At 69.8% G+C, this 56,054-nt stretch carries 51 protein-coding genes and 4 tRNA genes (2 of these 55 cut by a window edge); 29 read left to right on the forward strand and 26 right to left on the reverse strand.

All coding sequences use genetic code 11. From position 1 onward, the window contains the following. Positions 1-708, reverse strand: the 5' end (the start) of a protein-coding gene (locus BN2660_RS08035) for a coiled-coil domain-containing protein (RefSeq protein WP_091229867.1). 759 nt of this gene lie to the left of the window's left edge; 708 of the gene's 1,467 nt are visible here — the first part of the coding sequence; the start codon lies at positions 706-708; its stop codon lies beyond the left edge, outside the window. 229 nt (positions 709-937) lie between these two features. Here BN2660_RS08035 and BN2660_RS16600 point away from each other — a divergent pair, with 229 nt between their 5' ends. Continuing rightward, entirely contained in the window at positions 938-1,108 is a 171-nt protein-coding gene (locus tag BN2660_RS16600) for a hypothetical protein (RefSeq protein ID WP_176697140.1), read from the forward strand. Between the two features lie 9 nt (positions 1,109-1,117). On the opposite strand, the gene BN2660_RS08040 is transcribed toward BN2660_RS16600, so the two are convergent. Beyond that, positions 1,118-1,633: a hypothetical protein gene (locus tag BN2660_RS08040; RefSeq protein ID WP_091229870.1), complete on the reverse strand. Its 516-nt coding sequence runs from the start codon at positions 1,631-1,633 to the stop codon at positions 1,118-1,120. A 306-nt stretch (positions 1,634-1,939) separates the two neighbouring features. Then, positions 1,940-2,563, reverse strand: coding sequence for a GntR family transcriptional regulator (locus BN2660_RS08045; protein ID WP_091229873.1), 624 nt, complete (start codon positions 2,561-2,563; stop codon positions 1,940-1,942). Between the two features lie 267 nt (positions 2,564-2,830). On the opposite strand from BN2660_RS08045, the gene BN2660_RS08050 reads away from it, so the two are divergent. Then, positions 2,831-3,958 (forward strand): AI-2E family transporter, encoded by a 1,128-nt coding sequence (locus BN2660_RS08050; RefSeq protein ID WP_091229875.1) that lies wholly within the window; start codon positions 2,831-2,833, stop codon positions 3,956-3,958. A gap of 29 nt (positions 3,959-3,987) precedes the next feature. Here the strand turns inward: BN2660_RS08050 and BN2660_RS08055 are convergent, their stop codons facing one another. From BN2660_RS08055 to BN2660_RS08070, 4 genes are all read right to left on the reverse strand, one after another. Then, on the reverse strand, positions 3,988-4,428 hold the full coding sequence (locus BN2660_RS08055) for a hypothetical protein (RefSeq protein WP_141651263.1): 441 nt from the start codon (positions 4,426-4,428) through the stop codon (positions 3,988-3,990). 178 nt (positions 4,429-4,606) lie between these two features. Then, positions 4,607-4,679, reverse strand: a tRNA-Phe gene (locus tag BN2660_RS08060). 68 nt (positions 4,680-4,747) lie between these two features. Next, positions 4,748-4,821 (reverse strand) — tRNA-Asp (locus tag BN2660_RS08065). A 29-nt stretch (positions 4,822-4,850) separates the two neighbouring features. Beyond that, a tRNA-Glu gene (locus BN2660_RS08070) sits at positions 4,851-4,923 on the reverse strand. A gap of 211 nt (positions 4,924-5,134) precedes the next feature. On the opposite strand from BN2660_RS08070, the gene BN2660_RS08075 reads away from it, so the two are divergent. Next, the gene (locus tag BN2660_RS08075; RefSeq protein WP_091229918.1) at positions 5,135-6,529 is read left to right on the forward strand and encodes a M23 family metallopeptidase; all 1,395 of its coding nucleotides are present in this window, start codon (positions 5,135-5,137) and stop codon (positions 6,527-6,529) included. 116 nt (positions 6,530-6,645) lie between these two features. On the opposite strand, the gene BN2660_RS08080 is transcribed toward BN2660_RS08075, so the two are convergent. Both BN2660_RS08080 and BN2660_RS08085 read right to left on the reverse strand, forming a co-directional pair. Further along, the gene (locus BN2660_RS08080; RefSeq protein WP_053098719.1) at positions 6,646-7,137 is read right to left on the reverse strand and encodes an inorganic diphosphatase; all 492 of its coding nucleotides are present in this window, start codon (positions 7,135-7,137) and stop codon (positions 6,646-6,648) included. 44 nt (positions 7,138-7,181) lie between these two features. Next, positions 7,182-7,817 carry a TMEM175 family protein gene (locus tag BN2660_RS08085; RefSeq protein ID WP_255305086.1) on the reverse strand — a complete coding sequence of 212 codons (636 nt, stop codon included), beginning with the start codon at positions 7,815-7,817 and terminating at the stop codon, positions 7,182-7,184. 88 nt (positions 7,818-7,905) lie between these two features. Between BN2660_RS08085 and tilS the strand changes: the two genes are divergently transcribed. Further along, entirely contained in the window at positions 7,906-8,892 is a 987-nt protein-coding gene (tilS, locus tag BN2660_RS08090; RefSeq protein WP_091229922.1) for a tRNA lysidine(34) synthetase TilS, read from the forward strand. Positions 8,893-8,951: 59 nt separating this feature from the next. Here tilS and BN2660_RS08095 read toward each other — a convergent pair whose 3' ends face one another. Continuing rightward, on the reverse strand, positions 8,952-9,545 hold the full coding sequence (locus tag BN2660_RS08095) for a DUF937 domain-containing protein (protein ID WP_091229925.1): 594 nt from the start codon (positions 9,543-9,545) through the stop codon (positions 8,952-8,954). Positions 9,546-9,683: 138 nt separating this feature from the next. Between BN2660_RS08095 and hpt the strand changes: the two genes are divergently transcribed. The 10 genes from hpt (at position 9,684) to BN2660_RS08145 (ending at position 18,399) form a co-directional block, all read left to right on the forward strand. Further along, positions 9,684-10,235 (forward strand): hypoxanthine phosphoribosyltransferase, encoded by a 552-nt coding sequence (gene hpt, locus BN2660_RS08100; protein WP_091229929.1) that lies wholly within the window; start codon positions 9,684-9,686, stop codon positions 10,233-10,235. A gap of 99 nt (positions 10,236-10,334) precedes the next feature. Beyond that, a complete protein-coding gene (ftsH, locus tag BN2660_RS08105) occupies positions 10,335-12,335 on the forward strand; it encodes an ATP-dependent zinc metalloprotease FtsH (protein WP_091229933.1) in 2,001 nt (666 codons plus the stop codon). Between the two features lie 3 nt (positions 12,336-12,338). Next, a complete protein-coding gene (gene folE, locus BN2660_RS08110; protein WP_091229935.1) occupies positions 12,339-12,944 on the forward strand; it encodes a GTP cyclohydrolase I in 606 nt (201 codons plus the stop codon). Then, positions 12,944-13,768, forward strand: coding sequence for a dihydropteroate synthase (gene folP, locus BN2660_RS08115; RefSeq protein WP_091229939.1), 825 nt, complete (start codon positions 12,944-12,946; stop codon positions 13,766-13,768). Before folE ends, folP begins: the two co-directional genes overlap by 1 nt. A gap of 3 nt (positions 13,769-13,771) precedes the next feature. Beyond that, positions 13,772-14,155: a dihydroneopterin aldolase gene (folB, locus tag BN2660_RS08120; RefSeq protein ID WP_091229942.1), complete on the forward strand. Its 384-nt coding sequence runs from the start codon at positions 13,772-13,774 to the stop codon at positions 14,153-14,155. Then, positions 14,155-14,703 (forward strand): 2-amino-4-hydroxy-6-hydroxymethyldihydropteridine diphosphokinase, encoded by a 549-nt coding sequence (gene folK, locus BN2660_RS08125; RefSeq protein WP_091229945.1) that lies wholly within the window; start codon positions 14,155-14,157, stop codon positions 14,701-14,703. The genes folB and folK overlap by 1 nt, the downstream gene beginning before the upstream one ends. Beyond that, positions 14,700-15,197: a DUF3180 domain-containing protein gene (locus BN2660_RS08130; protein WP_091229949.1), complete on the forward strand. Its 498-nt coding sequence runs from the start codon at positions 14,700-14,702 to the stop codon at positions 15,195-15,197. The genes folK and BN2660_RS08130 overlap by 4 nt, the downstream gene beginning before the upstream one ends. Then, positions 15,133-15,729 (forward strand): PH domain-containing protein, encoded by a 597-nt coding sequence (locus BN2660_RS08135; protein ID WP_091229952.1) that lies wholly within the window; start codon positions 15,133-15,135, stop codon positions 15,727-15,729. Before BN2660_RS08130 ends, BN2660_RS08135 begins: the two co-directional genes overlap by 65 nt. Then, on the forward strand, positions 15,726-17,702 hold the full coding sequence (locus BN2660_RS08140; RefSeq protein WP_304364068.1) for a PH domain-containing protein: 1,977 nt from the start codon (positions 15,726-15,728) through the stop codon (positions 17,700-17,702). Before BN2660_RS08135 ends, BN2660_RS08140 begins: the two co-directional genes overlap by 4 nt. After that, positions 17,695-18,399 carry a DUF2520 domain-containing protein gene (locus tag BN2660_RS08145; protein WP_255305087.1) on the forward strand — a complete coding sequence of 235 codons (705 nt, stop codon included), beginning with the start codon at positions 17,695-17,697 and terminating at the stop codon, positions 18,397-18,399. Before BN2660_RS08140 ends, BN2660_RS08145 begins: the two co-directional genes overlap by 8 nt. Before the next feature lie 45 nt (positions 18,400-18,444). On the opposite strand, the gene BN2660_RS08150 is transcribed toward BN2660_RS08145, so the two are convergent. After that, complete coding sequence (locus BN2660_RS08150; RefSeq protein ID WP_091229955.1) at positions 18,445-20,244, reverse strand: DUF2207 domain-containing protein; 1,800 nt, start codon at positions 20,242-20,244, stop codon at positions 18,445-18,447. Between the two features lie 81 nt (positions 20,245-20,325). Between BN2660_RS08150 and lysS the strand changes: the two genes are divergently transcribed. Beyond that, the gene (gene lysS, locus BN2660_RS08155; protein ID WP_091229957.1) at positions 20,326-21,852 is read left to right on the forward strand and encodes a lysine--tRNA ligase; all 1,527 of its coding nucleotides are present in this window, start codon (positions 20,326-20,328) and stop codon (positions 21,850-21,852) included. Positions 21,853-21,877: 25 nt separating this feature from the next. Here the strand turns inward: lysS and BN2660_RS08160 are convergent, their stop codons facing one another. Continuing rightward, complete coding sequence (locus BN2660_RS08160) at positions 21,878-23,002, reverse strand: DUF4192 family protein (protein ID WP_091229962.1); 1,125 nt, start codon at positions 23,000-23,002, stop codon at positions 21,878-21,880. A 113-nt stretch (positions 23,003-23,115) separates the two neighbouring features. Here BN2660_RS08160 and BN2660_RS16605 point away from each other — a divergent pair, with 113 nt between their 5' ends. The 3 genes from BN2660_RS16605 to BN2660_RS08170 all read left to right on the forward strand — a co-directional run bounded on the left by BN2660_RS16605 (position 23,116) and on the right by BN2660_RS08170 (position 25,644). After that, positions 23,116-23,289 carry a hypothetical protein gene (locus BN2660_RS16605; protein WP_176697141.1) on the forward strand — a complete coding sequence of 58 codons (174 nt, stop codon included), beginning with the start codon at positions 23,116-23,118 and terminating at the stop codon, positions 23,287-23,289. Positions 23,290-23,378: 89 nt separating this feature from the next. Then, a complete protein-coding gene (gene cls, locus BN2660_RS08165; protein ID WP_091229965.1) occupies positions 23,379-24,839 on the forward strand; it encodes a cardiolipin synthase in 1,461 nt (486 codons plus the stop codon). Positions 24,840-24,903: 64 nt separating this feature from the next. Then, positions 24,904-25,644, forward strand: coding sequence for a hypothetical protein (locus tag BN2660_RS08170; protein WP_091229968.1), 741 nt, complete (start codon positions 24,904-24,906; stop codon positions 25,642-25,644). Positions 25,645-25,680: 36 nt separating this feature from the next. Here the strand turns inward: BN2660_RS08170 and BN2660_RS08175 are convergent, their stop codons facing one another. Next, entirely contained in the window at positions 25,681-26,679 is a 999-nt protein-coding gene (locus tag BN2660_RS08175; protein ID WP_091229971.1) for a diacylglycerol/lipid kinase family protein, read from the reverse strand. A 110-nt stretch (positions 26,680-26,789) separates the two neighbouring features. Here BN2660_RS08175 and serS point away from each other — a divergent pair, with 110 nt between their 5' ends. The 4 genes from serS (at position 26,790) to BN2660_RS08195 (ending at position 30,326) form a co-directional block, all read left to right on the forward strand. Further along, positions 26,790-28,073: a serine--tRNA ligase gene (gene serS / locus BN2660_RS08180; RefSeq protein WP_091229975.1), complete on the forward strand. Its 1,284-nt coding sequence runs from the start codon at positions 26,790-26,792 to the stop codon at positions 28,071-28,073. Next, entirely contained in the window at positions 28,070-28,891 is an 822-nt protein-coding gene (locus BN2660_RS08185; RefSeq protein WP_091229977.1) for an HAD family hydrolase, read from the forward strand. Before serS ends, BN2660_RS08185 begins: the two co-directional genes overlap by 4 nt. 42 nt (positions 28,892-28,933) lie before the next feature. Continuing rightward, positions 28,934-29,018, forward strand: a tRNA-Ser gene (locus BN2660_RS08190). Between the two features lie 48 nt (positions 29,019-29,066). Then, on the forward strand, positions 29,067-30,326 hold the full coding sequence (locus BN2660_RS08195) for an LCP family protein (protein WP_091229979.1): 1,260 nt from the start codon (positions 29,067-29,069) through the stop codon (positions 30,324-30,326). A 72-nt stretch (positions 30,327-30,398) separates the two neighbouring features. Here BN2660_RS08195 and BN2660_RS08200 read toward each other — a convergent pair whose 3' ends face one another. Beyond that, positions 30,399-30,986 (reverse strand): TetR/AcrR family transcriptional regulator, encoded by a 588-nt coding sequence (locus BN2660_RS08200; protein WP_091229982.1) that lies wholly within the window; start codon positions 30,984-30,986, stop codon positions 30,399-30,401. Positions 30,987-31,079: 93 nt separating this feature from the next. On the opposite strand from BN2660_RS08200, the gene BN2660_RS08205 reads away from it, so the two are divergent. Next, on the forward strand, positions 31,080-33,368 hold the full coding sequence (locus BN2660_RS08205; protein WP_091229984.1) for a glycoside hydrolase family 3 C-terminal domain-containing protein: 2,289 nt from the start codon (positions 31,080-31,082) through the stop codon (positions 33,366-33,368). Between the two features lie 64 nt (positions 33,369-33,432). Here the strand turns inward: BN2660_RS08205 and BN2660_RS08210 are convergent, their stop codons facing one another. The 6 genes from BN2660_RS08210 to BN2660_RS08235 all read right to left on the reverse strand — a co-directional run bounded on the left by BN2660_RS08210 (position 33,433) and on the right by BN2660_RS08235 (position 40,428). After that, positions 33,433-34,875, reverse strand: a complete 1,443-nt coding sequence (locus BN2660_RS08210) for an aldehyde dehydrogenase (NADP(+)) (protein ID WP_091229987.1) — start codon at positions 34,873-34,875, stop codon at positions 33,433-33,435. Continuing rightward, a complete protein-coding gene (locus tag BN2660_RS08215) occupies positions 34,872-35,990 on the reverse strand; it encodes a mandelate racemase/muconate lactonizing enzyme family protein (RefSeq protein WP_255305088.1) in 1,119 nt (372 codons plus the stop codon). The genes BN2660_RS08210 and BN2660_RS08215 overlap by 4 nt, the downstream gene beginning before the upstream one ends. Before the next feature lie 13 nt (positions 35,991-36,003). Further along, the gene (locus BN2660_RS08220; protein ID WP_091229990.1) at positions 36,004-36,903 is read right to left on the reverse strand and encodes a 5-dehydro-4-deoxyglucarate dehydratase; all 900 of its coding nucleotides are present in this window, start codon (positions 36,901-36,903) and stop codon (positions 36,004-36,006) included. A 10-nt stretch (positions 36,904-36,913) separates the two neighbouring features. Then, positions 36,914-37,831, reverse strand: a complete 918-nt coding sequence (locus BN2660_RS08225) for an NAD-dependent epimerase/dehydratase family protein (RefSeq protein WP_091229993.1) — start codon at positions 37,829-37,831, stop codon at positions 36,914-36,916. Then, positions 37,828-39,159: a Gfo/Idh/MocA family protein gene (locus BN2660_RS08230; protein ID WP_091229996.1), complete on the reverse strand. Its 1,332-nt coding sequence runs from the start codon at positions 39,157-39,159 to the stop codon at positions 37,828-37,830. Before BN2660_RS08230 ends, BN2660_RS08225 begins: the two co-directional genes overlap by 4 nt. Positions 39,160-39,420: 261 nt before the next feature. After that, complete coding sequence (locus BN2660_RS08235) at positions 39,421-40,428, reverse strand: LacI family DNA-binding transcriptional regulator (RefSeq protein WP_091229998.1); 1,008 nt, start codon at positions 40,426-40,428, stop codon at positions 39,421-39,423. 149 nt (positions 40,429-40,577) lie between these two features. Between BN2660_RS08235 and BN2660_RS08240 the strand changes: the two genes are divergently transcribed. Genes BN2660_RS08240 through rhaS form a run of 4 tightly spaced genes read left to right on the forward strand, consistent with a single transcriptional unit; the run spans position 40,578 to position 45,286 of the window. Further along, the gene (locus tag BN2660_RS08240; protein WP_091230000.1) at positions 40,578-42,107 is read left to right on the forward strand and encodes a sugar ABC transporter ATP-binding protein; all 1,530 of its coding nucleotides are present in this window, start codon (positions 40,578-40,580) and stop codon (positions 42,105-42,107) included. Continuing rightward, complete coding sequence (locus tag BN2660_RS08245) at positions 42,104-43,135, forward strand: ABC transporter permease (protein WP_091230003.1); 1,032 nt, start codon at positions 42,104-42,106, stop codon at positions 43,133-43,135. The genes BN2660_RS08240 and BN2660_RS08245 overlap by 4 nt, the downstream gene beginning before the upstream one ends. Continuing rightward, complete coding sequence (locus BN2660_RS08250; RefSeq protein ID WP_091230006.1) at positions 43,132-44,187, forward strand: ABC transporter permease; 1,056 nt, start codon at positions 43,132-43,134, stop codon at positions 44,185-44,187. The genes BN2660_RS08245 and BN2660_RS08250 overlap by 4 nt, the downstream gene beginning before the upstream one ends. Positions 44,188-44,242: 55 nt before the next feature. Beyond that, on the forward strand, positions 44,243-45,286 hold the full coding sequence (gene rhaS, locus BN2660_RS08255) for a rhamnose ABC transporter substrate-binding protein (protein WP_091230009.1): 1,044 nt from the start codon (positions 44,243-44,245) through the stop codon (positions 45,284-45,286). A gap of 780 nt (positions 45,287-46,066) precedes the next feature. Here rhaS and BN2660_RS08260 read toward each other — a convergent pair. From BN2660_RS08260 to BN2660_RS08285, 6 genes are all read right to left on the reverse strand, one after another. Next, positions 46,067-47,464, reverse strand: coding sequence for a rhamnulokinase (locus tag BN2660_RS08260; protein WP_091230012.1), 1,398 nt, complete (start codon positions 47,462-47,464; stop codon positions 46,067-46,069). After that, on the reverse strand, positions 47,461-49,497 hold the full coding sequence (locus BN2660_RS08265) for a bifunctional aldolase/short-chain dehydrogenase (protein ID WP_091230015.1): 2,037 nt from the start codon (positions 49,495-49,497) through the stop codon (positions 47,461-47,463). Before BN2660_RS08265 ends, BN2660_RS08260 begins: the two co-directional genes overlap by 4 nt. Then, a complete protein-coding gene (locus tag BN2660_RS08270; protein ID WP_255305089.1) occupies positions 49,494-50,360 on the reverse strand; it encodes an alpha/beta hydrolase in 867 nt (288 codons plus the stop codon). The genes BN2660_RS08265 and BN2660_RS08270 overlap by 4 nt, the downstream gene beginning before the upstream one ends. Positions 50,361-50,442: 82 nt before the next feature. Beyond that, entirely contained in the window at positions 50,443-51,609 is a 1,167-nt protein-coding gene (rhaI, locus tag BN2660_RS08275) for an L-rhamnose isomerase (protein WP_091230020.1), read from the reverse strand. Continuing rightward, positions 51,606-52,007: an L-rhamnose mutarotase gene (locus BN2660_RS08280; RefSeq protein ID WP_091230023.1), complete on the reverse strand. Its 402-nt coding sequence runs from the start codon at positions 52,005-52,007 to the stop codon at positions 51,606-51,608. Before BN2660_RS08280 ends, rhaI begins: the two co-directional genes overlap by 4 nt. Positions 52,008-52,121: 114 nt before the next feature. Further along, the gene (locus tag BN2660_RS08285) at positions 52,122-53,087 is read right to left on the reverse strand and encodes a serine hydrolase domain-containing protein (protein WP_091230026.1); all 966 of its coding nucleotides are present in this window, start codon (positions 53,085-53,087) and stop codon (positions 52,122-52,124) included. A 67-nt stretch (positions 53,088-53,154) separates the two neighbouring features. Between BN2660_RS08285 and BN2660_RS08290 the strand changes: the two genes are divergently transcribed. Both BN2660_RS08290 and BN2660_RS08295 read left to right on the forward strand, forming a co-directional pair. Then, positions 53,155-54,930, forward strand: a complete 1,776-nt coding sequence (locus BN2660_RS08290) for an ABC transporter ATP-binding protein (protein WP_091230029.1) — start codon at positions 53,155-53,157, stop codon at positions 54,928-54,930. Positions 54,931-54,970: 40 nt separating this feature from the next. Then, on the forward strand, positions 54,971-56,054 hold the 5' portion of the coding sequence (locus tag BN2660_RS08295; RefSeq protein ID WP_091230033.1) for a Gfo/Idh/MocA family protein. 8 nt of this gene lie beyond the right edge of the window; the window shows 1,084 of its 1,092 coding nt (coding positions 1-1,084); the start codon lies at positions 54,971-54,973; its stop codon lies off the right edge, out of view.

Here is a 56,054-nt window from a genome sequence, read left to right on the forward strand (position 1 = left end):
CGTGACGAGCGAGCGGAGCGCCGCGGCGCCCTTCTCGGCCTCGGTGCGGATGGCCGTGGCCTCCTGCGTCGCCTGGTGCACGCGCTCGGCGGCATGCGCGGCCTCGCGCTCGATGGTCGCTTCGTGGGCCGTGTACTCGGTCTCGATTCTGAGACGGACCTGGTCGGCGTCGTGCTGAGCCTGGGCGATGATGCGCGTGACGTCGGCGTCCGCTTCGGCACGCTGCGCGGTGACCTCTTCGCGGGCGGCGGCCATGAGGCGGTCGGCCTGCACGGCGGCGTTCTGGATCAGGACGTTCGCCTGCTCTTCGGCGACTCGCAGAATCGCCTCGAACTGCTCACGCGACGGCGCCTCCTGCCCGTCTGCGCGCGGGGTGTCGACGAGCTCGTTCGTCAGGGTCGCGACCTGCTGCTCCGTCTCTGCCGCCTTCGCCTTGACCGCCGTCAGCTCGGCCTCGATCTCTTCTCGAGCAGCCCGAGCCTCGTCGCGAATCTCCTCGACGGTGTCCTCGTGACGGGCCTCCGCGGAGGCGAGGTCGGCCTTCGCCTGCTGCAGCTGGTTGCGCAGCGCGCTCATCGCCGAGTCCACTTCGGCCTTGTCGTAGCCGCGGAAGGAGGCGGTGAAGCCGCCCGACTGCTCACGAGGGTCAGCGTCGATCAGCTTGTCGAAGAAGTCCGGAGTGCGGTCGTCGGAGGGTGTTTCGCTCATGGTCAGCCTTTCTGGCAGGGCCGTGACGTTGACCGGAGGGCTCACGCGGGCCGAAGGAGGAGGGTGCGCGGTCCACGGGACGGCAGGTTCGCGGAGGAGGCGCGCTGACAAGCCTAGCTTCGGACGCCTGGAGATGTGCGGTGGCATCGTGGCGCCCGCCTGTCAAGAGTCCTGTGCAGAGAGGGAGGAGCGCGCGATGCTGGGTGCCCACGAACCAGAGGAGATCAGGATGTCGGATCCGAAGACGTACCCCGAGGACTCGGGCCCCTTCCACCCCGATGAGGTCGACGGTGTCGACGAGGGGATCAGCGAGCTCGAGGATGCGGGCTCGAGCGATCCGCATGGGAACGACGAGGACGCGCGCGAGCCGGACGTGAACGCGGAGGACAGCGCGGACTGAGTCCCTCGTTCAGCCGTCTTCGACGGCGGTCCAGACCGGATCTGCACCGGACCCGCGGTCGAAGCGGAGCGGGGATCCTTCCGTCGTCTCGATCGCTCGTTCGCGCGCCCCCGACTGCACCCGGTCGCGGAGCTCGGACCAGAACCCCCAGCTGTTCGGCATCCCGGGGTACTCGCGGAACCGCACGACCTCGAGTCGGGTGCCGCCGTCGACCTCGACGAGCCGCGCGACGGCATCGTCGGGCTCCGCGAAACGGATGCCGTAGGTGCCGTCGGGCAGTGGGGTGAACGCGCGCGGATGCTGCAGCGCGATCGAGTCGACGAGTTCGCGGACCACCGGCTCGGGGGCGAGGACCACGAGGGTCGTGCCGAGGGTGTCGAGCGCCGCGGCAGTGCGGGGCTCGGTGAGCCGTCGCTCCTCCCGGTCCGCGGCCGTCGCCGACGATCTCCGAACCCATCGGGGGAGGAGCATCGCCAGCACGATGACGACGGCGATCAGGGCGATGTAGAGGAGCGGGCTGTCCACCTCCCCAACCTACGGGTAGGCGGCGCAAGATGCTCAGCCGCATAGCAGCGGAGCCGCCGTCAGTCAACGGTTCGGCTCGGATGAGGGTCGCGGGGGTCGCGCGACCTACGCTGGAGACACAACGAGCCGCGATCACGCGCTCTGCGTCGGTCGAACCAGACGGTGCCCTCGAGTTCTCTCTCGGTCTCAGGCACTCACATGGGGGTGGGTACGCGTGCGGACCTTCTCGTCGGCTGCTCCGGTCCTCCATGTTCGGGCATGGAGGACCGGGACCAAGCGTCTCGGCGCCGCCCGGTCAGCGAGCGTCTACTTGAGCGACAGCATGCGCCGGACCGCGCTGATCCCGGCGGTCGCACTGCGGGCACGCATCGCCGATTCGAGCTCCTCCAGCGACTCGCGGGTGTTCGCCCGGGGCTCTCCGAGATAGAGGTCGCGGAACACGAGGTACCAGAAGTCGCTGAGCAGCAGGCGGTACAGGTCGTTGAGAGCCCGCTCCGTGAGGAACGTGAACAGCGCGACGTGGGCCTCGATCCATCCCTTGCCGGTCTCGACCGAGTCCATGGCGTCGCGGATGAGTTCGCTGGCGAGCTCGAGGTCGCGGTCGGACAGCGCGAGCGCGGCCTCTCTGATGATCTCCTCGCCGTGCGCCGCGGCGAACTCCCGCGTCACGCGGGAGCGCTCGTCGGTGATGTCGGTCACCATCGAGTAGCGGTTGGCGTGCACCTCCATCAAGCCGGCCCGCGCGAGGCGCTGCACGGCCTCACGCACCGGTGTGCGGGTGACGCCGAGGTCCTCGGCGATGGTCTTGTCGCTGAGTCGCTCACCCGGTGCGTAGGTGCCGTCGGCGATGAGAGTCGCCAGACGGCGGAACAGCTCTTCGGCGCCGAGGTTCCGCTGCGCCCCAGACGCGACGGGTACTTCCATTCCCATACATGAAACTCTACGGCGATGGAGGTCCTATGGGGCATATCAATATCCTGGGATCCAGCGCCGGCCTGGATCGCCCGCGTGGACGCCCGCGGGGGTTGCGCATATGAGAAGCGGGCGGTACGCGCGCACGTATAGAAGGAATGCCCCACAGGCTCGACGGACTCCCTCCATCGGACTCGGAAGACCTGAGGGGAATGGGCCGACGGATTGCTAGATTTGCTGTCACGACGCACACGACGCACACGGCGCCGGTGAGGGGAAGAACGCATGTGGGGACTGTTCCGCCAGCCGGAGACGCCGGTGATCGTACGACCACCGGATTCGCGACTGTGGTCGCGGGGATTCGGTGTCGTCGCCACACGCAGCGTGCAGATCCTCGCGGTCCTCGCCGTGGTCGCTGTGGGCGTCCTCGTGGTCACGCAGCTGTCGCTCGTGTTCATCCCGGTGACGATCGCACTGGTGCTGGCCTGCGCCATCCATCCCGTCGTGAGCTTCCTGCGCCGACGTGGTGTCCCGTCGATCCTCGCCACCTGGATAGCTCTCATCACCATCATCGCGATCCTCGGCACCGTCGTCTGGGTGATCGTCCTCACGGTGCGCTCGCAGTGGGATGACCTGGTCGAATCCGCCACGGACGGCATCGTCCAGGTGACCGCGTGGCTCGACACTCTGCCGTTCGACCTCGAGGCGGTCAACCTCGACGACGTGTGGGCCAGCGTGACCGACTTCCTCACGAGCGCGTCCTTCGGACGCGGCGCTCTCGCGGGAGTCTCCGCCACCGCGAGCTTCGTCACGGGCCTCCTGCTGATGATCGTGGTGCTGTTCTTCTTCCTCAAGGACGGACCGCGCATCTGGGAGTTCATGCTGCGTCCGTTCACCGGCCAGAGCTACGCCCGTGCCCGCCGCATCGGCGACAAGTCGGTGGAGGTGTTCGGCGGCTACATCCGCGGCACCGCGATCATCGCCGCGGCCGACGCGATTGGCATCGGCATCGGCCTCGCGATCCTGCAGATCCCCCTCGCGCTGCCCCTCTCGGTCATCGTCTTCCTGACGGCGTTCATCCCGCTCGTGGGCGCCACTGCAGCGGGCATTCTCGCGGCTCTGGTGGCACTCGTGACGCACGGCCCCGTCGCGGCTCTGATCGTGGTCGGGATCGTCGTGCTGGTGAACCAGCTGGAGGGCAACTTCCTGCAGCCGGTCGTGATGGCCCGGTCGCTCAAGCTGCACGCTCTCGTCATCCTGCTCGCCCTGACCGCCGGCACGATCCTCGGGGGCATCGTCGGTGCGGTGCTGTCGGTGCCGCTGGCGGCGGCTGCCTGGGGTGTCATCACGGTGTGGGACGGCCCGCACACGCCCGCTCGTCCCTTCAGGAAGAAGCGGCCCGAGACGGTATAGCGAAGGGGTGAAGCCCCAAGGCTGAGAAGTCACTCCGCGGATGCGGCGCTCCGCTCCTCCTCCGAGTTCGGCGTCCAGCCGTACCAGCCGTCGCCGGTGGACATCACGCTCCAGTCGCCGCAGGCGAAGACCGTCTCCGCGGCGTACGGGTCCGGTGCGTCGTCGAGCGCCCAGGCGGGTGCCGAGAACCGTTCCACCTCGACGCAGCCGTCGGGGAGCGCGGAGTCGCTCGTGAGCAGGACCACCGCCTCGGCGGCATCCTCGAGCGTCGACGTCCGCACGGTGATCTCGCCGGCGTCGGCGGGGAGCCAGTCCGCGTCGACCTCCGCGCGCTCATCGAAGGCCGCGACATCCTCGAACGACGATGTCGCCTGCTTGTGGACGAGGCTGTCGTAGGCGGAGCATCCGGTCAGAGACAGCATCCCCGCGAGGATCAGGGCGGGGGCGAAGAAAGCGACACGAGCATTCATGCGTCCAGCCTCGTCGGCGGGGAGCGCGGAGGCATCGTGCGTGCGAGGTATCGGCATCCGTCTGGCGGATGATCCTCGTGCGGCACTCCCGGTGCTCGAGTCGGGCCAGGGAAAAGCAAAACCCCCGCCATGTAGAAGCTAGGCGAGGGTTTCTAAGGTGATTGTAATGATCACCCTGTGGCTCCGACGGGCGTCGATCCCGTGACCTCACGATTTTCAGTCGTGCGCTCTACCAACTGAGCTACAGAGCCGTGCGACCGGCGAACCTGTCGCACCTAGACGAGAGGCCCTCTTCGAGAAAAGGGCCTGTCGCTTAGAGCGACCCTGACGGGACTTGAACCCGCGACCTCCGCCGTGACAGGGCGGCACGCTAACCAACTGCGCTACAGGGCCATACTTGTTTTCAATTGTATCGGAAGGAGTGACCCCAACGGGATTCGAACCCGTGCTACCGCCGTGAAAGGGCGGCGTCCTAGGCCGCTAAACGATGGGGCCGAAGTCTGTCCCGGGGGACTTCCTTGCCGACGCTCAAGCATAAGGGATCCGTCAGCCAAAATGCGAATCGAGGGCGAGCCTGCCACTTCCCGGGCGTGTTCAGGAGGAGGATGGAAGTCGATCGCCGTGCCGAAGGCAACGACATCGCACCTGTTGCTGATGTGAATGTTGTTGTTAGTGTGGCAAGTGTGAATCCGGCGGAAGGGGCCGTGTGACCGACAAGCATTCTCCGCTGGATGCTGCCTCCGCGGCGGCGTCCGAGGACTGCGGCTGCGCGCCCACGCCCGCCGAGGGAAGAGCCTTCTGGCAGAAGGGCGGCGTCAGCCGTCGAGGCGCCCTCGGGCTCGGGATCGGCGCACTCAGCGTCGTCGCCCTCAGTGCTTTCGGTGTCACCTCGGGCGTGACCGCCGCCTACGCCGCGTCGTACCCCAGCTGGGACGACGTGCAGAACGCGATGCGCAACGAGTCCGCCAAGGCCGCGGAGATCACGCGCATCGAGAGCCTGATCCAGGCGCTCACGCAGAAGGTCGCCGAGACGCAGGCTGCCGCAGAAGCAGCCGGTGCCGAGTTCGACGCGGCCCAGATGGCGTACTTCGACGCGATCGCCGCCGCGGAGGAACTGCAGGGGCAGGCCGACGCCCAGGCCGCGGTGGCAGACGAGGCCACCCGCAAGGCCGCTCAGCTCGCGGCGCAGCTGTACCGCAACGGCGGCGACGACACGGCGCTCGAGCTGTTCTTCTCCGGGTCCGCCGACAATGCCGACGAACTCCTGTCGCGCCTCGGCACGATGGACAAGGTCTACCAGTACAACCAGACGGTGCGCGACAAGGCCGCCGCCGCGCGCGATGCCGCCCAGTCGCTCAGCGACCAGGCCGTCGTCGCGAGGACCGAGCGCGACCGTCTTCAGCAGATCGCCGAGCAGAAGATGATCGCGGCGCAGGAGGCGGCGGACGCCGCCCAGGCAGCGCTCGACGAGCAGTCCGCCAACCTCGCCACGATGCAGGCCCAGCTGGCCGCGCTGCGCGACCAGACGGCCACCACGGTCGCCGCCTACCAGGAGGGCGAGCGCATCCGTGCCGAAGAGGAGCGCAAGCGCCGCGAGGCCGAGGCGGCGGCTGCCGCAGCGGCAGCCGCGGCCGCAGCAGCCGCAGGTGGCGGTGGCGGTGGTGGCGGCGGCGGGGGCGGTGGCGGCGGCACCGGAGGTTGGGTGCGACCGCATGGCGGGTACCGCAGCGCCGGATACGGCTCGCGTCCCAAGCCGTGCGCAGCCTGCTCCGGCTACCACTACGGTGTCGACCTCGCGAACGGCTGCGGAGCGGCGATCTTCGCCGCCCAGTCGGGCACCGTCGACTACGCAGGCCCCAAGGGTAACTACGGCAACTACATCCGCATCCAGCACGGCGGCGGCATCGCCACGGGGTACGCCCACATCAAGCCGGGCGGATTCGCCGTGCGCAACGGCCAGTGGGTCAGCTCGGGCCAGGTCATCGCCTACGCGGGCAACACCGGAGCCTCGGTGGGCTGCCACCTGCACTTCGAGGTCTACATCAACGGGGCGTACACGAACCCGATCTCCTTCATGGCCGGCAGGGGCGTCTCGGTCTGACCCGCACTCCTCCCGCCACGCAGAAGACCCCCGGCCGCTGAGCGGACCGGGGGTCTTCGCTTCGACAGGCTCATCGGCCGATCGACGGGCTGGGTGGCCCTGCGGATCGATGCGGGTCAGTGACCCTGCTCGCCGAATCGCACGATGGCCTCGTCGAGGATGCGCTGCGCCTCGGCGGCGTCGCCCCATGCGTCGACCTTGACCCACTTGTTGGGCTCGAGGTCCTTGTAGTGCTCGAAGAAGTGCTCGATCTCCTTCTTCGTGTACTCCGCGACGTCGCCGATGTCCTGGATGTGGGCCCAGCGGGGGTCCTTCGACAGCACGGCGACGAGCTTGTCGTCGCCACCGGCCTCGTCGCTCATCTTGAGCACGGCCACGGGACGGACCTCGACGACGACGCCCGGGTAGATGGCGTGGTCGAGCAGCACGAGCACGTCGAGCGGGTCGCCGTCCTCGCCGAGGGTGTTGTCGAAGTAGCCGTAGTCGGCCGGGTAGCCGAACGTCGTGTAGAGCACACGGTCGAGGTGCACTCGTCCGGTCTCGTGGTCGACCTCGTACTTCACGCGGCTGCCGCGCGGGATCTCGATGACGGCGTCGTGTGCGCCCATGCGTGTGTGCTCCTCAGAAAGACGGTTGGATGCCGCGCACTAGCCTACCCGCGGGACGCGCGCGACAGGATGCGCTGGAGGACGTGAGCGACGGGCGCGGTGAGGGCGACGAGAAGGAGGGAGAAGTAGCCGATCGACGGTACCGTGACGGCGAGCGCGAGCGCGAGCATGAAGAGGATCGCCGAGGCGGCGTCGCCGAGGATGCCTCCCGTCAGTGCACCGCTCGGGTGGTCGCTGAGATCGCGGTGCCGCAGCAGGTACCACTTCGCGGCCAGCGTGATCACCTGCGTGGCCAGCAGCGTTCCGATATAGATGACGGACTGCAGGGCGTCGGGCGGCAGCTGCCCGATCATCGCCGTGGCCACGGGCAGCCAGACAATGGTGAAGAGCCAGATCACGTTGATCCAGACCAGCGGCGTCGTGATCCGGTGCACCCGGCTGTAGACGCGGTGGTGCTCCATCCAGAACGTCGCGATCAGCAGAAAGCTCAGCGCGAAGCTGACGAGCTGCCCCCGATGCTCCTCGAGGAACTCCAGGGTCGTGATGCGCGAGTCCGCGGCGTCCGACGCGGATTCCATCAACGGCAGGATGAGCAGGGTCATCGCGATGGCGACGACCGCGTCGACGAATGCGGTGAAGCGCTCCGGGCTCAGCCTGGCCTGCGGGGAATCGGTGGACACGGCATCAGGCTAGGGCGCGCAGCACCGCGGGGGAAGGGAGCCCGCCCGCCCCGTCAGCCCGAGGGCCGAGGTCGTCTACCGTGGAACCGTGCCGTCGCTCTCACCCGCCATCGCCGAGATCCGCCTCGCCGTGCGCTCCGCGCTCGCCGAGCTTCCCGAGGGATCGACGGTCGTCGTCGCCCTGTCCGGAGGAGCCGACTCGCTCGCACTCGCTGCCGCGACCGGCTTCGAGGCGCCGAAGCTCGGCCTCGGGGCCGAGACCGTCACGATCGACCACGGTCTGCAGGACGGGTCGGATGCCGTGGCCGCGCGTGCCGCGCAGGCGGCCGAGACCCTCGGGCTCGGAGCGCGGGTGACGCGCGTGGACGTGGGTGCGGACGGCGGTCCGGAGGCGGCGGCGCGGGACGCGCGGTATCGGGCTCTCGCCGATGCCGCGCGGGATGTCGGAGCCGTCGGCGTCCTGCTCGGGCACACCCTCGACGACCAGGCGGAGACGGTGATGCTCGGGCTCGCTCGCGGGTCCGGGGCGACGAGCCTCCAGGGAATGGCGCCGACGCGGACGGACGACGACGGACTCCGCTGGATCAGACCCCTTCTCGGGGTGCGGCGCGCGACGACGCGGGCGTTCTGCGCAGCATCCGCCCTCGACGTCTGGGACGACCCGCACAACTCTGACGACCGATTCGCCCGCGTGCGCGTGCGGGATCGGGTGCTGCCCGTCCTGGAGGCGGAGCTCGGACCGGGCATCGCCGAAGCCCTCGCCCGCACCGCGGAGCAGCTGAGGGAGGACGCCGAGGCGTTCGACGACATGATCCACGAGACGATCGAGGACATCGTCGAGCATGCGGAGGCCGGCATCTCCGTCAGCGCCGCCGCTCTCGCGGCGAACCCCGCCGCTCTGCGCAACCGCATCATCCGCCTCGTCGTCGACAGCGAGTTCGGAGTGAGCCTGACGCGGCTGCAGACCCTCGAGGTGGCGCGACTCGCGACCGGGTGGACAGGTCAGGGTCCTATCGACCTGCCGGCGTGCTCCGCGGCACGCATCGGCGGACGCATCGTCTTCACCGCTCGCTGAGCCGGGCGAGCGCGGTCGAGCCGGGTGAGCGAACGCGTCGCCCGCCCGGCCCGTCGTGCCTACTTCTTGCCGCCGAGGAGTCCGCCGAGGATGTCGCCGATGCCGCCACCGCCGGAGGAGGACTTCCCGCCGCCGAGGATGCCCCCGAGGATGTCGCCGATGCCGCCACCGCCCGACGACGAGTTCCCGCCGCCGAGGATCCCGCCGATCACGTCGCCGATCCCGCCACCCTGCCCGGCCTCGGCGGTGCCGCCCTGCGGCGTCTTCTTCTTGGTCGCGTTGGCGATGAGCCCCATGACGATGGGAGCGAGGATGGGGAGGAGCTTGCCGAAGTCGATGCCTGGGGTCTTCTCCGACTCGGTGAGCTTCTGCGTGACCTCGTCCTTCTCCGACCCGAGGATGTGCGAGACGATCTTGCCGCCGTCCGCCTGATCGATGTCGTCGACGGAGGCGGCGCCGGTGGATCCCTCGTGCCGCTTCAGCGCGTTCTCGATCGCAGAGGAGCCCTCGGTGGTGGAGGCGTTCTTCGCGAGTCCGCCCAGGAGCACCGCTCCGCCCTGTTCGACCGCGGTCTTCGCCTCTTCGCGCGAGACGCCGAGCTTCGCGGCGATGTCGTCGATCGGGACCTGCTTCAGGATGTCGTCGAGAGCCATGGAGATTCCTTCCGTCGGTGGGCGTCAGCCCGTCTCACCGCCCAGAGTAGTGCGGGACCAGGACGCTCTACCGGAATACTGCGGGGGCGTCGAGGGGCCGGGGACCGAGCATCGACAGACGTCGCCTAAAATCGATCCATGCGCGCCGCGGAAATCCAGGACGACCTTGCCCAGATCCTCGTCACGGAGGAGGAGATCCTCGCCAAGCTCGATGAACTCGCCGCCGAGGTGGCGGAGGACTACGCGGGCAAGGACCTGATCCTGGTCGGAGTCCTCAAGGGAGCGGTCATGGTCATGGCCGATTTCGCGCGTGCACTGCCGTTCCACGCGCCGATGGACTGGATGGCCGTCTCGAGCTACGGCGCGAGCACGAAGTCGAGCGGCGTCGTGCAGATCCGCAAGGACCTCGACACCGATCTCAACGGCAAGCACGTGCTGATCGTCGAGGACATCATCGACTCCGGTCTCACCCTGAGCTGGCTGCTGGAGAACTTCGGCTCGCGTGGTGCCGCGTCGATCGAGGTGCTCGCTCTGCTGCGCAAGCCCGAGGCGGCGAAGGTGCACATCGACTGCCGGTACGTGGGCTTCGACATCCCCACGGACTTCGTCGTCGGCTACGGACTCGACTATGACGAGCGCTACCGCAACCTCCGCGACGTGGCCGTGCTCGCGCCCCACGTCTACAGCTGACACGCGCAGCCACCCGGTGGCTGCCGAGCGTGTCGAACGGTACGCCGTGGGTGAACGCACAGCAGGCACCTAGCGCTCCCGCGATACGCTGATCCGACCATGGATGTCAAGAAGCTCACGCGGAATCCGCTGATCTACGTCGCTCTGATCGGTCTGCTGCTGTTCGGCGGCTTCCTCCTGATCTCGAACCTCGGCGCTCCGAAGCAGATCACGACCCAGGAGGGTCTCGAGCTGCTCTCGGGCAAGACCGTGACCGAGGTCGTGAACACGGACGGCGACCAGCGCGTGGACATGACGCTCTCCAAGGCCTTCGAAGGCTCCGAGAACGTCCAGTTCTACTACGTCGATGCTCGCGCCGAGGAGGTCGTGAAGGCGATCAACGCCGCCGACCTCAAGGACGGCTTCAACGACGCCGTGCCGCGTGCGACCTGGTTCGACGGCATCCTCTCCCTCCTCCTCCCGCTCGTCCTGCTCGGCCTGCTCTTCTGGTGGCTGCTGTCGTCGATGCAGGGCGGCGGCAGCAAGGTCATGCAGTTCGGCAAGTCCAAGGCGAAGCTCGTGAACAAGGAGACCCCGACGGTCACCTTCGCCGACGTCGCCGGTGCCGACGAGGCGATCGAGGAGCTCCACGAGATCAAGGAGTTCCTGCAGGATCCCGCGAAGTTCCAGGCCATCGGCGCCCGCATCCCGAAGGGCGTGCTCCTGTACGGCCCTCCCGGAACGGGCAAGACCCTGCTCGCCCGCGCGGTCGCGGGCGAGGCCGGCGCTCCCTTCTACTCGATCTCGGGATCCGACTTCGTCGAGATGTTCGTCGGCGTCGGCGCCTCTCGCGTGCGCGACCTGTTCAACCAGGCGAAGGAGAACGCCCCGGCGATCATCTTCATCGACGAGATCGATGCCGTCGGCCGTCACCGCGGTGCCGGTATGGGCGGCGGAAACGACGAGCGTGAGCAGACGCTCAACCAGATGCTCGTCGAGATGGACGGCTTCGACCCGAACGCCAACGTCATCGTGATCGCGGCGACGAACCGCCCCGACATCCTCGACCCCGCGCTGCTGCGCCCCGGCCGCTTCGACCGTCAGATCGGCGTCGACGCCCCCGACCTCAGGGGCCGCCAGAAGATCCTCGAGGTGCACAGCAAGGGCAAGCCGCTGGCCAAGAGCGTCGACCTCGAGGTCGTCGCCCGCAAGACGCCCGGCTTCACGGGTGCCGACCTCGCCAACGTGCTCAACGAGGCCGCTCTGCTGACCGCCCGTTCGAACGCGCAGCTGGTTGACAACCGGGCGCTCGACGAGGCCATCGATCGCGTGATCGCCGGCCCGCAGCGTCGCACCCGCGTCATGAAGGACCGCGAGAAGCTCATCACCGCCTACCACGAGGGCGGCCACGCGCTCGCCGCGGCCGCGATGAACTACACCGACCCGGTCACGAAGATCACGATCCTGCCGCGCGGCAAGGCTCTCGGCTACACGATGGTGCTGCCGCTCGACGACAAGTACTCCGTCACCCGCAACGAGCTGCAGGATCAGCTGACCTACGCGATGGGCGGCCGCGTCGCCGAGGAGATCGTCTTCCACGACCCGACCACGGGCGCCTCGAACGACATCGAGAAGGCGACCTCGATCGCCCGCAAGATGGTCATCGAGTACGGCATGACGACGCAGGTCGGACCGGTCAAGCTCGGCAGCGAAGGCGGCGACGTGTTCGTGGCCCGCGACATGGGCCGTGGCCGCGAGTACTCCGAGAAGGTCGCCGAGCGAGTGGATGCCGAGGTGCGCGCGCTCATCGAGCAGGCCCACAACGAGGCGTACGAGGTGATCAGCGCCAACCGCGACATCCTCGACCGGCTCGCGCTGGCGCTCCTCGAAGAGGAGACCCTCGACCACAACCAGATCGCCGAGATCTTCACCGAGATCAAGAAGCTGCCCGAGCGTCCGCTCTGGCTCTCGAGCGAGGACCGCCCGGTCTCCGAGGTGCCGCCGATCGAGGTGCCGAAGAAGGTCGTGCCCGTCGCAGCGTCGGTCGAGGCCCCGGCGGTCGCCCCGCGCACCCAGCCGGGATCGGCGGGTGCCGGTCAGGCTCGACCAGCGACGGCGTGACCCGTGACCGTCGACCGCGCACGCGTCGAGCGGCTCACGCGGGAACTCCTCGAGGCGATCGGGGAGGATCCCGACCGTCCGGGGCTGAAGCAGACCCCCTCGCGCATGGCCGACCTGTACTCGGAGTTCTTCGCCGGGGTGGGGGAGGATCCCGCGGCACCTCTCGCGCACACGATCAGCGTCTCGCGAGGCCCGGCGCCTGACACGCTGCCGTCCGGTGCGGTGCTGCTCCGCGACATCCGCTTCCGATCGGTCTGCGAGCATCACCTCCTGCCGTTCGCTGGGCGCGCGCACATCGCGTATCTCCCGGGTGAGCAGGTCGTCGGGCTGGGCGCACTCGTGCGTGTGGTCGAGACGCTCGCCACGCGCCCTCAGGTGCAGGAGCGCCTCGGCGAGCAGATCGCCGACACGATCGCGGAGCACCTCGACACCCGCGGCGTCCTCGTCGTGCTCGACGCGAGCCACGGTTGCGTGACCATGCGCGGCGGGCGCCAGCCCGAGGCGTCGACCCTGACGATCGCTGCGCGAGGCGAGTACACGGACGCCGTCGCGCGCGCCGAGCTCATCACGCTGATCGGCTCGTCCGCAGGCTCGGGATTCACCCACTGATGACGGGGATCTGGGGAATCGTCAACGTCACCCCCGACTCGTTCAGCGACGGTGGGCGGTATCTCGACGTCGACCGCGCCGTCGCGCACGGCCTGCGGCTGCGGGATGACGGCGCCACCGTGCTCGACATCGGGGGCGAATCGACCCGACCGGGCGCGGAGCGCGTCGGCCCGGATGTCGAACAGCAGCGCGTGCTTCCGGTGATCGAGCGACTCGTCGCCGCCGGCGCTCCGGTCAGCATCGACACGTTCAACGCGTCGACCGCGATCGCCGCGGTGCGCGCCGGCGCGCGGATCGTCAACGACGTCTCCGGAGGGCTCGCCGATCCCGACATGCTCGCGGCGGTGGCCGGATCCGGTGCCGACTACGCGATCGGGCACTGGCGCGGCTTCTCCGACGACATGTACGCGCACGCGGAGTACCGGCGCACCGCCCGAGAGGTGGCGGGGGAGCTGCAGGAGCGCGTCGGCCGTGCCGCGGCATCCGGCATCGCCCCGTCCCGCCTGATCGTCGACCCCGGCATCGGGTTCGCGAAGGCGGGATCGCAGAACTGGGATGTCCTGCGCGGCCTCGACGAGATCGTGAATCTCGGCCCCCGCGTGCTCATCGGGACATCGCGCAAGCGGTTCCTCGCCGAGACCCTGCGACGCGCCCAGGACACGAACGGTGCGGACGCGGACGCGGAGATCTCGGAGGAGCGCCGCGATCTCGCGACCGCCGTCACCAGCGCGCTCGCCGTGCGCATGGGAGTCTGGGCGGTGCGGGTGCACGACGTCGCCGCGACGCGTGACGCCCTCGCCATCGCGCACGCCTGGGAGGGGTAGAGCATGGATGACATGGACGAGATCGTCCTCACCGGGCTGACGGTCTTCGGTCGGCACGGGGTCTACGACCACGAGCGTGAGAACGGGCAGGACTTCACGATCGATCTTCGGCTTCGCATGCCGCTGCGCGTCGCGGCGGAGTCGGACGACGTCGTCGACACCGTGCACTACGGCGAGCTCGCCGAGAGAGTGGCGGCCGTCGTGTCCGGCGAACCGGTGAACCTCATCGAGACCCTCGCACAGCGCATCGCCGACGTGGCTCTCGACGACCCACGGGTGCACTCGGTCCTGGTCACGGTGCACAAGCCGCATGCCCCGATCGCGCTCACCTTCTCAGACGTCGCGATCACGGTGAACCGCGGCAGATCGCAGACGGAGGTGCAGTGATGAGTCGCAATCTGACCAACCCCCCGAACCTGCCCGGTCCGCGAGAACGGCGCCCCGACGCGGTCGCGGTGGTGGCGTTCGGAGCCAACCTCGGCGACCGGGAAGAAACCATCCGCGCTGCCGCCGAGCGCATCGCGCGGTTGCCGCTGGTGAGCGATGTCCGTCTCTCCTCGCTGTTCGAGACGGTCGCGCTGCGCGTCGACGGCCCCGACCCCGAAGCCCCGGGATACGTCAACGCCGTCGCCCTGGTGACCACGAAGCTCGCGCCGTCGATCCTCCTCGGGATGCTGCACGCGATCGAGGACGAGTACGGGCGCGTGCGACACGAGCGGTGGGGAGACCGCACGCTCGACCTCGACCTGATCGCCTACGGCGACGAGGCCTCCGACGACGAGCGGCTGCAGCTGCCTCATCCGCGCGCCGCCGAGCGGCTCTTCGTCCTCGAGCCGTGGCTCGACCTCGACGCGGATGCGATGCTCCCTGGTCGCGGCAGGGTCGCGGATCTCGTGGCCGAGCTGCACTCCGGGGATTCCGGGGACGAGAGATGAAGCGCACCTCCGTCGGTCTGCTGATCGTCCTCGCGGTGTTCGCGGCCGGCGGGGGCTTCCTGCTCGACCACGTGCTCACGACCATGGGGCGCACGACCTTCACCCCCTCCCTGCTGCTGCCGGTGCTGCTGCTGCTCATCGCGGCAGCCTCCCTCGGCGTCGCCTGGCCGGTGCGGACCAGCGTGCGCAGCGGCATCCGCATCGACCCCTTCCGCGCCACGCGAGCGGTGACCCTGGCTCGGGCCTCGTCACTGGTCGGTGCGATCATGGCGGGGTTGGGCGCAGGGCTGTTCGCGTTCCTCCTGTCCAGGCCGATCGATCCCCCGGTAGGGTCGACTGTGGCGATGCTGGCCCTGATCGGCAGTGCGGTCGTCCTCGTGATCGCCGCGCTCATCGCCGAACAGTTCTGCACACTGCCGAAGGATCCTGATGACTCAGAACCCAGAGATCGAACCGGGGACCCCGGCCCCGCTGAATTCGGCGGAGGTCACTGACCTCGATGCCCTCGACCAGGGCACCTACTCGCAGCTGCGCACCGTGCGCAGCGAGTCCCGGCTCGAGCTCGACGGAGCCTGGCACCAGATCTCGCCGCGCTACGTGGTGTCGCAGATCGTGCAGAACCTGATCTTCGTGGCGTTCGTGCTCGCGGTCGCCGCCGTGCTCGCGCTGGTCCTGCACCAGACCTGGGCCTGGATCCCGGCGGGCGTGATCGTGCTCATCACGCTGATCACCCTGGCCATCCTGCCGCGTCAGGCGAAGGCGATCGGATACATGCTGCGCGCCGACGACATCGTCTTCCGCAAGGGAATCCTGTGGCAGCGGATCATCGCCGTGCCCTACGGGCGCATGCAGCTGGTGGACATCTCCCAGGGGCCGCTGGACCGCGGGTTCGGCGTCGCCCAGCTCAAGATGGTGACCGCTGCGGCGACCACGGGTGTGCAGATCCCCGGTCTCACGCAGAGCGCCGCCGAGGCACTGCGCGACACGCTCATCGAGGTGGCCGAGACCCGCCGGACCGGCCTGTGAGCGAGCAGGGACTGCCTGCGCCCGCCGACGCACCGGAGTCGCGGAAGGCGGAGTCGACGACGCTGGCAGACGGCGAGTGGCATCGGATGCATCCGCTCACCCCGCTCTTCAAGGGCGGGCTCGCGCTCATCATCATCGCGGGCATCGCGATCGCCAACCTCCGCGACCGCCTGATCGCATGGGCCGTCGACCTCTTCTCGCCCGAGGCCCACTATGGGGACTACTCCGGCGGCGACCCGGTCGACTGGGTGTTCGAGAACAACCTCATCATCGTCGTGCTCCTCAGCGTGCTCGGGCTGGTCGTGGTGCTCGTCGGCATCTTCTGGTTCGTCTGGCGGTTCCAGCAGTTCCGCATCACGGGCGACCACGTCGAGGTGCGAAAGGGCATCATCTTCCGCTCGCACCGCAGAGCGCCGCTCGACCGCGTGCAGGGCGTCAACCTCACTCGGCCGTTCCCCGCGCGCATCATCGGTCTCGCGAAGCTCGAGGTGGTCGGCGCCGGAACCGACTCGAACGTCGAGCTGGAGTACCTCGCCACCGGCCGCGCCGAATCGGTGCGCACCGACATCCTGCGTCTCGCCTCCGGAGCGCGCGCAGCTCGGCAGGGCGGCGTCGGGCCGGCATCCCGTCGCACGGGTGCGGGCGAGGCCGACCCCAGTGCCCCCGCGTCCGCGCGGGCGCAGCTCGTCGGGTCTGTCAACGCGGGGGTCAACGACCTCATCACCGGCGTCGACCTCGCCGACGTGGCCCCCGAGAGCGTCGTCAAGATCCCGACCGGACGACTGGTCGGGTCCCAATTGATCTCGAGCGTGCTCTGGATCGTCTTCTTCGGCGTGATCTTCCTCGTCGCGATCGGCGGCATCTCGATCGGCGCCCTGATCGACGGCGAGCCGGTCGGCAGCCTGATCGGTCTGGGGATAGGTCTCGGCATCGGCATCCCGATGGTCATCGCCGTCGTCGGAATCACCTGGGCGCAGATCTCCAAGTCGCTGCGGTACTCGATCGCCCCGACCCCCGACGGCGTGCGCATCACCTACGGGCTGCTCACGACCGTCACGGAGACGCTGCCCCCGGGGCGCATATTCGCGGTGGAGGTGACCCAGTCGCTGCTCTGGCGTCCGTTCGGCTGGTGGACCATCAAGATCAACCGGATGAGCGGCAAGAGCGCGGCGCAGCAGCAGTCCGGCACCGCCCAGCAGTTCAACATCGTGCTCCCGGTCGGCAAGCGCGCCGACGTCGAACGTGTCCTCGCGCTGATCCTCCCCGACGCGCCGGTCGCCGACATCCCGCTGGTGTGGGAGCACGGCATCCTCGGCCCGGTCGAGGGCGACCCGTACCGCACCATGCCCCGTCGGGCGTGGTGGCGGCGCCCGCTGTCGTGGAAGCGGCATGGATTCGCGGTGACGGAATTCGGCGTGCTGCTGCGCCGCGGCATCGTGTGGCGCAAGCTCGCGATCTTCCCACTCGCACGCCTGCAGGGTCTCTCGCTGTCGCAGGGACCGATCGACCGCGCTCAGCGCGTCTCCGGCGCCCAGGTGCACTCGGTGCAGGGAGTCATCACCGGGTACCTGTCGGGTCTCGAGCGCGACGACGCGCTGTTCCTGCTCGACGGCGTGAGCTCCGCAGCTGCGGCGGCCGCAGAGCGGGATCACACGCACCGCTGGGGCGAATACGTGACGGATGCTGCCGGCGAGGAGGTGCCGGGCGGCTATCCGTCGGCGGATCAGGGCACGGTCTCCGCGCCCCCGGCCGCCGACGCGCCTCGTACGCCGCCGCCGTACGTGGCGCCGCCTGTCGAGCCGCCGGCGCCGCCGGCGTTCGATGCGCCGCACACGCCGCCGCCGTACGTGGCCCCCTCGGTCCAGCCGCCGGTGCCGCCGGCGCCGCCTGCGCCGCCCGTGTCAGGCGCCCCCGCTGTGCCGCCGCCGTACGTCGCGCCGCCGGTCCCTCCCCGGGCGCCGTCCGGTGAGTGAGCGCTCCCGCCGGGACGGGCGTCTCGGCGTCGGCATCATCGGCGCCGGTCGGGTCGGTCCGGTCGTCGGTGCCGCCCTCGCGGGAGCGGGTCACGCGATCACGGGCATCACGAGTGGGTCCGACGATGACCGGGCGTCGGCCGTCCTCCCAGACGTGCCCGTCTTGGATGCCCTCGACGTGGTGCGCCGCAGCGAGCTCGTGGTCGTGGCCGTCCCGCACGATCAGCTCGCGTCGTTGATCACCGGCATCGCCGAGGTGGGCGGTTGGCAAATCGGGCAGTTGGTGCTCCACACCGACCCCGGCCACGGCATCGAGGTGTTGCGGCCTGCGGCCGAACGCGGCGCCATCCCGCTCGCCGTGCACCCGGCCATCGCCTTCACCGGCACGACCATCGACCTGCGGCAGCTGCAGGCGAGCTACGCGGCCGTGACCGCCCCGGCGGCCGTGCTCCCGATCGCCCAGGCTCTCGCCGTGGAGATGGGATGCGAGCCGGTGGTCATCGCCGAAGACGATCGTCCTGCGTACGCCGACGCGATCCACACCGCGACCGAGTTCTCCCGCTCGATCATCGCGCAGTCGACCGCGCGGCTCAGCAGCATCGGGGTCGAGAACGCGGGCGGATACCTGTCGGCGCTCGTGCAGTCGGCGGTCGAGAGCGCCCTCCGTGACGCGTCTGACCCGTCGCCGCTGATCTGACGCCGCGCCGCTCCGCTCCGGCAGTGTTCCCGAGACCGCGTCGTCTCAGCGCCCTCCCGAGAAGCCGCCGCCTCCGCCGCCGCCTGAGAAGCCTCCGCCGAACGAGCCGCCTCCGCTCGACGATGTGCTCGCGCTCGGGGCGGAGTAGGTGGCTGCAGCGTGCGACGTCGCGGCGAACGCCACCAGCTGGGTCCGGACGAACGGGCTGCTCGGATCGCCGATCCACGATGCGCCGCGCTGCTCGAACGCGTACACGTGCTCGAGCACGGCGCCCCATTCGTCCTCCATGCCGAACAGCATGGCGTAGGGGAGCAGACGTTCGTAGACGACGATCACGTTCGCGCTGCCGTCCTGCCGCCTCTCTGCCCCGGAGTACGACTGGAGCATCTGCAGGCGGTCCGCCTCCGCCACCCGGATGAACTCCTTCACGCCCAGGAGGTACTCGAGCGTGCGTGCGCCCTCCGGTGTGAGAACGGTGTGCGTGGCGAGCGTGTAGAAGCAGGAGAGGAGCACGAGGAAGGTGCCGACGGAGATCGCCACGAACGCCGGCAGTGCCGTGACGCGGCCGGCGATGATCCCCCACAGGGCGAGACCGAATCCGGCGAGGACGATCGCGATCGCGCACCACTGCAGGATCACGGCCGCCCGGCTGCGAGCCTTCGTCGTCAGGCCGCGGGATACCGCCGCGTCGGTGCCGCTCTGCGCGAGCGCCTTCATGCGGGTGGCGAAATCCTCGCTCTCGGAGGGGAGTTCTGCGACGCCCTCGGCATCTGCGTCGGTGAACAGCGCATCGAGTGCACTCGCGTCGAGCTCGTCGGGGATCCGCGCGCCGGGGACCCGGCGGAGGCGGGGCTGTTCGATGTCCGCCCCCTCCTCGATGCGCAGAGCTCCCCGGACGGCGAGGTGCACGATCTCGGCGGGGATGGCATCCTTCGCACCGGGGACGATCGCGGCGGCGAGCAGCGGCGGCAGCGAATCCGGCACGTCGTACTGGGCGACGATGATCCCGGTCGCGGTGCGGCGCGATCGCTTGAAGCGTGAGACGGCGAACCATCCGCCGGCGGCGACGCCGACAGCACCGAGTGCGGCGATCGCGGGCACGGTGTCGGTCACGGGATCCGGTCGGCGGGCCGCCGGCTGCGTCACCGTACCCGGCTCGAAGCCGATCGCCACGGTGACGCCCTGCCCCGGAGAGAGGTCCTGCGCCTCGACGCTGAACACGGATCCGTCCTCGCTGATCGGGCACTCGTCGGTCTCTCCCGAGTAGCCGAGGTAGCAGCGGGCGTTCCCCGTGAGATCCTCGGTCAGTGCGTCGTCGAGGAGGATGTCGGCGCGGAAGCTCTCGATCGCCTGCGAGCTGTCGAGCGGGAGGAGGTCCCAGTAGAACTCGTCGACGCCGGTGTCCGCAGCGAGCACGACGTCACGCATCTCGTACTCGATCACATAGGTGGTGAGGCCCTGCACGTAGTCGTCGTCGCCGGTGAGGACGTAGAGCAGGCCGTCGTCCTCGTCGGTCTCGAACGGCACCTCGGCGCCCTCCTCGTCGGTGACCGACAGCACGCGCACCTCGAGCCAGGCGTTCTCGTAGCTCGTGGGGAGGCCGCGGACGATCCCCTTGTTCTGGTCGTGATCGGGGAACCGCGCGGTGAGCGACTCGGTGACGTGCAGGTGGGCCCGCCCGTCGTCGTCGAGCCCGACCTCGAAGCTCGCGTCCCATTCCGCATAAGAGAAGTCGTCGACGTCGGCGAGAGGTGCGGCCGCGGTCGCCGTGGAGGCCGGCACCAGCACGGCTCCGGCCGTGAGCGCGAGAGCGAGGAGGGCGGGGGCGAGACGAGTGGCTGCCATGCGTCGAGGCTATCGAGAGTCCGGCAGCAGGAAGCGGGACACGACCTCGGTAAACTGGACGGGACTTTCAAGGAGCCCCGAATGACTGACGCGTCTGCCGCGCCCGAGCCGACCACCGCCGCCACCGAAGAAGACGTCCACGAGCAGAAGGCCGTGCGTCTCGCGAAGCGCGAGCGGCTGATCGCGAAGCGGGCCGATGCCGGGGGCGGCGCGTTCCCCGTCGGTGTGCCCGTGACGCACACGATCCCGGCGCTGCGCGCGGAGTACGGCGAGCTCGAGGCCGGGGCCGAGACCGGCGTCGTGGTCGGGGTCGCCGGTCGCGTCGTCTTCAGCCGCAACACCGGCAAGCTGTGCTTCGCCACGCTGCAGGCCGGCGACGGGTCTCGCATCCAGGCGATGATCTCGCTCGCGAACGTCGGCGACGAGTCGCTCGCCGACTGGAAGGAGTACGTCGACCTCGGCGACCACGTCTTCGTCCACGGCGAGGTCATCTCGAGCCGTCGCGGCGAGCTCTCGATCATGGCCGACGGATGGGCGATCGCCGCCAAGGCGATCCTCCCGCTGCCCAACGCCTACTCGGAGCTCAGCGAGGAGGGTCGAGTCCGCAGCCGCTACCTCGACCTGATCGTGCGGGAGCAGGCCAGGGCCACGGTCCGCGCCAGGGCCGCCGTCAACGCCAGCCTGCGCGCCACGTTCGGCAGCCACGACTACCTCGAGGTCGAGACGCCGATGCTGCAGGTGCAGCACGGCGGCGCGTCGGCTCGTCCTTTCGTGACGCACTCGAATGCCTTCGACACCGAGCTCTACCTGCGCATCGCGCCGGAGCTCTACCTGAAGCGTGCGGTCGTCGGCGGCATCGAGCGGGTCTTCGAGATCAACCGCAACTTCCGCAATGAAGGCGCCGATTCCACGCACAGCCCCGAGTTCGCGATGCTCGAGGCGTACCAGGCCTATGGCGACTACAACCAGATGGCCGCTCTCACGCAGGAGCTCGTGCAGCAGGCCGCGATCGCCGTCTCGGGCTCGACCACCGTCACCTGGGCCGACGGCACCGAGTACGATCTGGGCGGCGAGTGGGATCGCATCTCGATGTACGAGTCGCTGTCGGCGGCGTCCGGTCGGACGGTGACCCCTGGCGACTCCGTGGAGGACCTCATCGCCTTCGCTGAGGCGAACGGCGTCGACCTGCCTCCGCAGGCCACTCACGGCAAGCTCGTCGAGGAGCTGTGGGAGCACTTCGTGAAGGGCGACCTCGTGCGTCCGACCTTCGTCATGGACTTCCCCGTGGACACCTCGCCGCTCGTGCGGGAGCACCGCTCGATCGAGGGCGTCGTCGAGAAGTGGGATCTGTACATCCGCGGCTTCGAGCTGGCGACCGGATACTCGGAGCTCGTCGATCCCGTCATCCAGCGCGAGCGCTTCGTCGAGCAGGCGAAGCTCGCCGCCCGCGGTGACGTCGAGGCCATGCCCGTGGACGAGGAGTTCCTTCGTGCACTCGAGCACGGCATGCCGCCGTCCGGGGGCATGGGCATGGGCATCGATCGACTCCTCATGGCGATCACGGGGCTGGGGATCCGCGAGACGATCCTCTTCCCTCTCGTCAAGTAGCCGTGCGTCGGCCGTCGGCGGGCGTTCACGAGGCGGTGGCCGACGCTGCTCCGCGCCGGAACGCCCACTCCGGCAGCACCGCGCTGTTGATCATGGCACCGAGCAGCGTCGCGAGCCCGTAGTCGGGATCCACTTCGGCGACGAGTTCGAGGTAGTGGCCCGCGTGACTCGAGCGCCCGAGCGCCCACGACAGCCATGCGGCGGCGGTCAGCGGCGCCGGACGGGAGGCTATCGGAGCGCGCGCCGCAGCCGTGCGGACGACGTCGAGTGCGAGACGCAGCCGCGAGGGGTCGGGTGCGGGTCCGCGGCCGACGAACACGTCGCCGATGTCGTCCGGCACGCCGATGCGGCTCGCCGAGAACGCCAGCTGCGCGTCGAGCGTGCGCACGCCGCCGGCGAGATCCGTCGCCCATTGCGTCAGTGCGACGTCGCGGAACATCGGCCGGCCGAGGCACCACAGCAGCGCGGCTGTGGCGAACGGAGGAAGATCGTCGGGTGCTTCGAGCACGGACTCGAAGAACGCGGGGATGTCTTCCAGCAGCACGAGTGCGGCGATGGCTTGCGGGTTCTCCCTCTCCGACACCGCTCCGCGCCGCCCGCGGGCAAGGAGTCGATCGAGCTCGAGCAGTGACCGACCGACACGCTCCTTCTCGGCGAGATCGGCGTGCGGCAGTGCGGTTCCCGCTCGTTGATCGCCGGTGACGTCGCCGATGCCGGGAACGGCCGGCGCCTCGATCAGCAGTTCGCTCAGCTCGGGCTCGTCGTCCAGGTAGCTCAGCCACCCCGAGGGGGTGACGCAGAGCGCGTCGACGATTCGCAGGCCCGTGTCGACCGCGCGTCCGAGAAGCTCGTCGACCGCCACCGCGTACGGCACGACGAGACCGTCGCGAGTGGACTCGCTCTCGGTGTCGGTATAGACGATCACCGCCACCGCATCCGTGCCGTCGACCCGGGCGACGAGCCCGACGGCGGCATCGGCGTACTCCTCCAGCTCGACCGCGTCGTCGGGGAGGTCGAGGCGCATCGCGCCGCATGTGCGCGAGCCGTGGAACGGCAGCAGCACGACGCTCTCGGAGGGGGTGAATCCCGCGAGGGAGGGGACGATGCGAAGGAAGTCGGCGGAACCGGAGGCTCGGAGCACAGTTGTCATGCCGAGAGTGTGGGCGACCGGGCGTCGTCTTCGCCTCGACTCCACAGCTCGTGGGGCGCGATCACCCGCCGCGCGCGAATGTGGAGGGCAGGTGCGGGGCGTACCATGGAGTCATGGAGAACTTCTGGCTCGCGGCGGCATGGTCGATCCTTCCGACCATCGGCGTGAGCGTCGTGTTCTTCTTCGTGCTCCGCGGGATCCTCCGCTTCGACCGCACCGAACGCAAGGTGCACGCGCGCATCGAGGCCGAGGAACGCGCCGCCCGGGGCCTGCCCCCTCGTTCCTGAGCGCTGTCGGCGCCATCGGCTACTGTTAGCCAAGACACCGGGGTGGTCGCGATCCTCGGACGATCGCGGCGCCTGCCGGAGAGGGAACGATGACGGCGGAGAGCTGGGGCTGGTGGATCACCGCCTTCCTCCTCGTGCTGGACCTCACGATCCGCATCACCGCGATCATCGTGATCCCGCGCAACCGACGCCCCACCGCGGCGATGGCCTGGCTGCTCGCCGTGTTCTTCATCCCGTTCATCGGGGTCTTCCTCTTCATCATGATCGGCAACCCGCGTCTGCCGCGGGCGCGGCGCCGCAAGCAGGACCAGATCAACGAGTACATCGCCGAGACCAGCGAGCACCTGCACTTCGGCACGCTCCGCCCCGACGCCCCCAGCTGGTTCCCGCCGCTCGTGGAGATGAACCACCGCCTCGGGGCTCTGCCGATCTCCGGTGACAACGGCGCGCACCTCATCGCGCGGTACCAGGACTCGCTCGACGCCATGGCCGACGAGATCCGCAAGGCCCGCGACTACGTCCACATCGAGTTCTACATCCTGCAGTCCGACGCCGCGACCGACAACTTCTTCCGCGCCATGGAGGAGGTCGCCGAGCGCGGCGTGCACGTACGCGTGCTGCTCGACCACTGGGCGAACCGGTGGAAGCCCCGCTACCGCAAGACCATCAAGCGCCTGAACGCGATGGGGGCGGACTGGCATCTCATGCTCCCGGTGCAGCCCTTCAAGGGCCGGATGCAGCGACCCGACCTCCGCAACCACCGCAAGCTCGTGGTCATCGACGGCAAGGTCGCCTTCCTCGGATCGCAGAACGTCACCGACTCGACCTACAACCTGCCGAAGAACATCAAGCGCGGGCTGCACTGGGTCGATCTCATGGTCCGCATCGACGGCCCCGTTGTGCTGAGCATCAACGCCATCTTCCTCAGCGACTGGTACAGCGAGACCGACGAAGTGCTGCAGGAGATCGACATCTCCCATGCCCAAGCCGGTTCCGGAGATCTGGACTGCCAGGTCGTTCCCTCCGGTCCCGGGTTCGAGGTCGAGAACAACCTGAGGCTCTTCCTCGGCCTGCTGTACGCGGCCAAGGAGAGGATCATGATCGTCAGCCCGTACTTCGTCCCCGACGAGGCGCTGCTGCTGGCCGTGACCGCGGCCGTCGATCGTGGGGTCGCCGTCGAGCTCTTCGTCTCCGAAGAAGGAGATCAGGCGATGGTCTATCACGCGCAGCGCAGCTACTACGAGGCCCTGCTGAAGGCCGGTGTGCGCATCTGGATGTATCGCAAGCCGTACATCCTGCACACGAAGAGCCTGACGATTGACGATCAGGTGGCGGTGATCGGGTCGAGCAACATGGACATGCGGTCGTTCGGCCTCAACCTCGAGGTGTCGATGCTCGTGCGCGGCGAGGAGTTCGTCGCCGAGATGCGCGTCGTCGAAGACGAGTACCGCTCGCTCAGCCGCGAGCTGACGCTGGAGGAGTGGATGCAGCAGCCGCTGCGCTCGACCGTGCTCGACAACCTCGCGCGGCTCACCTCCGCACTGCAGTGACAGCATCGCGGCCCACGCGCGCAAGGGGGTGACCGCTCTCGAAGGGGGCCGGTACCCTGTGTGCATGATCTCCTCCACGCGCGCCGTCGCCGCCCTCTCCGCCCTGGGTGCCGTCCTCCTGATCGCGGGCTGCACGATCGGCCCCGGTGCCACCTCGCCCAGCTCCACCTCGCTCCCGTCGAGCGGGCCGGGGCAGAGCTCGGACGACTCCGACGACCTCGAGGGCACGCTGCTCGACGACGGCCGCATGTTCGCGGTCGTCACGTTCGGGTCCTCCACCTGCATCCCGCAGGTGGACACCGTCACGGCCGAGGGGCAGACGGTCTCGGTGACCCTGATGGACGTCGACGCCGGAGGCGAGACCGAGAAGGCCTGCACCACCGACCTCGCCCCGCGGGCGAGCGTCGGAGCGCTGCCGGAAGGCGTCGATCCGACGAAGGAGATCACGCTGCAGGTGACGTACGGCGACATGGTCGACGACGTCGAGATCGACGGCGATGCGTCGCTCATGGGCGCCCCGGGCTCGCCCACCGAGTACCTCCCGTCGGCGGGGTGGCTCGACGATGGCTCCCTCGTGCTCCTCACGTGGGGTTCTTCCGGATGCCCGCCCGTGGTCGACACGCTCGAGGGATCGGGGAACACGGGCACGGCGACGTTCGTGACCGACGAGAACCAGGCGTGCACGATGGACATGGCGCCGCGCGCCACGATCCTGTCCTTCGGCGACGACGAGGTGGAGGACGACGGCTTCACCCTCACCCTGGTGGGCGGCGGCCTCGAGGGCACCGTCCAGGTGCGCGGCTGAGGACAGGTACGCGGCTGAGGACAGCTGCGCTGCCGGTCAGAGTGCCGAGACCGGGTGGCCGGCCGGCAGCGCCAGCAGGAGCGCACTCGGGTCCACGCGGCAGGTGATGCGCACGGCGACGCCGAACTCGTCGCCGTCGAGCTCGATCGGGGTCGGCTTCGTCGCCGCGGCTTCGGCGGCGGATCCGCGGAAGTAGTGAACGGATGCGTCCTTGCCGCGCCGCTCGAGCACTCGTCGGCCGGCGCGTGAGCGACGCAGCACCGAGTTGTCCCACCAGATTTTGCGCCAGACCCCGAGCCACCCCAGCATTCCGGTGGGCTGGATCACAGCGAGGTCGAGTGTGGCATCCGTGATGGAGGCATCGGGGATGAGCGCGATGCCTGCGGGCAGCAGGCCGCAGTTCGCGAAGAGGATGCTGTACACCTTCGTGGTGTGCAGGCGGCCGTCGTCGACCTGGAACACCGCACGGAACGGCTCAGCCGTGACGAGCGACCTCGCGGCCCCGTCGACGTAGGCGATCCAGCCGACGGACCTCTTGAGGTCGGGCCGGGTGTTGGCGATCATGTCGGCATCCAGTCCCATGCCCGCGAGGACGACGTACGCGTGTTCCTCGTGCTCGCCGCTCACGCGCGTGAGGCGCGCCCAGCCGATGTCGATCGCGACGCGGAAGTCGCCCAGCGCGGCGCGGATCATGTCGTCGGGGGAGCCCATCGGGAGCCCGAGGTTGCGGGCCAGGAGGTTGCCGGTGCCGCTGGGCAGGATCGCGAGCGGGACGCCGGTGTTCGCGATCGCCTCCGAGACGGCCCGCACAGTGCCGTCGCCGCCGGCGACGAGCACGACGGCGACGCCGCGGTTCAGCGCGAGGGCGGTCGCCCCCTGCCCGGCATCCGCCAGCGTCGTCGGGTAGAAGGCCGGATGCTCCCACCCCGCCTCCTGCGACAGCTCGCGGACCCGGGCGCGGAGATGCCTCTCGTCGACCTTGATCGGGTTGTAGATGAGCGCCGCCTGTCTTCTCGGCGGGGCGCTGGAGGTCATGGCGCTACTCTAGCCGCGGCATCCGACCGCCCTGCTCGCGGTGCCGGACCGCCCTGCCGACGCCTCTCCGGCGGGGCGGACGCGCCCGGCACGCACCATAGACTTGGTGGATGATCGAGCTTGCACTCCTCCGCGAGAATCCGGAGATCGTCCGCCGTTCTCAGGCCGCCCGAGGCAACGACCAGGGCACCGTCGACACCGCGCTCGAGGCAGACCGATCGCGTCGCGCGGCGCTCGCGGCCTTCGAAGAGCTGCGGGCTGAGCAGAACGCGTTCGGCAAGCAGGTCGCGAAGGCCCCCAAGGAGGAGAAGGCGGCGCTCGTCGCGCAGGTCAAGGACCTCGCGGAGCGCGTCAAGCAGGCCCAGCAGACGGCGAACGAGGCGGCTGACGCCCTCGCCGCGGCACTCGCCCGCATCGAGAACGTCGTCATCGACGGTGTCCCCGCCGGTGGCGAGGCCGACTTCGTGGAGCTCCGCCGGGTCGGCGAGGTGCCCGCCTTCGACTTCGAGCCCCGTGATCACCTCGAGCTCGGCGAGATCCTCGGCGCGATCGACATGGAGCGCGGCGCCAAGGTGTCGGGTGCGCGCTTCTACTTCCTCCGCGGCATCGGCGCGCGCCTCGAGATCGCCCTCATGAACCTGGCGCTCGACAAGGCCCTGCAGAACGGCTTCATTCCGCTGATCACGCCCACCCTCGTGCGGCCGGAGATCATGCAGGGCACCGGGTTCCTCGGCGAGCACGCCGACGAGGTCTACCACCTCGACAAGGACGACGACCTCTATCTCGTCGGCACCAGCGAGGTCGCGCTGGCGGGCTACCACAAGGACGAGATCCTCGACCTGGGCAAGGGCGCGCTGCGTTACGCCGGCTGGTCGACGTGCTACCGGCGTGAGGCGGGCTCGCACGGCAAGGACACTCGCGGGATCATCCGCGTGCACCAGTTCAACAAGCTGGAGATGTTCGTCTACACGACGCCCGAGGACGCCGAGGCCGAGCACCTGCGCCTCATCGCCCTGCAGGAGGAGATGCTGACGGCGCTCGGCCTCGCCTACCGCGTGATCGACGTCGCCGCCGGGGACCTCGGATCGAGCGCCGCCCGCAAGTACGACATCGAGGCCTGGGTGCCGACCCAGGGCGCGTTCCGCGAGCTCACCTCGACCTCGAACTGCACCACGTACCAGGCCCGTCGGCTCGACATCCGGCACCGCCCGGAGGTCGAAGACGGGCAGACGGCGAAGACGCGGCACGTCGCCACGCTGAACGGGACGCTCGCGACCACCCGCTGGATCGTCGCCCTGCTGGAGACGCATCAGCAGGCGGACGGATCCGTGCGGGTGCCCGAGGTGCTGCGCCCGTATCTGGGTGGACTCGAAGTGCTGGAGCCCGAGGCGTGACGGCGCACTGGCTCGTCGGACTCGACGTCGACGGCACGATCCTGCTGCAGGACGAGACCATGAGTCCCGGCGTCCCCGAGGCTGTCGCGCGACTGCGGGATGCCGGCCACGAGGTCACGATCGCGACCGGTCGCAGTTGGATGGCCACCCACCGCTATGTCGACGAGCTCGGCCTCACGCCGCAGTTCGTCGTGTGCTCGAACGGCGCGGTCACGATGCGGCGGGTCGGCGACGAGTGGGAGCGGTGGCACATCGAGACCTTCGACCCCTCGCCCGTGCTGGCCCTGCTGCGCGAGCGGCTGCCGGATGCCCGGTACATGGTCGAGCTCGGCGACGGCAAGCGCCTCTACACCGAGCACCTCGACGACTGGACGCTCGACGGTGGCCGGCAGGTGGGCTTCGAGGAGCTCGTCGCCGAACCCGTCTCGCGTGTCGTCGTCGTGTCGCCCGGGCATGATGAGGACGACTTCCACCGGCTGGTGTCCGACGCCGGACTCAACGAGGTGTCGTACGCGATCGGCTGGACGGCATGGCTCGACATCGCTCCTCAGGGCGTCGACAAGGGCACGGCCCTCGAGCGGGTGCGCACGGAGCTGGGCTTCGGCCGCGGTCAGGTGCTCGTGGCCGGCGACGGACGCAACGACCTCGGCATGTTCGGCTGGGCCCTCGGGCTCGACGGACGCGCCGTGGCGATGGGTCAGGCCCCCGACGAGGTCAAGGCCGCCGCGGGCGAGGTGACGGGCGATGTCGTCGACGGCGGACTCGCCGTCGCGCTGAACTCCCTTCCAGCCCCTGCCCAGGTCAGCGCGGGAGAATAGAACTCGGCTAGACTCACGGCTTGTCGGCAGATTCGTCTGTCGGGAGGGTTGTCCGAGCGGCCGATGGAGCTGGTCTTGAAAACCAGTGGGCAGAGATGTCTCGTGGGTTCGAATCCCACACCCTCCGCTTCCTGAGCACGGTGCCTGCACCGCACGCTGAACCGAAAGGCCCCGAGTGAGTCAGAGCACCCGACGCCGTCGCACCATCGCGCGACATGGCCAGCTGCGCACGCCCGGCCCTGTCAGCCAGCTTCTGAAGTTCATCGCGATCGGCCTCGCCGTCGTCCTCGTGAGCGGCATGGGCGTCGCGGCATACGTGGTCTACGACCTGTCGAGCACCGTGACGGCGAACGCCGTCGAGCTCGACGACACCAAGGACCTTCCCCCGGACATCAGCGAGTACGAAGGCGGATTCAACCTCCTCCTCACCGGCGTCGACACGTGCGAGGAGGCCTACGCCGCCTACTTCGGCGACCGCTGCAGCGGCCCCGACTCGGAGGGCACTCTCAACGACGTCAACCTGCTCGTGCACGTCTCCGAGGAGCCGCGACGCATCACCGTCGTGAGCTTCCCCCGCGACCTCATGCTCCCGATCCCGGAGTGCGAGGACGCCGAGGGCGAGGTCCACTCGGCGATGAGCAAGCAGTCGCTGAACACCGCCTACACGGACGGCGGCCTCAACTGCGTCGCGAAGACCATCACGCAGCTCACCGGGCAGGACATCCAGTTCGCGGCATCCGTCACCTTCGGCGGCGTCATCGAGATCACGAACGCCATCGGCGGAGTCGACGTCTGCCTCGCGACGCCCATCAAGGACAGGTACACCGGCCTCGACATGGCGGCCGGCACACACACGATCCAGGGCCTGGAGGCGCTGCAGTTCCTGCGTACGCGGCACGGCGTCGGTGACGGCAGCGACCTCGGCCGCATCGGCAACCAGCAGCAGTACATGTCGAGCCTGGTGCGCAAGATGATCAGCGGCGAGACGCTCGGCAACGTCCCGACGATGCTGAAGCTCGCGAACGTCGGCCTCAGCAACGTCGAGGCCAGCACCTCGCTCGCGGAGCCGATCAAGATCGTGCAGATCGCGCTCGCGGTCAAGTCGGTGCCGTTCGAGGACATCGTCTTCCTGCAGTTCCCGACCCAGACGGATCCCGACAACCCCAACAAGGTCGTCGCGAACAAGTCCGCGGCCCAGACGATGTGGGACGCGATCAACGCGAACGCGCAGCTGCAGGTGACGCACGAGAACAGCGAGAACGACGGGGTGGTCGTGACGGAGCCGGTTCCCGGCACCGCGACCGAGCCGACGACCCCGGGCACCGAGGCGACGCCCGATCCGGCGGCGACACCGGACAACGTCGTGGCGCTGCCCGACTCGATCAAGGGCAACTCGGCCGCTCAGCAGACCTGCTCCAACGGCAACGTGCGCTGAGCCGCCTCCGAGCGTTCCACGAAGCCGCTCCTCCGATCTCTCGGGGGAGCGGCTTCGTCGTCCGCGCCGCTGTCAGCGGCTCTCAGCGGGCGGGTGGAGCACGTCCATGAGCGCCCCGATGATTCCGGGCATGTCGACGCTCCGATCGATCATCCACTGCAGCTGCAGGCCGTCGGCCACCGCCTGGATCACCCTCGACATCGTGTCGGGGTCGAGGGCGGCGCGACCCTCGTCGTCGACGAACGCCTCGGTGATGGCATGACGCAGGCGCTCGCGCCGGGCGAGGAAGTACTCATGCGCCGGGTGCGCCGGATCCACGGCATCGACGGCGAGGCGTGAGAACAGCTCGACGACGCCCGGCACCTCGGTGTTGTGGCGGATCACCTCGATGAAGGCGGCCTTGGCGTCAGCCGTGCCCACGGAGTCGCCGAGATGCGGAGACCGCTCGTCGCGCTCGTCGCGGGTGCGGAGTACCTCGGTGAAGAGCTCCTCCTTGCTGCCGAAGTAGTGCAGCAGGGCCGCCGGTGTGACACCCACGCCCTCGGCGATCTGCTTGAGGGAGGCGTTCTGGTAGCCCTTGCGCCCGATCACGTCGAGCGCGCTCTCGAGGATCTCCTCGCGCCGGGCGACGCCTTTCGCGTATGAACCTCGTCGTGCCATGGGTCGACCCTATTCCGACGGGTCATTGAGATCCAATACTGACTCGCATATAGTTTTCGCAAGACACCGGCGTCGCTCCGCGAAAGGAAGACCATGACCGACATCTCGGCATCCGACCTCACTCTCGAAGAGAAGGCCTCGCTGACCAGCGGGGCGGACTTCTGGACGACGAAGGCCCTGGGCAGGATCGGACTGCCGTCGATCATGATGACCGACGGGCCGCACGGCCTGCGCAAGCAGGCGGGCGGCAGCGACCACCTCGGGCTCGCCAGCAGCGTGCCCGCCACCTGCTTCCCGCCCGCCGTGGGGATCGGGTCGTCCTTCGACCCGGAGATCATCGAGCGGGTCGGCGCCGCGATCGCCGTCGAGGCGGCGATCGAGGACGTCGCCGTCGTGCTCGGCCCCGGCATCAACATCAAGCGCTCCCCTCTGTGCGGACGCAACTTCGAGTACTTCTCCGAGGACCCGATCGTCTCGGGGGTGCTCGGCGCCGCCTCCGTGCGCGGCGTGCAGTCGCGGGGCGTCGGCACCTCTCTGAAGCACTTCGCCGCGAACAACCAGGAGTTCGACCGGATGCGCGCGAGCTCCGACGTCGACCCGCGACCGCTGCACGAGATCTACCTCCGCGGTTTCGAGCGCGTCGTCAGGGACGCGCAGCCGTGGACGGTCATGTGCTCCTACAACCGGATCAACGGCGTGTATGCCTCGGAGGATCCGTGGCTGCTGACGCAGGTGCTCCGCGAGGACTGGGGGTTCGAGGGACTCGTGGTGTCGGACTGGGGAGCTGTGAACGACCGGGTCGCGGGCGTGGCAGCCGGGCTCGACCTCGAGATGCCGTCATCCGGAGGTCGGACCGACGCGCAGCTCGTCGCCGCCGTGCATGCGGGCGACCTCGCCGAGGGCGTGCTCGACACCGCGGCGCAGCGGGCGATCGACCTCGTGCGCAAGGCCCAGGCCCGCCCGACGGTCACCGGCCCCCTCGATGTCGAGGCGCATCATGCGCTCGCCCGCGAGGCGGCAGGACGCTCGATCGTGCTCCTCAAGAACGACGGCGCGCTGCTGCCGCTCGCCGCGTCGCGCACGGTGGCGGTCATCGGAGCCTTCGCGACCGAGCCGCGGTTCCAGGGTGCGGGCTCGTCGCTGATCAACCCGACGAAGCTCGATGCGGCTCTCGACGAGATGCGCGTCGTCGGCGGCGACGAGGTGTCGTACGCGCCGGGCTTCGCGGTCGAGGGCGGCGCCATCGCCGCATCCGGCCGCTCTGCAGACGACCTCCGGGACGAGGCCGCGGCCGCCGCCGCGGGCGCCGACGTCGCCGTCGTGTTCCTCGGACTGCCCGCCGCAGAGGAGTCGGAGGGCTTCGACCGCGAGCACATCGACCTCCCGGCCGAGCAGCTCGCGGTGCTGGATGCCGTGCTCGAGGCGAATCCGCGCACCGTCGTCGTACTCTCGAACGGAGGTGTCGTCGCGCTTCCGTTCGCGGATCGGGTGCCGGCCATCGTCGAAGGGTGGCTGCTCGGACAGGCCGGCGGCGGAGCCATCGCCGACGTCCTGTACGGCGTCGTGAACCCGTCTGGCAAGCTCACCGAGACCGTCCCTGTACGCCTCGAGGACAATCCCTCGTTCGGCAATTTCCCCGGGGAGTTCGGGCATGTGCGGTACGGCGAGGGCGTGCTCGTCGGCTACCGCTGGTACGACGCGAAGGGCCTCGACGTGACCTTCCCGTTCGGGCACGGACTCTCGTACACGACGTTCGCCTACGGCCAGGCGACCGCCGAGGTCGAGGCCGACGGAGACGTCGTCGTCCGCCTCGAGGTGACCAACACCGGAGACCGCGACGGTCGAGAGATCGTGCAGGTCTACGCCGCCCCCGCGGCGTCGGCCGTGCAGCGCGCGCCTCGCGAGCTCAAGGCGTTCTCCTCGGTCGCCGTCGCGGCGGGTGAGACCCGGACGGTCGAACTCACCATCCGCCGAGACGACCTCGCCTACTGGGACGTGCGGGTCGACCGCTGGATCGTCGAGCCCGGCGAGTACATCCTCGATGTCGCGGCGTCCAGCCGCGACATCCGCTCGTCGACGACCGTCCAGATCGCCGGAGACCTCGTCTCCCTGCCTCTGACCATGGAGTCCTCCGTGGGCGACGTGCTCGCTCACCCCGTGGCAGGACCCATCGTCATGTCGGCACTGGGCGGATTCATGGGCGAGATGACCGGCGCCGATTCGTCCGCCGCGTCGATGCTGCCGAACGACGAGGCGATGCAGAAGATGATGGCGTCATTCCCGATCGGGCGCCTCATCGGCTTCCCCGGTGTCGACGTGACGCACGAGCAGGTCCAGCAGCTCCTCGCCGGAGCGAACGCCGGAGTCCTGCCACAGGCCTGATCGCGACGGGCGGATCGCCGACGCCCCACCCGCTCGAGGAAGCGCGTGGGGCGTCCGGCGCCGGTCAGGCCGGGACCACGAGCCTTCCGTTGCGCCGGTGCGGAAGCCTCGTGAGCGCGTGGTCGCGCAGCACCTCGGGCAGCAGCGGCTCCGGTGCGTCCTGGAACGTCAGCGGACGCAGGAACCTGCGGATGGCGGATGCTCCGACCGACGTGTGCAGCGAGGTCGTCGCAGGCCACGGCCCCCCGTGCTGCTGCGACCACGTGACGGCGACGCCGGTCGGCCAGCCGGCGAACAGCACCCGGCCTGCGCGATCCTGCAGGAGTTCCAGGGTGGCGGACACGTCGTCCACCGGCTCGGCGTGGAGCGTCGCGGTGAGGCTGCCGGGTACGGCGGCGATCGCGGCGTGCAGCTCGTCCCGGTCGTCGTATCGCACGAGGAGCGTGACAGGACCGAAGCACTCCTCGAGGAGGACGTCGGGACGCTTGACCACCGAGCGCGCGTCGGTGAGCAGCGCGACCGGTCGGACTCCCTGGACCTCCACACCCGACGCGAGCACCGAGACGGACGGGTCGTCCTCCAGGTGCGCGAGACCGGCGGGGAACGCCTCGGTGATGCGCTCGGTCAGCAGTGGGCCACCCGAGGCGGCGGGCAGGGCGGCCGCGACGGCGTCCTCGAATCCCGTGCCGGCGGGGATGAAGACGACCCCCGGCTTCGTGCAGAATTGGCCGACGCCGAGGGTGAACGAACTCACCAGGCCCGTCGCGAGAGCATCCTTCTGCGCGGCGACGGCGGCCTCGGTGATGACCACCGGGTTGATGCTGCCCAGCTCGCCGTAGAAGGGGATCGGATCGGGTCGGCCGGAGGCGAGGTCGAACAGGGCGCGCCCACCCGACACGGAACCGGTGAAGCCGGCGGCGCGCACGAGCGGATGCTGCACCAGGGCGTTGCCCGCCTCGCGGCCCTCGACGAGGGAGAGGGAGCCTGCGGGGGCGCCGGCGGCCTCGAGCGCGGCCGCGACCAGGTTCGCCGTGAGCGCGGAGAGGCGCGGATGTCCTGAGTGCGCCTTCACGATCACCGGGTTGCCAGCAGCGAGGGCGGACGCCGTGTCGCCGCCCGCGACGGAGAACGCGAAGGGGAAGTTCGAGGCCGAGAACACCGCGACGGGGCCGAGCGGGGTGAGCATGCGTCGCAGTTCGGGCCGGGGCGGCGTCGCCGTGGCATCCGCATCGTCGATGGTGAGCTCGAGGTACGAGCCCTCCTCGACCACGCTCGCGAACAGGCGCAGCTGACCGCTCGTGCGTGCCACCTCGCCGGTCAGGCGCGCCGCGCCCAGCCGGGTCTCCTCGTCGGCGACGGCGACCAGCGCGTCGGCGTTCGCGTCGAGCGCATCCGCGGCCGCGCGGAGCCAGGTCGCGCGCTGGGCGGCGGAGGAGCGTCGCCAGATCGGGGCGGCGGCCGCGGCCGCGTCGACGATCGAGCCGAGGTCTGCGGAGGAGGTGGTCACGAGGGGGCCTTTCCTTCGGTGGACGCGGGGGAGTCGGGGAGAAGAGGGGCGAAGCGGAGTCCGAGACCCGTGTGCTCCCGCTCGGTGAGGTATCCGCCGGTGATGGCCACCGGAGACGGGTCCACGAGTGCGCCGAGCGCGGCGAATCCGGCATCCTCCACGTCCTCCACGAGCACCTCGGTCGTCGTCTCGGGCAGAGCGAGCGCGAGCTGACCGGAGAGCTCGGGCAGCAGGTGCGGATGCAGAGCGGCGCCGTGCGACGCGGCGAGCCCGGCGATGCGGAGGAAGGGTGTGATGCCGCCGACCCTGACGATGTTCGGCTGCACGATCTGCGCCGCGCCCGCGCGCAGGAAGTCCTCGAACCGATGCGCCGTGTGCAGGTTCTCGCCCACGGCGATCGGCACGGCGACGCGCGTCGCCAACTCGGCGTGCCCTGCGAGGTCGTCGGCGCGCAGCGGCTCCTCGATCCACGCGGGGTCGAAGGCGGCGAGGGCGTCGATCGACGCGGTGGCCCGATCGAGGTCCCAGCGCTGATTGGCGTCGATCATCAGGGAGCGATCCGCACCGAGCAGCGCTCTCACGGCGGAGACACGATCGACGTCCTCGGCGAGGTCGGGCTTGCCCACCTTGATCTTCACCGCGTCGAACCCGTCGTCGACCCACCGCTGCACCTGGGCGAGCAGCTCGTCGAGCGAGTAGTGCAGGTTCACACCCGAGCCGTACGCCCGGACACGGTCTCGGCGACGGCCGAGCAGTCGCGACACGGAGGTGTCGGCTGCGCGGGCCTCGGCATCCCACAGGGCGAGATCGAGTCCGGCCAGCGCGATCGTCGTGATGCCTCCGCCACCCGCCTCGTGCAGGTGCTCCCAGAGCGCCTGCCAGATCTCGCCGGGAACGGCGGAACGGCCGACGGCCGCGGGGGCGATGTCGTGCTCGAGCAGCGCCTGCACCGCATGCACCCCGATCTGCGGGCTCCACGAGAAGCCCCAGCCCTCGACCCCGTCGGATCGGACCACGTGCGTGGCGACGACACCCACCGATGTCACGTCCGCCGCCCAGGGGCGGGTCAGCGGCACGCGCTGCAGTCGTGTCGTGAGGCGTCGGATGCTGGTCACAGCGAGTACTCGCTCACAGCAGCGCGCGTCCGGCGGCGAGGATCTCGGCGAGCCGCTCGTGCTGCGCCGGCGTCGGGTCGACGAGCGGGGCGCGTACCGGACCGACCTCGAGACCCGACAGCCGGAGGCCCGCCTTGATGAGCGAGACACCGAAGCCGGGAGTCTCGTCACGGAGCTCCACCAGGGGGCGGTAGAAGCCGTCGAGCAGGGCCAGACGTCGCTCCTCGTCCGCGTCCGTGTATGCGCGATAGTGGGCGTTCGCGATGTCGGGCGCCATCGCGAACGCGGCCGACGAGTACAGCGGGACGCCGATGCCCCGGTACGCGCCCTGGGTGAGCTCCGCGGTGAGCAGCCCGTTGAAGAACGCGAAGTCCGCACGGCCCTCCGCCGCGACCGCGCGCACGATGAGCTGCGTCGCGCCGATGTCGCCGGTGCCGTCCTTGAAGCCGACCACCCGGGGGTTGGCCGCCAGGCGGCGCATCGTCTCCACCGAGTACTGGGCGCTGCCGCGGTGATACACGATCACGGGAAGGTCGGATGCCTCCGCGATGTCCTCGACGTAGCGGATGAGTCCGGCCTGGGTGCCGCCGACGAGGTAGGGCGGCAGCACGAGCAGGCCGTCTGCACCGGCATCCGCGGCGGACCGCGCCACGTCGATCGCATGGCCGACCGGGCCGCCGGTTCCGGCGATCACCGGCACCCGACCGGCGACGGCCGTGACGGCTGTGCCCACGACCGCCGCGGCCTCGGACGCCGAGAGCGCGTGGAACTCGCCCGTGCCGCACGCGGGGAAGACCCCGCCCGCGCCGGCCTCGACCCCGGCAGCGACGTGGGTCGCGAGCAGGTCGTGGTCGATCGCCCCCTCGGGCGAGAACGGTGTCACGGGGAAGAACAGGATTCCGCGGAAGTGCATGGCGAACCCTTCAGGAGACGGATGCGGGGGTGGGCGAGCCCGCGAGCTCGGTGCGCCAGCTGCGCGACGGGTGCCAGCCCAGCAGTCGGGCCGCTTTCGCGGAGGAGAAGGCGGGCGAGTCCCCGGTGAGCGCCGAGGCAGCCTCAGCCGTGCCCGGGTGGAAACGGGGGAGGAGGTCGCTCAGCGGCTGTCGCGCGAGCGCATCGTCCGCACCCACGAAGAACACTTCGCCGCTGGGGATGTCGTCGAGCGCCGCCAGGAGCGAGTCGGCGAACGAGGCGACGTCACGCGCATCCACGTAGTTGAAGAGAGCGGGGGCGGCCAGCGCCGGGTCGTCGAGGCGCTCCTGCACGGTGTGTCCCTGCTGCGTCGGAGCGCCCGCCCACTCTTCGGGGGCGATCACGAAGCAGGGGCGGAAGGACGCGTACCGCACCTGATCGCCGGTCTGGCGCCGCAGCGTGTCGAGGGTCTGCTCGATGAGCAGCTTCGACAGCGCGTACGCGTTCCACGGCTCCACGGGCGAGGTCTCGTCGAGCGGAAGTCGATCGGGCGTCCAGCCACGGGGTGCGCCGTAGCCGATGACCGTCGGACTCGACGCCGCGACCACCCGCCGGATGCCGGCGCGCACCGCCCCGCCGAGCACGGACTGGGCGAGCCCCGCGTTCGTGCGCAGGATGACGTCCTCGGGGGCGCTGAAGGGCACGGCGATGGCGGCGAGGTGGATGAGCGCGTCGGCTCTCGTCGCCGCGAGCGCGGCCGCGGTGGCGTCGGCATCCGCGAGGTCCACGGCGAGCTGAGCCACGTCGGGGCGGTCGAGCCGATCGCTCGGCTGACGGTCGATCGAGACGAGGTCGTGCCCCGCGTCGGCCAGGCCGGAGACGAGGGTGCGGCCGAGGCGTCCCGACCCACCGGTGACGACGATCCTCACGGTCGCTCGTCGAGCAGGGCGATCCCGAGATCCGCGACGTTCACGGGCAGCCCCGTCTCGAGGGAGCGGTTGCCCGCGATGCCCACCGCGATCGAGCGGATGCCGTCGGTCCAGTCCGCGGGCCGAGCGAGGGGATCGTCACCCGGACCCGCGAAGACGTCGGAGAGGAGCAGAGCGTCACCGCCTCCGTGCCCGCCGTCGCCGCCGTCGATGGACACCTCGAAGGCGGCCTCCCAGTGTCGCTGCACGATCAGCCGCTCGCCCTCCGGTCGGACGTCCGTCGTGCCGTCGCCACCCGAGAGGCTCGGGTCGAGGGTGGGATGCAGCCCCTCTCCTGCGAGGACGGCTCCGCGCTCGACCACCTCCAGCTCGGCGCGTCCGAGAGTGCCGTTGACGGCGACCCGGTAGCCCTCCCACGGCGCATGCGCGTTGAGGGAGTACGAGAGCGTCGCGCCCGAGGCGTAGTCGACCACGAGGGCGAGGTTGTCCTCGATCGTGATCCCCTCGCTGAAGACGTCGAGATCGCGTCGGTATCCGTCGTGCTGCTCCGCCTCGAGGTAGAGGGCGGAGAGACGCTCGTCAATGCGCAGATCGAGTTCGAAGAGGTCTCCGTCGTCGTGCGTTCCGCGGGCGGGGCGCTCGCCGAGTCCTCGGCGCGCGGCGTTCTCTGCACCGTAGAACCGCAGTCCGCCCGATGCGTAGACCCGCGTCGGCTGCGAGCGGATCCACCAGTTGACCAGGTCGAAGTGGTGGCTCGACTTGTGCACGAGCAGCCCGCCGGAGTTCTTCTTCTCACGGTGCCAGCGACGGAAGTAGTCGGCGCCGTGATTCGTGTCGAGCATCCAGGAGAAGTCGATCGAGGTGACCTGGCCGATGGTCCCGTCCTGGATGACCTGGCGCAGTGCGCTGTTGCGGGGCGAGTAGCGGTAGTTGAAGGTGAGCACGACCCGGCGGCCGGTCCGGGCGACGGCATCCTCGATGCGCGCGGCGCTTCTCGCGTCGATCGTGAGCGGCTTCTCGACGACGACGTCGGCTCCGGCCTCGAGTGAGCGCACGATCAGCTCGGCATGCAGGTCGTCGCGCGCGCAGATGATCACGCGGTCCACACGCTCCTCGCGGATCAGCCGCTCGAGCTGTTCGGGAGTGCCGACGCGGGCGGGTGCGGCATCCGCGGCGACGAGCCGATCGGCGTAGTAGGCGGCCCGCACCGGGTTGGGCTCGACGATCGCGACCAGTTCGGCGCGGTCGCGGTGCTCGCCGACGATCGCATCCACGTACATCTGAGCCCGGTGTCCGGCTCCGGCGAGTGCGTAGCGGGTCTTCGTCATCGTGATCCTTCGTTGATCTCGAAACTGGGGAAACGTTTTCCCGACGATAGCACAGGGCGCGGATGCGGGGACGTAGGTCGGATCCGCCTGCCCGCGCGCGGATACGCGTGCGGATGGCTGGCCGGATCACGGATGGCTGACGGTTCGACGCCCGGCGGCCAGCCATCCCGTCCGTCGGCCAGCCATCCGTACGGTGAGACGACCGCCGGGACCGCCGGCCACCGGGACCGCCGGGACCGCCGGGACCGCCGGGACCGCCGGTCAGCCGCCGGTCGAGCGACGGACGATGAGCTCCGGAGGGAACACGGTCTGCCGCGGGATGCTGTCGGGGTCCGCCGCCTCCTCGAGCACGATGCGCAGCGCCGTGCGGCCGATCATCCGACTCGGCTGACGGATCGACGACAGCGGCACCGCCGCGGCCGCCGCGAACGGGTTGTCGTCGAAGCCGATCAGCGCGATCTCGTCGGGGACGAGCAGGTGCCCGCCCGACACGAGCGACTGCAGGAGTCCGAGGGCGAGCAGGTCGTTGGCGGCGAACAGGGCATCCGGCCATTCGCGGCGCGGGCGGGTGAGGAGCCGAGCGCCGGCGGCCACACCCTCCTCCACCGTCATCGCGGCGGTCGGCACGACCTCGAGCTCGACGTGCACCGCGGCGTTCTCGGCGGCGGCGCGGGCTCCTGCGAGGCGATCCGTCACCTGGCGCATGTCGAAGGGGCCGCCGACGAACGCGATGCGCCGCCGCCCTCCCTCGATCAGGTGCTCGACGGCGAGGCGTCCGCCCGCGACGCTGTCGACCGAGACCGACGAGAAGCCGCTGTCGGCGCTGAAGCGGTCGACGAGCACGGTCGCGATGCCGCTCGCCCGGAACCGGCGCAGCTGCGTCATGACGTCGCCGTACGGGGCGATGAGCAGTCCGCGCACCTGCTGCTCGCGGAAGAGGTCGAGGTAGACCTTCTCGCGAGAAGGATCGTCGTCGGTGTTGCCGTAGAGGATCGCGATGCCGTGACTGGATGCCTCGTCCTCGGCGCCGCGGACCACGTCGTTGTAGAAGGGGTTCTGGCCGTCGAGCACGACGAACCCGACGGTGGTGCTGACTCCCGCCCGCAGTTTGCGGGCGGCGTCGTTGCGCACGTATCCGAGATCGTCGATGGCCTTCGTCACGCGCTCGACCGAATCGCTCGACACCTCGTCGGGTCGATTGAGGACGTTGGAGACTGTGCCCACCGACACCCCGGCGCGGACGGCGACATCACGGATGCTGATCGGCATCTGCTGTCCTCTCGTCGTCGGGCGGATCACGCTTCGGCATCGGGGCTTGACCTGAGACCGGCATCACATACACTAGCCTGAAACAAGCTTGAATCGATTCAGGTGAAGTTCATTCCGATCATCATCCCCCTCAACGGAGAGGAAAGCCAGTGGTAGACGCAGCCTCCGCCCGCAGCGCTCCCCCCACCGCGCTCGAACTGCATCGGGTCGTGAAGTCCTTCGGACCGGTCGTCGCCCTCCGCTCGGGAAGCCTCACTCTGCGGCCGAACTCGATCCACGCCCTCATCGGCGAGAACGGCGCCGGCAAGTCCACGCTCGTGAAGATCATGGCCGGCCTCTACCGCCGTGACTCGGGCGACTTCCGTCTGCACGGCGAGGACGTGGACTTCACCAGCACCGCGCAGTCGAAGGCCGCGGGCATCGCGGTCATCTATCAGGAGCCGACGCTGTTCCCCGACCTCTCGGTCACGGAGAACATCTTCATGGGCCGTCAGCCCACCGGCATCCTGGGCCGCATCGACCGCAAGGCCATGCGCACCGAGGTCGAGCAGATCTTCCGCCGCCTGGGCGTCACGCTCGACCCCGACCGCATCACCGAGGGGCTCTCGATCGCCGACCAGCAGATCATCGAGATCGCCAAGGCCATCTCGCTCGACGCCAGCGTGCTCATCATGGACGAGCCCACGGCGGCGCTCAGCGGCGTCGAGGTCGACCGGCTCTTCGCCGTCGCCCGGAGCCTCCGCGACGAGGGCCGTGCGATCCTCTTCATCTCGCACCGCTTCGACGAGGTGTTCGACCTCTGCGACACCGTCACCGTGATGCGCGACGGCGCCTACATCGCCACCACCCCGATTGCCGAGACCACCGTCGACGACCTCGTGCGGCAGATGGTGGGCCGCGACGTCACCGAGCTCTTCCCGAAGCAGGAGGCCGCGATCGGCGAACCGCTGCTCGAGGTCGCAGGACTCAACCGACCCGGCGTCTTCCACGACATCTCCTTCACGGTGCGGGCGGGCGAGATCGTCGCCCTGGCCGGCCTCGTCGGTGCCGGTCGGTCGGAGGTCGCCCGCGCCGTCTTCGGCGTGGACCCGTACAGCGACGGCGAAGTGCGGATGCTGGGCGCCGCCGTCGCCCGCCGCAGCCCGACCGCCGCGATGCGCAGCGGACTCGCCCTCGTCCCCGAGGACCGCCGCAAGCAGGGTCTCGTCATCGACGCGGGCGTCGGCGGAAACATCACGCTCGCGATCCGTCGGCGTCTCTCGAAGTGGGGGCTCATCACCAGCGGCATCGAGAACCGTGCCGCCAAGGAATGGGCGTCTCGCCTCGAGGTCAAGACGCACGCGCTCGACACCGTGGCATCCACTCTCTCCGGAGGCAACCAGCAGAAGGTCGTCCTGGCGAAGTGGCTGGCCACCGACCCGCGGGTCCTCATCATCGACGAGCCCACGCGCGGCATCGACGTCGGCACGAAGTCGGAGGTCCACCGCCTCCTGTCGCAGCTCGCCGGCCGGGGCATGGGAATCCTCATGATCTCGTCCGAGCTCCCCGAGGTCCTCGGCATGGCCGACCGCGTGCTGGTGATGCGCGAAGGTCGCATCACCGCCGAGATCTCCCGCGAGGACGCCACCAGCGAGAACGTCATGTTCGCCGCCACACACTCATCGGAGCTGCACTCATGAGTCTCACCACAGCCCCCGTGGCCGCCGCTCCCGCGTTCGCGAAGAAGCCTGGCGGGATCGGGCGCGCGCGCGAGTTCGGCATCTTCGCCGCGCTCGTCGTCGTCGTGATCGCGGCGACGGCCAAGAACCCGGCGTTCCTCTTCAGCGCCGACGGCTGGCGCGACCTGCTGCTCACGCCGTCGATCCTCGTGCTCGTCGCTGTGGGCCAGGCCATCGTCATCATCACCCGCAACGTCGACCTGTCGGTCGGCTCGGTGATGGGCCTGACCGCGTACCTCACCGGACGGATGTTCGTCGACCTCCCCGGCATCCCGATCATCGTCGTGGTGATCGCAGCCGTGCTCCTCGGTGCCTTCCTCGGCCTGGTGAACGGCGCCCTCGTGGCCTTCGCGAAGGTGCCGGCCATGGTGATCACGCTCGGCACGCTGTACGCCTACCGCGGCATCAACGTGCTGTGGACCGGCAGCGACCGGATCAACGCCTCCGACATGCCCAAGGACTTCCTCGGGCTCGGCACGCAGCAGATCCTCTTCATCCCGGTGCTGTCGATCATCGCGGTCATCGTGCTGGCGCTCGCCGCCTGGTACATGCGCAACACCCGCGGAGGCCGCGAGTACTACGCCATCGGGTCCGACCCGTCGGCGGCCGAGCTCTACGGCCTCAAGGTCACCCGCCGTGTGCTCTCGGCGTTCATCCTGTCGGGTGCGCTCGCGGGTCTGGCGGGCGTGTTCTACGCTGCCCGGTACGGGTCGATCAGCTCGCAGGCGGGCAGCGGATGGGAGCTGGATGCCGTCGGCGCGGCGGTCATCGGCGGCATCGCCATCACCGGCGGAGTCGGCACCGTCTGGGGCGCGGCCATCGGCGCCATGCTGCTGATGACCATCAACAGGGCGCTGCCCATCCTCGGCATCCCGGACTTCTGGCAGCGGGCCGTGGTCGGCGTGCTCATCATCGGGGCCATCGTGCTCGACCGCGTGCTCGCGGTGCGGCAGAGACGCCAGCTCATCGAGGCAAGGGACGAATCATGACCACCGCGACGACGACCACGACGTCGACCCGCGTCATCCGCGACTACGACCGTCCGCTGTGGCGCCGCATCCTGATCAACCGGGAAGCCGCGATCATCGCGCTGCTCGTGCTGGTCTCCGTGGTCGCCGCGATCACGGTCCGCGGATTCGCCCAGCCGATCACCGCGAACTACCTCCTTCTCGACGTCGCCCCGATCCTGCTCATCGCGCTGCCGATGACGCTCGTCATGATCACCGGCGAGATCGACCTCTCAGTCGGCTCGATGGTCGGTCTCGCCAGTGTCGTCACCGGCGTGCTCACCCAGTCGGGTGCACCCTTCGAGGTCGCGGCTCTCGCCGCCCTGCTCGTCGGAATCGTCGGCGGAGCGTTCAACGGCTTCCTCGTGACCGTCGTCGGTCTGCCGTCGCTCGCCGTCACGATCGGCACGCTCGCTCTCTTCCGCGGCCTCGCGGTGGGGCTGCTCGGCACGACCGCCGTGACCGACTTCCCCGAGACGTGGACGGCTCTCGCGAAAGCCAAGATCGCCGGCACGACGATCCCGTACATCGTGATCCCGTTCCTGATCCTGCTCGTGATCTTCGCCGTGCTCCTGCACTTCACGCCGTTCGGCCGCGGGGTCTTCGCGATCGGCCTGTCGAAGGACGCGGCGCGGTTCTCGGGGGTGGACGTCGAACGCACGAAGTTCATCCTGTTCGTGCTCTCGGGTGTCGTCGCGGCGTTCGCCGGCATCTTCTACACGCTGCGGTTCGGAAGCGCCCGAGGAGACAACGCCACCGGGCTCGAGCTGCAGGTCATCGCGGCGGTCGTGCTCGGCGGAGTGTCGGTCTTCGGCGGACGAGGTCACCTCCACGGCGTCGTCGCCGCCGTGCTCCTCATCGGGGTGCTGGGCAGCAGCCTGCGCCTCGCCGGCGTCACCTCCGACGTCATCAACATCATCACCGGCGGTCTGCTGATCTTCTCGGTCGTCGCAGCCAGCGTCCTCGCCTGGGTGCAGCGCGTCCGCGCCAAGGCCGGACCGCCCCTCCGCGTCGCAGCCTCCCCCGCACCATGAGGCAGCCTCTCATCGTCGGCATCCGCCTGCGGTGATCATCACGAAAGGAAGAACAATGACGTTTGCACGCAAGAAGATCGGGGCGTTCGCCGCGGTCGCGGTCGCCGCGGCGCTCGTGCTGAGCGGCTGCGCCGACACCAGCGGTGGATCGGGCGGCTCGGGCTCCGGCGGCGAAGGCGGATCGGACAACCTCGCGATCACGTTCCTGCCCAAGAACCTCGGCAACCCCTACTTCGACACGTCCAGCGAGGGCGGCAAATCGGCCATCGACGAGTTCGGCGGCACGTTCGCCGAGGTCGGACCGGCAGAGGCCACGCCCGACGCGCAGGTGAGCTACATCAACACCGCCACGCAGCAGGCCGTCGGCGCGCTCGTCGTGTCGGCGAACGACCCCAAGGCGATCTGCGACGCCCTGAACGAGGCGCGGGACGCCGGAGTCAAGGTCCTCACCTTCGACTCCGACACGAACCCCGAGTGCCGCGACCTGTTCATCAACCAGGCCGACTCCGAGGGCATCGCCAAGGTCCAGGTCGACCTCATCGCCGAGCAGATCGGCGGCGCCGGCGAGGTCGCGATCCTGTCGGCATCCGCCAACGCGACGAACCAGAACGCCTGGATCGAGCTGATGAAGGAGTACGCCGCCAGCGAATACCCCGACATCGCGATCGTCGAGACCGTCTACGGCGACGACGACGACCAGACGTCGTTCGACAAGACGGCGGCCCTGCTGCAGAGCCACCCGAACCTGAAGGGCATCATCTCGCCCACCACGGTCGGCATCGCGGCTGCGGCACGCTACGTCTCGACCTCGGACTACAAAGGCAAGGTCGCCATCACCGGTCTCGGCACGCCGAACCAGATGCGCGAGTACGTCGGAGACGGCACCGTCACGGCGTTCGCGCTGTGGAACCCGGCCGACCTCGGCTACCTGGCGGCGTTCGCTGCCAAGGCGCTGATCGAGGGCGAGATCACCGGCGAGGAGGGCGACACCTTCGAGGCGGGCGAGCTCGGCGAGTACACGGTCGGCGCTGACGGCGTCGTGCTGCTCGGCGACCCGTTCGAGTTCACCGCGGACAACATCGGCGAGTTCGACTTCTGAGTCGGGTTCGTGAGGGGCGCTCGGGCTTCGGCCCGGGCGCCCCTCTTGTGTGTCCGGCGGTTCGGCTTCGGGTTCGTGTTCGGGTTCGGCTTCGGCTTCGGGGCCCTTTTCCGGGACCTTCCGGGTACGGATGGCGGGTGAAGGGACGGATGGCTGGCGGAAGCGGGTGGTTTCGGCATCCGTTCGAGACCTCGGCCAGCCGGATGCGCGGTGGACGGGAGGGTGGCATGGTCGCGGAGCGTTCGGCTCGGGTGTCCTTCGTGTCTGTTGCGCCTCTTGTCCGGCGGGCTCCTCCGTTAGGGATGGCTGGCGAACGGACGGATGGCTGGCGGAACGGGTGGTTTCGGCATCCGTTCGGGACCTTGGCCAGCCGGGTGCGAGGTGGACGGGAGGGCGGCATGGTCGGCGGAGCGTACGGCTCGGTTGCGCTTCGTGTCTGCTGCGCCTCTTGTCCGGCGCGCTCCTCCGTTACGGATGGCTGGCGAACGGTCGGATGGCTGGCGGAAACGGGTGGTTTCGGCATCCGTTCGGGACCTTGGCCAGCCGGGTGCGCGGTGGATGGCAGGCTGGGGAGGCCGCGGCGGGTGACTGGCACGTCCGCGACCGCGGGTGGCGAGGGACCGCGGGTACGGTGCCGCGGCTTCGTCTTCGGGACCTTCTCCGGTACGGATGGCTGGTGAACGGACGGATGGCTGGCGGAAGCGGGTGGTTTGGGCATCCGTTCGGGACATCGGCCAGCCAGGTGGACGGGGGGACGGGGCGGGGGCAGGCCCTGACCCGTCAGCGGGGGTCGAAGCGCTCGGGGGCGTGGGTCGCGGCGACGAGGGCGCGCAGCTCCGCGAGCGACGCGGGAGCCGCCCCGAGGGCGCGGGCCTGCACGAGCACGTTGCCGAGCGCGGTCGCCTCGACCGGGCCCGCGAGCACGGGAAGACCGGTGCGGTCTGCGGTCGCCTGGCAGAGCAGACGGTTGAGCGAGCCGCCTCCGACGAGATGGATGCTGTCGAGCTCACGCCCCGACAGATCGGATGCCGTCTGCACGGCGTCCGCGAAGGCTGCCGCGATCGATTCGACGATCGACCGGGCGAAGGCCGCCCGTGTCGAGGGCGCCTCGGGTCCGAGCAGCGCTGCGATGCGCGCGGGCATGTCACCCGGCGCGCTGAGCGAGGGATCGTTCGCGTCGAACAACGGCACCTCGTCGGTCACCGCGGATGCGGCAGCGAGCACCGAAGGCAGGTCGATCGCCGCGCCGTCCTCCGCCTCCCACGCACGGACCGTCTCGCTGAGCAGCCAGAGCCCGGTGACGTTGTGCAGGAAGCGGAAGCGGCCGTCGACGCCGCGCTCGTGCGTGAAGTTCGCGTCACGCGCAGCATCCGTCAGCACCGGCTCGGTGAGCTCGACCCCGACGAGTCCCCAGGTGCCGCAGGAGATGTAGGCGGAGTGCGGAGTCGACAGCGGCGCCCCGACGACAGCGGATGCCGTGTCGTGCGAGCCGACCGCGATGACGGGCAGGTCCTTTCCGATACGGGCCGCCAACTCGGGACGCAGAGTGCCGATCGTGGATCCGGGGTCGACCAGCGGCGGAAGGATGCGCGACGGGATGCCGAGGCGATCGACCAGCTCGCCGTCCCATTCGCCCGACTCGACACCGAGCAGGCCGGTCGTCGACGCGTTCGTCCGCTCGGCGACCGCCGTCCCCGTGAGGAGGTACGCGATGAGGTCGGGGATGAGCAGTGCGGTGTCGGCCTCCGCGAGGCGCGCGTCGACGCGGTACTGGTACAGGGTGTTGAACGGGAGGAACTGCAGTCCGTTGCGACGGTACAGCTCGGCGAACGGCGCGACCGCGTGCACCTCTTCCACTCCGCGCTCGGTGCGCTCATCGCGGTAGTGGAAGGGCTCGGCGAGCAGCGCTCCATCCTTCAGCAGCCCGTAGTCGACGGCCCAGGAGTCGATGCCGATGCTCTCGATGCCCGGCTCGCGGCGCACCGCCTCGGTCAGTCCGGCGACGACGTGCTCATAGAGCGCGCCGAAGTCCCAGTGCAGGCCGTCTTCGCGTTCGACGGGGCCGTTCGGGAACCGCGACACGAGCTCGAGGTCGAGGCGGCCGTCGCCGATCCGCCCGATCATGACGCGACCGCTGGTCGCCCCGAGGTCGACGGCGGCGACGGACCGGACCGTCATCGGAGGAACGCCGCGGCGACGCCCGAGTCGACCGGGATGTGCAGGCCGGTCGTGCGGCTGAGCTCGGGACCGGTGAGCACGTACACCGCATCCGCCACATTCTCGGGTACGACCTCGCGCTTGAGGATCGTGCGGTTGGCGTAGAACTGGCCGAGGTCCTCTTCGGCGACGCCGTAGGTGGCGGCACGGTTGGCGCCCCAGCCGGAGGCGAAGATGCCTGAGCCGCGCACGACGCCGTCGGGGTTGATGCCGTTGACGCGGATGCCGAACTCGCCGAGCTCGACGGCCAGCAGCCGCACCTGGTGCGCCTGGTCGGCCTTGGTGGCCGAGTAGGCGATGTTGTTCGGCCCGGCGAAGACGGAGTTCTTCGACGAGATGTAGATGATGTCGCCCCCGAGCTTCTGGTCGATCAGCACGCGTGCCGCCGCCTTCGAGACGAGGAACGAGCCCTTGGCCATGACGTCGTGCTGCAGATCCCAGTCCTTCTCGGTGGTCTCCAGCAGCGGCTTCGACAGCGAGAGGCCGGCGTTGTTGACCACGAGGTCGACCCCGCCGAAGGCGAGCACCGCATCGTTCAGCGCGGCCTGGATCGCCTCGGCATCGGCGACGTTCGCCGCGACGCCGATCGCGACGTCGGTGCCGCCGAGCTCCGCCGCAGCGGCCTGTGCCTTCTCGAGGTCGAGGTCGGCGATCACGACGCACGCGCCCTCGGCCGCGAGACGGGTGGCGATGGCCTTGCCGATGCCGCTGGCGGCACCGGTGACGAACGCGATGCGGCCCTGGTGCGACTTCGGCTTCGGCATCCGCTGCAGCTTGGCCTCTTCCAGCGCCCAGTACTCGATGCGGAACTTCTCGGCGTCGGAGATGGGGGAGTAGGTCGAGAGCGACTCGGCGCCGCGCATGACGTTGATCGCGTTGACGTAGAACTCACCGGCGACGCGGGCGGTCTGCTTGTTCGCGCCGTACGAGAACATGCCGACGCCGGGCACCAGCACGATGAGCGGGTCGGCGCCGCGGATCGCGGGGGAGTCGGCCGTCGCATGCGCGTCGTAGTACGCCTGATAGTCGGCACGGTACGCGGCGTGCAGCTCGTGCAGCCGGGCGATCTGCTCCTCGAGCGACGCCGTGGCCGGCAGGTCGAGGATCAGCGGCTTGACCTTGGTGCGCAGGAAGTGGTCGGGGCAGCTGGTGCCGAGGGCCGCCAGCTCGGGAGCGCGCTCGGAGGCGAGGAAGTCGAGGACGACGTCGGAGTCGGTGAAGTGGCCGACCTGCGGCCTGTCGGTCGACGCGATGCCGCGGATGGTCCCGGCGAGGGCGGCGGCGCGCTCACGGCGCTCCGACTCTGCACGCGCCTCGAAACCCGCGCGGACACCACCGAACGGGTCGGCCTTGCCGTTCGCGGCGATGTAGGCGGCGGCGGTGTCGATGATCCACAGCGAGTTCGTCTCCGACTCCTCCGACGTGTCGCCCCACGCCGTGATGCCGTGGCCGCCGAGGATGCAGCCGATCGCCTGCGGGTTCTGCGCCTTGATCGCGGCGATGTCGAGCCCGAGCTGGAATCCGGGGCGGCGCCACGGAACCCAGACCACCTTGTCGCCGAAGATCTCTGCGGTGAGCTTCTCGCCGTCGGCGGCGGTCGCGATCGCGATGCCCGAGTCGGGGTGCAGGTGGTCGACGTGCGCGGCGTCGACGAGGCCGTGCATGGCGGTGTCGATCGACGGGGCGGCGCCGCCCTTGCCGTGCAGGCAATAGTCGAAGGCCGCGACCATCTCGTCTTCGCGGTCGAGTCCCGGGTAGACGTCGACCAGTGCCCGCATGCGGTCAAGGCGCAGCACGGCGAGGCCCTGCTCCGTCAGTGTTCCCAGGTCTCCGCCCGAGCCCTTGACCCACAGCAGCTCGACCGGCTGACCCGTGACCGGGTCGGTCTCGGTGCCCTTGGCGGAGGTGTTGCCGCCTGCGTAGTTCGTGTTCTTCGGGTCGGCTCCGAGACGGCGGGAGCGTTCGATGAGGGCGGCGGCGGTGGGGGTGGTCATGACTGTTCCTTGCGGTCGGGAGAGCTGTCGGCAGACGTGGAGAGGATGCGGGCGGCGAAGCGGTCGATGGACGCCGCCGCTCCGGGGTGGTCGGGCTGGTTGAGGTGGCCGTGACGGGTGCCCGGCTCGGTGGAGATGTCGACGTCGACGCCGGCGGCGCGCAGCGCGACGGCGAAGGCCTCGCCCGAGACACGCAGCTCGTCGACCTCGCCGGTGATCATGATGGTCGAGGGGAAGCCCGCGAGATCGGCGACGGATGCGATGCCGGGCACCGCGTACATGTCGGCGCCGTCGACAGCGGCGCCGAGGTAGTTCTCGTACATGCCGCGTACCTGGTCTGGGCCGAAGACGTCGGCCTCCGGATCGGCGTCGAGGGCGGCGCGGAGCGCGGCATCCGGCGATCCCTGCACGGCATGGAGCGTCGGGTATGCGAGCACCGCGACGGCGGGCACGGGGCCGCCGATGTGGCTGAGCCGGAGGGCGGCGCCGGTGGCGAGATTCGCGCCGGCGGACGCGCCGCCGATCGCCCACGGTCCGCGAGCGAGGCCGGACGCCACGGCCCAGCGGAACGCGGACTCCACCTCCTCCGACGCGACGGGGTAGTGCACGCCGTCGCGCTCGGGGGCGTCGGCGGAGAGAGCCGAGGTGCGCGGGAAAGGCGCCAGCGCGTAGTCCACGGACACGACGAGGATGCCGCGGTCGGCGAGGCTGCGGGCCACCCAGTCGGCCTCGGGCATGTCGATCTCTCCGGCGGCGAATCCGCCGCCGTGCGCCCAGACGAGGCCGGGCCCTGCAGGCGCTGCCGGCTCGTACACCCGCACGCGGAGCGGGCCGTGCGGGCCGTCGAGAACGCGATCGCTCACGGCATCCGTTCCTTCCATGTGGTGCGAGCCGGAGAGGTCGTCGGGGTGCGGGGATCGGCTCCCGCACCCCGACGGGCCAGGGTCAGGCGCCCCAGCCGGCCTGCACGCCGCCGACGCGGTCGGCGGCGATCTTCTGCTGGTAGCCGGACTCGGCGTACGCCTTCATCGGGTCGGCGGCGAGGCCACGCGACTCGCGCCACTCGGCGAGGGCGGGGCGCACGTCCGTGTAGAACGCGTCCATGAAGACGGCATTGGCGGCGAGCACATCGCCCGACTTCTGCGCCGCGGTCAGCGCGTCACGATCGACGAGCAGAGCGCGGGCGGTCATCTCCTGCACGTTGAGCACCGAGCGGATCTGCCCGGGGATCTTGTCCTCGACGTTGTGGCACTGGTCGAGCATGAACGCGACGTCGGGGTTGTTGAGGCCACCGCCCCGGATGACCTCGAAGAGGATGCGGAACAGCTGGAACGGGTCGGCGGCGCCCACGATGAGGTCGTCGTCGGCGTAGAAGCGCGAGTTGAAGTCGAACGACCCCAGCTTGCCGAGGCGCAGCAGCTGCATGACGATGAACTCGATGTTGGTTCCGGGGGCGTGGTGACCCGTGTCCAGGCACACCATCGCCTTGTCGCCGAGCGACGAGACCTGGGCGTACGACGTGCCCCAGTCGGGAACATCGGTGTGGTAGAACGCCGGCTCGAAGAACTTGTACTCGAGCACGAGGCGCTGATCGTCGCCCAGGCGCGCGTAGATCTGCTGCAGCGACTCCTGCAGGCGGTCCTGACGACCCCGCAGGTCGGCCTGCCCGGGATAGTTCGAGCCCTCGGCGAGCCAGATCTTCAGGTCGCGGCTGCCCGTGGCGTCCATCACGTCGATGCAGGCGAGGTGATGGTCGATCGCCTTCTGGCGGATCGACGCGTCTTCGTGCGTCAGGGCACCGAACTTGTAGTCGTCGTCCTGGAAGGTGTTCGAGTTGATCGTGCCCAGCTCCACACCGAGGTCTTCCGCGTACGTGCGGAGGTCGGAGAACGAGTCGACGAGGTCCCACGGGATGTGCAGCGCGACCGAGGGAGCGAGCGCCGTGTACTTGTTGACCTGCGCGGCATCGGCGATCTTCTCCCACGGGTCGCGCGGGGTCCCGGGCGTGCCGAACACCTTGAAGCGGGTGCCGGAGTTGCCGAACGCCCAGCTGGGGAGCTCGATGCCCTGCTGCTCGAGAGCGGCCAGGTGGTCGGAGGAGAGGATGCTCATGGGGCACTGCCTTCGTTGTCGTCGCGGGTGTCGTCGTCGGATGCGTCGGATGATGCGGGCTCGCCGACGGCGGCGAGCTGGTCTTCGAGGTGGAACACCTCGGTGAGCGCGGTGGCCGCCTGGTCGGGCCGGCCCTCGAGACCGACGAAGAAACGTCCCATCTCGGCTTCCCAGCGGGCGGCGATGGGGGAGGCGGCGAGGTACGCCTGCGCCGCCGCGTCGTCATCGGTCTCGTAGTAGCCGATGAGGGTGCCTCCTCCGCCGAGGAAGAGCGTGTAGTTCCGGCGCCCGGCGGCGGCGATCTCCGCCAGCATCTCGGGCCGGACCGGCGAGTGCCGGGCGAGATACTCGTCGAGCAGCTCGGGTCGCACCTGAAGCTGGAAGGCGACGCGGGTCATCGGGGTTCTCTCTTCATCGAGCGGGTATTGAATCGTTTCATAGCTGGTGATCTCAGGTTAGACACGGCGTCTCCCTCTGTCAAGCGAGCGTCGACCGTCCGGCTCGGGCGGTGGTCAGAGGGCGGCGACCACGGCGTTGTCCAGCTCGTCGGCGTCGACTCCGGGGCGCGAGGCCGCGTTGGTGAGCAGCACCCAGCAGACGCCCGCTCCCGGATGCACCCAGAACTCGGTGCCGGCCCATCCGCCGTGACCGTACACGTCCCGGTCGATCAGCCCGGGCGCGCGGGTGCGCAGGTTGAACGTGAGACCCCAGTCCTGTCCTCGTCCCGCCGGATACGGATCGAGACGGGGGATGTCGCCGGTCAGCGGCGTCAGCATCATGCGCAGGCCGGCCGGCGTGAGGATCCCGCCGCGCGCTCCGTCGCCGATGCGGAGCAGCTCGCTGCCGATGCGGAGAAGGTCGTCGGCGGTGCCGAGGAGTCCTGCTCCGGGAGCGCGCGTGGCGTGAAAGCGCTCGAGGTCGACGCCGCCGGCAGCTGCGTCGGGCACCCCGATCGAGTCGCCCGGGTCGAGAGTGAGCCCGGTCGCGCCGAGCGACGTCGCCCACTCCGTCGTGCCCACATCCCAACTGACGCCGGTCGCGTGCTGGATCAGCGCGGCGATGCCCTCGAAGGCGATCGTCGAGTAGCGGGATGCCGAGCCGGCGGCGAAGTCGCGCCCGGCCGAGAGCAGCTCGTCGCGCAGCGGGAGCGCGGTGTCGAGAGGCGGCTCGGCGATGCCGGACGTGTGCGAGGCGAGGTGCCGCAGCCTCACGACATCGTCCCGCGACGCGCCGAACGTCGGGAGGGCGTCGGTGAGGGGAGTGTTCGGAGTGAGGAGTCCGCGCTCGATCGCCCGTGCGGCGGTGATGCCGGTCAGCGCCTTCGTGATGGAGAAGAGCGGATAGAGGGCATCCGTCGACGCCCCGAAGCCGTCGAGGGCCACCGTGCCGTCCGCGGTCGCGATCCCGAGCACGGCGGTGGGCAGGCGCCCCGATTCCACGTGGCGGCGGGTCCAGTCGAACGCGGCATCGAAGGTCATATCGTCTCCCGAGGGTTTCGTCGGCTCGACGCTTCCGCGTCGACGACGGTGACTCTACGATAGGAGCATGGCACAGAAAGCGCTTTCCCGCACGAGCGGACTGATCGACGGGCAGCATCCCACCCGCTCCGTGCTGCGCCTGCTCGCGCGTCGACCGTGGCGGCTCGCCTTCGCCATCAGCGCCTTCGCCGTCAAGGAGATCCCGCTGTGGTTCCTGCCGGTCATCACCGCGGCGATCATCGACGTCGTGGCGTCGAAAGGCGAGGTCGGTGAGGTGCTGTGGTGGTTCGCGCTCGCCGCGGTGCTGCTGCTGCAGAACTACCCCAACCACCTCATCTACACCCGCAACTTCATGACCGTGGTGCGTGACCTCGGCGCCGATCTCCGCAACGCGCTCACGGCGCGACTGCAGAGCCTGTCCATCGGATACCACACGCGGGTGAGCTCGTCGATCGTGCAGACGAAGGTCGTCCGCGACGTCGAGAACGTCGAGCTCATGCTGCAGCAGGTCACGCATCCGCTCCTCTCGTCGACCATGGTGATGCTCGGAGCGCTCGCGATGACCGCCGTCACCGTGCCGCAGTTCCTGCCGGTGTACGCGCTCGCCGTGCCGATCGCCATCGGCATCCGCTGGGGCATGCGCAACCGCTCGCAGCGGCGCAACGAGGTGTTCCGCCGCGAGATCGAGACGCTCTCGGCGAGGGTCGGGGAGATGGCGTCGCTGATCCCGGTCACCCGTGCGCACGGCTTGGAGGAGACGGCGATCACGCGCGTGGCCGGCGGTGCCGACGGCGTGCGCAGGGCCGGCCTCGATCTCGACCTCCTCAACGGCCGCGTGGCGTCGATCTCGTGGGTGGCGATGCAGCTGCTGGGGGTCGCCTGCCTGATGCTCGCTGCCGTGTGCGCGCTCACCGGCTTCCTGCCGATCACCCCCGGCGAGGTGGTGATGCTGTCGAGCTACTTCACGCTGCTGACCGGCGGGCTCACGCAGCTGCTCATGCTGATACCCGTGGGCGCGCGCGGACTGGAATCCGTGCGATCGATCGCCGAGGTGCTGGAGGAGCCCGACATCGAACAGAACTCGGGCAAGCAGGTGGTGTCGGCGGTCAGGGGAGAGATCGTTCTCGAGTCCGCAACGCACCGGTACGCGGATGCCGACGACGACGCGCTGCACGACATCGGCCTCCGCATCGAGCCGGGGGAGACGGTCGCATTCGTGGGCTCCTCGGGCTCGGGCAAGTCCACGCTGCTCAATCTCGTGCTCGGCTTCGTGCGTCCGACGAGCGGTCGCATCCTGCTCGACGGGCAGGACATGCAGCAGCTCGATCTGCGCAGCGTCCGCCGGTCCGTGTCGGTGGTGCCCCAGGAGTCCGTGCTGTTCGAGGGCTCGATCTTCGACAACATCGCGTACGGCATGCCCGATGTCACGCCCGAACGCGTGGAGCGCGCTCTGCGCGATGCGAACGCCTGGGAGTTCGTGCGCGAGCAGGCCCAGGGATGGCACACGGTGGTCGGCGAGCGCGGGGCGCGACTGTCGGGTGGGCAGCGCCAGCGGCTGGCCATCGCCAGAGCGCTGGTGCGCGACCCGCGGATCCTGCTCCTCGACGAGGCGACGAGCGCCCTCGACCCCGAGTCCGAGGGTCTGGTGAAGGAGGCGCTCGAACGCCTCATGCGCGGCCGCACCACGCTGGTCGTCGCACACCGTCTGACAACGATCCGTCAGGCAGATCGCATCGTCGTCCTCGAGCGCGGTCGCATCGTGGAGCAGGGGTCGCACGACGAGCTGCTCGCCGCCGACGGGCGATACGCTCGGCTGCACCTGGTGCAGAACGGCATGCGATGACCCCGCGAACGCTCGCACAGTCCTGTCCTGAGGAGAACCGATGACATCCGAGAAGACCCTCCGCGCCGTGCTCGTCGGCACCGGCGCCGTGGCGAACGCGCATGCGCGCGCCGTCGACGCCTACCCGCGGGCCGAGCTCGTCGCCGTGGCCGATCTCAGCCACGAGAAGGCCCGCGAGTTCGCGTCGCGGTACGGCATCGCCGCGGCCTACGACGACCTCGACGCGATGCTCGCCGAGGAGCGGCCCGACGTCGTGCTCGTATGCACCCCACCCGGCCCGCATCGCGCTCAGACGCTGGCCGCCTTCGCCTCCGGCGCCCACGTGATCGTCGAGAAGCCGCCGGCACCGTCGCTCGACGAGCTCGACGACATGCGCGCCGCCGCTGCGGCGGCGGACCGCGAGCTCGCGGTGGTCTTCCAGCAGCGCACCGGCACGGCGGCCGCCCACGTCCGAGCGCTGCTGCAGTCCGGGGCGCTCGGGCGCCCGCTCGTCGCGATGTGCCAGACGCTGTGGTTCCGCGACGCCGAGTACTTCGCGGTGCCGTGGCGCGGCCGATGGGAGACGGAGGGCGGCGGCACGACGCTCGGCCACGGCATCCACCAGCTCGACCTCCTCGCGCATCTGCTCGGGGACTGGGCGTCGGTGCAGGGGCGCCTGTGGCGGCTGGATCGCGAGACCGAGACGGAGGATGCCTCGACCGCGACCATCCTCTTCGAGCAGGGGGCGGTCGCACAGGTGATCACGAGCGCGGTCTCGCCGCGTGAGACGAGCTCGATCCGCATCGACACCCAGAAGGCCACGGTGACGGTGGACCACCTGTACGGACATGGCCACGACGACTGGCGCATCACGCCGGCTCCGGGCTTCGAGGCCGAGGCCGAGGGGTGGGGGTTCCCGGAGTCCGAGGAGCGCAGTGACCACGAGCCTCTGCTGCGCGATGTGTTCGACGCCCTTCTCGACGGCAGGCCGCTGCCCCCGACGGCGGATGCTCCCGCGCGGTCGCTCGAGCTGGTCGCCGCGATCTACGCGTCGGCGGCGGCCGACGGGGCCGTGATCACGCCGAGCGATCTCGCCCGGCATCCGACCCATCGCGCGGGGTTCGAGAGCCCCGTCACCGATCTGC

It is taken from the genome of Microbacterium sp. 3J1 (assembly GCF_001049495.1).
Classification (GTDB): Bacteria; Actinomycetota; Actinomycetes; order Actinomycetales; family Microbacteriaceae; genus Microbacterium.

Bases quoted from the DNA above. Each gene is read 5' to 3' on its own strand.
- BN2660_RS08095 (WP_091229925.1), bottom strand. From the start codon at position 9,545: ATGGCTCTCGACGACATCCTGAAGCAGGTCCCGATCGACGACATCGCC.
- BN2660_RS08285 (WP_091230026.1), bottom strand. From the start codon at position 53,087: ATGACCTTCGATGCCGCGTTCGACTGGACCCGCCGCCACGTGGAATCG.
- BN2660_RS08290 (WP_091230029.1), top strand. From the start codon at position 53,155: ATGGCACAGAAAGCGCTTTCCCGCACGAGCGGACTGATCGACGGGCAG.
- BN2660_RS08265 (WP_091230015.1), bottom strand. From the start codon at position 49,497: ATGACCACCCCCACCGCCGCCGCCCTCATCGAACGCTCCCGCCGTCTC.
- BN2660_RS08260 (WP_091230012.1), bottom strand. From the start codon at position 47,464: ATGACGGTCCGGTCCGTCGCCGCCGTCGACCTCGGGGCGACCAGCGGT.
- BN2660_RS08055 (WP_141651263.1), bottom strand. From the start codon at position 4,428: ATGAATGCTCGTGTCGCTTTCTTCGCCCCCGCCCTGATCCTCGCGGGG.
- BN2660_RS08205 (WP_091229984.1), top strand. From the start codon at position 31,080: ATGACCGACATCTCGGCATCCGACCTCACTCTCGAAGAGAAGGCCTCG.
- lysS (WP_091229957.1), top strand. From the start codon at position 20,326: ATGACTGACGCGTCTGCCGCGCCCGAGCCGACCACCGCCGCCACCGAA.
- BN2660_RS08175 (WP_091229971.1), bottom strand. From the start codon at position 26,679: ATGACCTCCAGCGCCCCGCCGAGAAGACAGGCGGCGCTCATCTACAAC.
- BN2660_RS08235 (WP_091229998.1), bottom strand. From the start codon at position 40,428: ATGCCGATCAGCATCCGTGATGTCGCCGTCCGCGCCGGGGTGTCGGTG.
- folP (WP_091229939.1), top strand. From the start codon at position 12,944: ATGACGGGGATCTGGGGAATCGTCAACGTCACCCCCGACTCGTTCAGC.
- BN2660_RS08200 (WP_091229982.1), bottom strand. From the start codon at position 30,986: ATGGCACGACGAGGTTCATACGCGAAAGGCGTCGCCCGGCGCGAGGAG.
- ftsH (WP_091229933.1), top strand. From the start codon at position 10,335: ATGGATGTCAAGAAGCTCACGCGGAATCCGCTGATCTACGTCGCTCTG.
- rhaS (WP_091230009.1), top strand. From the start codon at position 44,243: ATGACGTTTGCACGCAAGAAGATCGGGGCGTTCGCCGCGGTCGCGGTC.
- BN2660_RS08080 (WP_053098719.1), bottom strand. From the start codon at position 7,137: ATGGGCGCACACGACGCCGTCATCGAGATCCCGCGCGGCAGCCGCGTG.
- BN2660_RS08230 (WP_091229996.1), bottom strand. From the start codon at position 39,159: ATGACGAAGACCCGCTACGCACTCGCCGGAGCCGGACACCGGGCTCAG.
- rhaI (WP_091230020.1), bottom strand. From the start codon at position 51,609: ATGAGCATCCTCTCCTCCGACCACCTGGCCGCTCTCGAGCAGCAGGGC.
- BN2660_RS08220 (WP_091229990.1), bottom strand. From the start codon at position 36,903: ATGCACTTCCGCGGAATCCTGTTCTTCCCCGTGACACCGTTCTCGCCC.
- BN2660_RS16600 (WP_176697140.1), top strand. From the start codon at position 938: ATGTCGGATCCGAAGACGTACCCCGAGGACTCGGGCCCCTTCCACCCC.
- BN2660_RS08050 (WP_091229875.1), top strand. From the start codon at position 2,831: ATGTGGGGACTGTTCCGCCAGCCGGAGACGCCGGTGATCGTACGACCA.
- serS (WP_091229975.1), top strand. From the start codon at position 26,790: ATGATCGAGCTTGCACTCCTCCGCGAGAATCCGGAGATCGTCCGCCGT.
- BN2660_RS08135 (WP_091229952.1), top strand. From the start codon at position 15,133: ATGACTCAGAACCCAGAGATCGAACCGGGGACCCCGGCCCCGCTGAAT.
- folB (WP_091229942.1), top strand. From the start codon at position 13,772: ATGGATGACATGGACGAGATCGTCCTCACCGGGCTGACGGTCTTCGGT.
- BN2660_RS08250 (WP_091230006.1), top strand. From the start codon at position 43,132: ATGACCACCGCGACGACGACCACGACGTCGACCCGCGTCATCCGCGAC.
- hpt (WP_091229929.1), top strand. From the start codon at position 9,684: ATGCGCGCCGCGGAAATCCAGGACGACCTTGCCCAGATCCTCGTCACG.
- cls (WP_091229965.1), top strand. From the start codon at position 23,379: ATGACGGCGGAGAGCTGGGGCTGGTGGATCACCGCCTTCCTCCTCGTG.
- BN2660_RS08280 (WP_091230023.1), bottom strand. From the start codon at position 52,007: ATGACCCGCGTCGCCTTCCAGCTTCAGGTGCGACCCGAGCTGCTCGAC.
- BN2660_RS08160 (WP_091229962.1), bottom strand. From the start codon at position 23,002: ATGACAACTGTGCTCCGAGCCTCCGGTTCCGCCGACTTCCTTCGCATC.
- BN2660_RS08170 (WP_091229968.1), top strand. From the start codon at position 24,904: ATGATCTCCTCCACGCGCGCCGTCGCCGCCCTCTCCGCCCTGGGTGCC.
- BN2660_RS08130 (WP_091229949.1), top strand. From the start codon at position 14,700: ATGAAGCGCACCTCCGTCGGTCTGCTGATCGTCCTCGCGGTGTTCGCG.
- BN2660_RS08245 (WP_091230003.1), top strand. From the start codon at position 42,104: ATGAGTCTCACCACAGCCCCCGTGGCCGCCGCTCCCGCGTTCGCGAAG.
- BN2660_RS16605 (WP_176697141.1), top strand. From the start codon at position 23,116: ATGGAGAACTTCTGGCTCGCGGCGGCATGGTCGATCCTTCCGACCATC.
- BN2660_RS08150 (WP_091229955.1), bottom strand. From the start codon at position 20,244: ATGGCAGCCACTCGTCTCGCCCCCGCCCTCCTCGCTCTCGCGCTCACG.
- folK (WP_091229945.1), top strand. From the start codon at position 14,155: ATGAGTCGCAATCTGACCAACCCCCCGAACCTGCCCGGTCCGCGAGAA.
- BN2660_RS08045 (WP_091229873.1), bottom strand. From the start codon at position 2,563: ATGGGAATGGAAGTACCCGTCGCGTCTGGGGCGCAGCGGAACCTCGGC.